This window comes from Bradyrhizobium sp. AUGA SZCCT0177 (assembly GCF_018130125.1).
GTDB lineage: Bacteria > Pseudomonadota > Alphaproteobacteria > Rhizobiales > Xanthobacteraceae > Bradyrhizobium.
Genome location: NZ_JAFCMA010000042.1, coordinates 1 through 54,985, shown reverse-complemented (window position 1 = coordinate 54,985; position 54,985 = coordinate 1). Strand labels below are relative to the sequence as shown.

Annotated in this window: 55 protein-coding genes and 2 pseudogenes; 32 read left to right on the top strand and 25 right to left on the bottom strand. The window is 62.0% G+C overall.

All coding sequences use genetic code 11. The features are described 5' to 3' along the window. Positions 1-509 precede the first annotated feature (509 nt). Together JQ597_RS33395 and JQ597_RS33390 are read left to right on the top strand one after the other, a co-directional pair. Positions 510-2,396, top strand: a complete 1,887-nt coding sequence (locus JQ597_RS33395) for an adenylate/guanylate cyclase domain-containing protein (protein WP_212269667.1) — start codon at positions 510-512, stop codon at positions 2,394-2,396. A gap of 165 nt (positions 2,397-2,561) precedes the next feature. After that, the gene (locus JQ597_RS33390) at positions 2,562-2,744 is read left to right on the top strand and encodes a hypothetical protein (RefSeq protein WP_212269666.1); all 183 of its coding nucleotides are present in this window, start codon (positions 2,562-2,564) and stop codon (positions 2,742-2,744) included. Between the two features lie 15 nt (positions 2,745-2,759). Here JQ597_RS33390 and JQ597_RS33385 read toward each other — a convergent pair whose 3' ends face one another. Together JQ597_RS33385 and JQ597_RS33380 are read right to left on the bottom strand one after the other, a co-directional pair. Continuing rightward, a complete protein-coding gene (locus JQ597_RS33385) occupies positions 2,760-2,963 on the bottom strand; it encodes a cold-shock protein (protein WP_212269665.1) in 204 nt (67 codons plus the stop codon). A 209-nt stretch (positions 2,964-3,172) separates the two neighbouring features. Continuing rightward, a complete protein-coding gene (locus JQ597_RS33380; RefSeq protein WP_212269664.1) occupies positions 3,173-3,331 on the bottom strand; it encodes a hypothetical protein in 159 nt (52 codons plus the stop codon). 116 nt (positions 3,332-3,447) lie between these two features. Here JQ597_RS33380 and JQ597_RS33375 point away from each other — a divergent pair, with 116 nt between their 5' ends. From JQ597_RS33375 to JQ597_RS33360, 4 genes and pseudogenes are all read left to right on the top strand, one after another. Then, a complete protein-coding gene (locus JQ597_RS33375) occupies positions 3,448-3,690 on the top strand; it encodes a hypothetical protein (protein ID WP_212269663.1) in 243 nt (80 codons plus the stop codon). Positions 3,691-5,362: 1,672 nt separating this feature from the next. Further along, a pseudogene (locus JQ597_RS37895) lies at positions 5,363-5,584 on the top strand (CoA-transferase); the annotation flags it as partial. A 27-nt stretch (positions 5,585-5,611) separates the two neighbouring features. Then, positions 5,612-5,902 (top strand): hypothetical protein, encoded by a 291-nt coding sequence (locus JQ597_RS33365; RefSeq protein WP_212269670.1) that lies wholly within the window; start codon positions 5,612-5,614, stop codon positions 5,900-5,902. Positions 5,903-6,148: 246 nt separating this feature from the next. Then, complete coding sequence (locus tag JQ597_RS33360; protein WP_212269662.1) at positions 6,149-6,907, top strand: outer membrane protein; 759 nt, start codon at positions 6,149-6,151, stop codon at positions 6,905-6,907. A gap of 914 nt (positions 6,908-7,821) precedes the next feature. Here the strand turns inward: JQ597_RS33360 and JQ597_RS38560 are convergent. The 5 genes and pseudogenes from JQ597_RS38560 to JQ597_RS33340 all read right to left on the bottom strand — a co-directional run. Further along, a pseudogene (locus JQ597_RS38560) lies at positions 7,822-8,007 on the bottom strand (hypothetical protein); the annotation flags it as partial. Between the two features lie 154 nt (positions 8,008-8,161). Then, entirely contained in the window at positions 8,162-8,866 is a 705-nt protein-coding gene (locus JQ597_RS33355) for a potassium channel family protein (RefSeq protein WP_249148413.1), read from the bottom strand. Between the two features lie 801 nt (positions 8,867-9,667). Then, positions 9,668-9,901: a LapA family protein gene (locus tag JQ597_RS33350; protein WP_212269661.1), complete on the bottom strand. Its 234-nt coding sequence runs from the start codon at positions 9,899-9,901 to the stop codon at positions 9,668-9,670. 67 nt (positions 9,902-9,968) lie between these two features. Beyond that, positions 9,969-10,418, bottom strand: a complete 450-nt coding sequence (locus JQ597_RS33345; RefSeq protein ID WP_212269660.1) for a hypothetical protein — start codon at positions 10,416-10,418, stop codon at positions 9,969-9,971. A gap of 135 nt (positions 10,419-10,553) precedes the next feature. Beyond that, the gene (locus tag JQ597_RS33340; protein WP_212269659.1) at positions 10,554-10,793 is read right to left on the bottom strand and encodes a hypothetical protein; all 240 of its coding nucleotides are present in this window, start codon (positions 10,791-10,793) and stop codon (positions 10,554-10,556) included. 890 nt (positions 10,794-11,683) lie between these two features. Between JQ597_RS33340 and JQ597_RS37890 the strand changes: the two genes are divergently transcribed. The 3 genes from JQ597_RS37890 to JQ597_RS33325 all read left to right on the top strand — a co-directional run bounded on the left by JQ597_RS37890 (position 11,684) and on the right by JQ597_RS33325 (position 15,283). Beyond that, positions 11,684-12,199: a hypothetical protein gene (locus JQ597_RS37890; protein WP_249148412.1), complete on the top strand. Its 516-nt coding sequence runs from the start codon at positions 11,684-11,686 to the stop codon at positions 12,197-12,199. A gap of 479 nt (positions 12,200-12,678) precedes the next feature. Next, positions 12,679-12,969 (top strand): DUF1330 domain-containing protein, encoded by a 291-nt coding sequence (locus tag JQ597_RS33330; protein ID WP_212269658.1) that lies wholly within the window; start codon positions 12,679-12,681, stop codon positions 12,967-12,969. 973 nt (positions 12,970-13,942) lie between these two features. After that, positions 13,943-15,283, top strand: coding sequence for a S41 family peptidase (locus JQ597_RS33325; RefSeq protein WP_212269657.1), 1,341 nt, complete (start codon positions 13,943-13,945; stop codon positions 15,281-15,283). A gap of 24 nt (positions 15,284-15,307) precedes the next feature. On the opposite strand, the gene JQ597_RS33320 is transcribed toward JQ597_RS33325, so the two are convergent. Both JQ597_RS33320 and JQ597_RS33315 read right to left on the bottom strand, forming a co-directional pair. Beyond that, a complete protein-coding gene (locus JQ597_RS33320) occupies positions 15,308-18,031 on the bottom strand; it encodes a bifunctional diguanylate cyclase/phosphodiesterase (RefSeq protein ID WP_212269656.1) in 2,724 nt (907 codons plus the stop codon). A 158-nt stretch (positions 18,032-18,189) separates the two neighbouring features. Continuing rightward, on the bottom strand, positions 18,190-19,434 hold the full coding sequence (locus JQ597_RS33315; RefSeq protein ID WP_212269655.1) for an MFS transporter: 1,245 nt from the start codon (positions 19,432-19,434) through the stop codon (positions 18,190-18,192). A gap of 98 nt (positions 19,435-19,532) precedes the next feature. Between JQ597_RS33315 and JQ597_RS33310 the strand changes: the two genes are divergently transcribed. Further along, positions 19,533-20,123 carry a CGNR zinc finger domain-containing protein gene (locus JQ597_RS33310; RefSeq protein WP_212269654.1) on the top strand — a complete coding sequence of 197 codons (591 nt, stop codon included), beginning with the start codon at positions 19,533-19,535 and terminating at the stop codon, positions 20,121-20,123. A 57-nt stretch (positions 20,124-20,180) separates the two neighbouring features. Here the strand turns inward: JQ597_RS33310 and moaC are convergent, their stop codons facing one another. The 4 genes from moaC to JQ597_RS33290 form a co-directional block, all read right to left on the bottom strand. Further along, complete coding sequence (moaC, locus tag JQ597_RS33305; protein WP_212269653.1) at positions 20,181-20,681, bottom strand: cyclic pyranopterin monophosphate synthase MoaC; 501 nt, start codon at positions 20,679-20,681, stop codon at positions 20,181-20,183. A gap of 3 nt (positions 20,682-20,684) precedes the next feature. Continuing rightward, complete coding sequence (trpC, locus tag JQ597_RS33300; RefSeq protein WP_212269652.1) at positions 20,685-21,506, bottom strand: indole-3-glycerol phosphate synthase TrpC; 822 nt, start codon at positions 21,504-21,506, stop codon at positions 20,685-20,687. A gap of 17 nt (positions 21,507-21,523) precedes the next feature. Beyond that, positions 21,524-22,537: an anthranilate phosphoribosyltransferase gene (trpD, locus tag JQ597_RS33295; protein WP_212269651.1), complete on the bottom strand. Its 1,014-nt coding sequence runs from the start codon at positions 22,535-22,537 to the stop codon at positions 21,524-21,526. Between the two features lie 105 nt (positions 22,538-22,642). After that, positions 22,643-24,541 (bottom strand): peptidylprolyl isomerase, encoded by a 1,899-nt coding sequence (locus JQ597_RS33290; protein WP_212269650.1) that lies wholly within the window; start codon positions 24,539-24,541, stop codon positions 22,643-22,645. A 276-nt stretch (positions 24,542-24,817) separates the two neighbouring features. Between JQ597_RS33290 and tpiA the strand changes: the two genes are divergently transcribed. Continuing rightward, positions 24,818-25,570 (top strand): triose-phosphate isomerase, encoded by a 753-nt coding sequence (gene tpiA / locus JQ597_RS33285; protein WP_212269649.1) that lies wholly within the window; start codon positions 24,818-24,820, stop codon positions 25,568-25,570. 2 nt (positions 25,571-25,572) lie between these two features. Here tpiA and JQ597_RS33280 read toward each other — a convergent pair whose 3' ends face one another. The 3 genes from JQ597_RS33280 to JQ597_RS33270 are packed head-to-tail and all read right to left on the bottom strand — an operon-like array spanning position 25,573 to position 27,028. Further along, complete coding sequence (locus JQ597_RS33280; protein WP_212269648.1) at positions 25,573-26,106, bottom strand: GNAT family N-acetyltransferase; 534 nt, start codon at positions 26,104-26,106, stop codon at positions 25,573-25,575. A 5-nt stretch (positions 26,107-26,111) separates the two neighbouring features. After that, the gene (locus JQ597_RS33275) at positions 26,112-26,456 is read right to left on the bottom strand and encodes a hypothetical protein (RefSeq protein WP_249148408.1); all 345 of its coding nucleotides are present in this window, start codon (positions 26,454-26,456) and stop codon (positions 26,112-26,114) included. Between the two features lie 5 nt (positions 26,457-26,461). After that, the gene (locus tag JQ597_RS33270; protein WP_212269647.1) at positions 26,462-27,028 is read right to left on the bottom strand and encodes a helix-turn-helix domain-containing protein; all 567 of its coding nucleotides are present in this window, start codon (positions 27,026-27,028) and stop codon (positions 26,462-26,464) included. Between the two features lie 225 nt (positions 27,029-27,253). On the opposite strand from JQ597_RS33270, the gene secG reads away from it, so the two are divergent. The 5 genes from secG (at position 27,254) to JQ597_RS33245 (ending at position 32,022) form a co-directional block, all read left to right on the top strand. Then, entirely contained in the window at positions 27,254-27,637 is a 384-nt protein-coding gene (secG, locus tag JQ597_RS33265) for a preprotein translocase subunit SecG (RefSeq protein ID WP_212038300.1), read from the top strand. A gap of 166 nt (positions 27,638-27,803) precedes the next feature. Next, the gene (pyrG, locus tag JQ597_RS33260) at positions 27,804-29,435 is read left to right on the top strand and encodes a CTP synthase (protein WP_212269646.1); all 1,632 of its coding nucleotides are present in this window, start codon (positions 27,804-27,806) and stop codon (positions 29,433-29,435) included. Positions 29,436-29,522: 87 nt separating this feature from the next. After that, positions 29,523-29,849 (top strand): NIPSNAP family protein, encoded by a 327-nt coding sequence (locus JQ597_RS33255; protein ID WP_212269645.1) that lies wholly within the window; start codon positions 29,523-29,525, stop codon positions 29,847-29,849. A 120-nt stretch (positions 29,850-29,969) separates the two neighbouring features. Beyond that, on the top strand, positions 29,970-30,809 hold the full coding sequence (kdsA, locus tag JQ597_RS33250) for a 3-deoxy-8-phosphooctulonate synthase (protein ID WP_502754766.1): 840 nt from the start codon (positions 29,970-29,972) through the stop codon (positions 30,807-30,809). A 16-nt stretch (positions 30,810-30,825) separates the two neighbouring features. Further along, positions 30,826-32,022, top strand: coding sequence for an MFS transporter (locus JQ597_RS33245; RefSeq protein ID WP_212392242.1), 1,197 nt, complete (start codon positions 30,826-30,828; stop codon positions 32,020-32,022). A gap of 13 nt (positions 32,023-32,035) precedes the next feature. On the opposite strand, the gene JQ597_RS33240 is transcribed toward JQ597_RS33245, so the two are convergent. The 5 genes from JQ597_RS33240 to JQ597_RS33220 form a co-directional block, all read right to left on the bottom strand. Next, entirely contained in the window at positions 32,036-33,004 is a 969-nt protein-coding gene (locus JQ597_RS33240; protein WP_212269642.1) for a tripartite tricarboxylate transporter substrate binding protein, read from the bottom strand. 219 nt (positions 33,005-33,223) lie between these two features. Beyond that, a complete protein-coding gene (locus JQ597_RS33235) occupies positions 33,224-34,192 on the bottom strand; it encodes a hypothetical protein (protein ID WP_212269641.1) in 969 nt (322 codons plus the stop codon). 31 nt (positions 34,193-34,223) lie between these two features. Beyond that, positions 34,224-34,676 carry a preQ(1) synthase gene (gene queF, locus JQ597_RS33230; protein WP_212269640.1) on the bottom strand — a complete coding sequence of 151 codons (453 nt, stop codon included), beginning with the start codon at positions 34,674-34,676 and terminating at the stop codon, positions 34,224-34,226. Between the two features lie 56 nt (positions 34,677-34,732). Then, on the bottom strand, positions 34,733-35,107 hold the full coding sequence (locus JQ597_RS33225) for a c-type cytochrome (RefSeq protein WP_212269639.1): 375 nt from the start codon (positions 35,105-35,107) through the stop codon (positions 34,733-34,735). After that, entirely contained in the window at positions 35,104-36,096 is a 993-nt protein-coding gene (locus JQ597_RS33220) for a Vgb family protein (protein ID WP_212269638.1), read from the bottom strand. The genes JQ597_RS33225 and JQ597_RS33220 overlap by 4 nt, the downstream gene beginning before the upstream one ends. 177 nt (positions 36,097-36,273) lie before the next feature. Here JQ597_RS33220 and eno point away from each other — a divergent pair, with 177 nt between their 5' ends. Next, positions 36,274-37,557 carry a phosphopyruvate hydratase gene (gene eno, locus JQ597_RS33215; protein WP_212269637.1) on the top strand — a complete coding sequence of 428 codons (1,284 nt, stop codon included), beginning with the start codon at positions 36,274-36,276 and terminating at the stop codon, positions 37,555-37,557. A gap of 150 nt (positions 37,558-37,707) precedes the next feature. Here the strand turns inward: eno and JQ597_RS33210 are convergent, their stop codons facing one another. Further along, positions 37,708-38,688: a hypothetical protein gene (locus tag JQ597_RS33210; RefSeq protein WP_409363354.1), complete on the bottom strand. Its 981-nt coding sequence runs from the start codon at positions 38,686-38,688 to the stop codon at positions 37,708-37,710. A gap of 750 nt (positions 38,689-39,438) precedes the next feature. On the opposite strand from JQ597_RS33210, the gene JQ597_RS33205 reads away from it, so the two are divergent. The 10 genes from JQ597_RS33205 to JQ597_RS33160 all read left to right on the top strand — a co-directional run bounded on the left by JQ597_RS33205 (position 39,439) and on the right by JQ597_RS33160 (position 50,061). Then, the gene (locus JQ597_RS33205; RefSeq protein ID WP_212269636.1) at positions 39,439-40,575 is read left to right on the top strand and encodes a zinc-binding dehydrogenase; all 1,137 of its coding nucleotides are present in this window, start codon (positions 39,439-39,441) and stop codon (positions 40,573-40,575) included. Between the two features lie 189 nt (positions 40,576-40,764). Beyond that, positions 40,765-41,316 (top strand): NADPH-dependent FMN reductase, encoded by a 552-nt coding sequence (locus JQ597_RS33200; RefSeq protein ID WP_212269635.1) that lies wholly within the window; start codon positions 40,765-40,767, stop codon positions 41,314-41,316. A gap of 192 nt (positions 41,317-41,508) precedes the next feature. After that, complete coding sequence (locus JQ597_RS33195) at positions 41,509-41,826, top strand: FtsB family cell division protein (RefSeq protein ID WP_192739542.1); 318 nt, start codon at positions 41,509-41,511, stop codon at positions 41,824-41,826. A 207-nt stretch (positions 41,827-42,033) separates the two neighbouring features. Then, positions 42,034-43,080, top strand: coding sequence for a pyruvate dehydrogenase (acetyl-transferring) E1 component subunit alpha (gene pdhA, locus JQ597_RS33190; RefSeq protein ID WP_212269634.1), 1,047 nt, complete (start codon positions 42,034-42,036; stop codon positions 43,078-43,080). Positions 43,081-43,136: 56 nt separating this feature from the next. Next, positions 43,137-44,540 carry a pyruvate dehydrogenase complex E1 component subunit beta gene (locus JQ597_RS33185; protein WP_212269633.1) on the top strand — a complete coding sequence of 468 codons (1,404 nt, stop codon included), beginning with the start codon at positions 43,137-43,139 and terminating at the stop codon, positions 44,538-44,540. Positions 44,541-44,546: 6 nt separating this feature from the next. Beyond that, positions 44,547-44,852, top strand: coding sequence for a DUF5076 domain-containing protein (locus JQ597_RS33180; RefSeq protein WP_212269632.1), 306 nt, complete (start codon positions 44,547-44,549; stop codon positions 44,850-44,852). A gap of 2 nt (positions 44,853-44,854) precedes the next feature. Further along, positions 44,855-46,225, top strand: coding sequence for a pyruvate dehydrogenase complex dihydrolipoamide acetyltransferase (locus tag JQ597_RS33175; protein ID WP_212269631.1), 1,371 nt, complete (start codon positions 44,855-44,857; stop codon positions 46,223-46,225). Positions 46,226-46,347: 122 nt separating this feature from the next. Then, positions 46,348-47,769, top strand: a complete 1,422-nt coding sequence (gene lpdA / locus JQ597_RS33170) for a dihydrolipoyl dehydrogenase (RefSeq protein ID WP_212269630.1) — start codon at positions 46,348-46,350, stop codon at positions 47,767-47,769. Between the two features lie 47 nt (positions 47,770-47,816). Beyond that, on the top strand, positions 47,817-49,058 hold the full coding sequence (locus JQ597_RS33165) for a threonine synthase (protein WP_212269629.1): 1,242 nt from the start codon (positions 47,817-47,819) through the stop codon (positions 49,056-49,058). 34 nt (positions 49,059-49,092) lie between these two features. Next, a complete protein-coding gene (locus tag JQ597_RS33160; protein WP_212269628.1) occupies positions 49,093-50,061 on the top strand; it encodes a tripartite tricarboxylate transporter substrate binding protein BugD in 969 nt (322 codons plus the stop codon). A 137-nt stretch (positions 50,062-50,198) separates the two neighbouring features. Here the strand turns inward: JQ597_RS33160 and JQ597_RS33155 are convergent, their stop codons facing one another. Both JQ597_RS33155 and JQ597_RS33150 read right to left on the bottom strand, forming a co-directional pair. Continuing rightward, positions 50,199-52,472: a lytic transglycosylase domain-containing protein gene (locus JQ597_RS33155; RefSeq protein WP_212269627.1), complete on the bottom strand. Its 2,274-nt coding sequence runs from the start codon at positions 52,470-52,472 to the stop codon at positions 50,199-50,201. A 176-nt stretch (positions 52,473-52,648) separates the two neighbouring features. After that, positions 52,649-52,813: a hypothetical protein gene (locus JQ597_RS33150; RefSeq protein WP_212269626.1), complete on the bottom strand. Its 165-nt coding sequence runs from the start codon at positions 52,811-52,813 to the stop codon at positions 52,649-52,651. A gap of 295 nt (positions 52,814-53,108) precedes the next feature. Here JQ597_RS33150 and JQ597_RS33145 point away from each other — a divergent pair, with 295 nt between their 5' ends. The 3 genes from JQ597_RS33145 to JQ597_RS33135 all read left to right on the top strand — a co-directional run bounded on the left by JQ597_RS33145 (position 53,109) and on the right by JQ597_RS33135 (position 53,987). After that, a complete protein-coding gene (locus tag JQ597_RS33145) occupies positions 53,109-53,297 on the top strand; it encodes a hypothetical protein (protein ID WP_212269625.1) in 189 nt (62 codons plus the stop codon). A gap of 62 nt (positions 53,298-53,359) precedes the next feature. Next, on the top strand, positions 53,360-53,554 hold the full coding sequence (locus JQ597_RS33140; RefSeq protein ID WP_212269624.1) for a hypothetical protein: 195 nt from the start codon (positions 53,360-53,362) through the stop codon (positions 53,552-53,554). 88 nt (positions 53,555-53,642) lie between these two features. Next, positions 53,643-53,987, top strand: a complete 345-nt coding sequence (locus JQ597_RS33135; protein ID WP_212269623.1) for a response regulator — start codon at positions 53,643-53,645, stop codon at positions 53,985-53,987. Here JQ597_RS33135 and JQ597_RS33130 read toward each other — a convergent pair. After that, positions 53,984-54,175 (bottom strand): hypothetical protein, encoded by a 192-nt coding sequence (locus tag JQ597_RS33130; RefSeq protein ID WP_212269622.1) that lies wholly within the window; start codon positions 54,173-54,175, stop codon positions 53,984-53,986. The two genes, JQ597_RS33135 and JQ597_RS33130, sit on opposite strands and share 4 nt — an antisense overlap. A gap of 127 nt (positions 54,176-54,302) precedes the next feature. On the opposite strand from JQ597_RS33130, the gene JQ597_RS33125 reads away from it, so the two are divergent. Together JQ597_RS33125 and JQ597_RS33120 are read left to right on the top strand one after the other, a co-directional pair. Further along, a complete protein-coding gene (locus tag JQ597_RS33125; RefSeq protein WP_212269621.1) occupies positions 54,303-54,467 on the top strand; it encodes a hypothetical protein in 165 nt (54 codons plus the stop codon). Positions 54,468-54,586: 119 nt separating this feature from the next. Then, positions 54,587-54,904, top strand: a complete 318-nt coding sequence (locus tag JQ597_RS33120) for a hypothetical protein (protein WP_212269620.1) — start codon at positions 54,587-54,589, stop codon at positions 54,902-54,904. Positions 54,905-54,985: the final 81 nt, after the last annotated feature.

The window sequence follows — 54,985 nt, the reverse complement described above, 5'->3', positions numbered from 1 at the left end:
CAGCGATCCATCCGTCCGGCATCTTGGCTGTCAGCGCCAGCCTGCCTGCGTTCCATCCGTCGGGACGGGATTTGGCAGAACCGTACCGGAGCTCTCTTCGACCGATGGGAGATGAATTCGATCTTGGCGCCGCCTCATGAAAGACGATGCTCTGTTGTTGGTTTGACACAGAATTCGTGGCGAGCTTGTGCTGTTCACGCGAGAAAAAATGACAGTGATGCTGTCCTGCTGAGTAGTGACGCCTTTCATACTGTTCCAGCATTATTGATGCGCATATACATATAGACGCGGTTGGAAGGCAGCCCCGGTGCAGGGTTTTCCGATGTGTGATCTCCTTGCGACGGCAAGCTGAGGAATGTTTATTTTGTATGCCCATTTCAGCGCACGGCGTGGTGATATCCGCTGTGCATTTACAAAAGCGGTCAGGCTAACTGCTCTGCGAAGGTAGCTTTCGAATAACGGACTGGCTCTACCCGAGAGGCTTTTGCCGATCGAAGGAGACCGCACCGATGGGAATCGATCTGGTTGCGGCGCGGCAGAAGCGGCGATTGATGGCTGTGATGCTGGCCGATGTCGTCAGCTATAGCCGCATGATGAGCCGCAGTGAGGATGAAACGCATGCGCGTTTTTCCACTTATGTTAGCGAACTGATCGCTCCAACAGTCAAGAAGCACGGGGGCCGTCTCGTGCGCAGCATGGGCGACGGATTATTGGTCGAGTTTTGGAGCGCGGTCGACGCGGTACGTTGCGCCCTCGATATCCAGCGCGGACTTGCCGAGCGCCAGTCTGGCGATGCGGAGAAAATGCAGCTGCGGATCGGAATCAACACGGGCGACGTTCTCGTCGATCATCGCGACATCTATGGAAACAGCGTCAATATCGCGGCACGGCTGGAGGCCCTGGCTTTGCCTGGGACAGTATGCGTTAGCCAGAGCATCTATGACCAGACACGCGCTCAGCCCGAGTTCTTTTTCGCGTACCGCGGGGCCCGCAACGTGAAGAACATTCCGTATCCAATTCACGCTTACCAGGTCGCGTACGAACGGATTCATGAGACGTTTGCTACGTTGCTTGTTGCGAACTGGGTTAAGTTGATTGCGACCATCAGCATCGTGGCTTTGGCCGTCGCTTCCGTCGCCTCGTTTCTGGTGTTTCGGGAGCAAAATCAGGCGGCGGGCCGTACCAATACGATCGTTGTATTACCGTTCAAGAACGTCGACGGAAACACGGCCGATGAGTATTTGGCCGACGCGATCACTGACGACCTGACGACCGAGCTTTCGCGGTTGCGGCGTGCCTGGGTGATCGCCTCCGGTACCGCGTTCGCATACAAGGGCAAGTCAACGGACCCCCGCCAGATAGGTCGGGAGCTCAAGGTTCGCTACGCGCTTGAAGGTAGTGTCCGGCGCGCGGGGCCGATGGTCCAAGTGAATGCGCAACTGATCGACACCAGAAGCGGCACCAATCTTTGGGCCAATCGCTTCGAGCGCGAAACCGGTAGCCTGCTTGATCTGCAGGACAGCATGTTGTTGCGAATTGCCGCCTCGCTGAATGACGAGATGGTGCAACAGGGCGTTCGACACGAGGTCGGCACACTTGCAGCGGACGGCAACCCTCTGGATGAAAGGATGAAGGCAATGGCTGCAAATACCGGTTATCCAACACCGCAAAAATCGCTCGAAACGCGACAGCATGCGGAGGCAGGCCTCAAGGCTGACCCGGACAACGCGCGACTCTGGGGTCTGCTTGCCAACGTTTTGTCTTCGGACGTGCTCAATTCCTGGAATGGTGCGGGCAAGCCTGAGGTCGATCGTGCAGAGGATGCCGCCAACAGGGCGATAAAGCTTGATCCGAATACCACGCTCGCGCATTACGCGCTCGGGTTCGTCAATCGGTTGCGCGGCAATCACAGGGCGTCGCTGGACTCGTTCAACGAGGCGATCAGGCTCAACCCAAATCTCGCCAAAGCCTATGCCCAAGCCGCCAATGAGATGGTCTTCGTCGGAAAGCCTGCTGAAGCCATTCCGCTTTCCGAACAAGCCGCTCAGCTCAGCCCGAAGGATCCTTCATTCGGGGTTTTCCGTTGGGTCAAGGGGCGCGCCTATTTTGTCGTTGGTGACTATGCCAGGGCGATCGAGGTGCTCGAAGAATCGGTGAACGTGCGGCCGAACCTTTGGTTCAGCCAAGCGTGGTTGATCGCGGCCTACGCTCTGACAAACAGAGATGCAGACGCCAAAAAGGCGCTCGAGACATTCAGGAAGACGTCGTTCAGCAAGCAGAAATACGACCTTAACAAGATCACTGAATACTATAAGGACGACCAATATCAAACCGAGACCCTGCTCAAAGCCACGGCGGCGTTGCTGGAAGGGCTGCGGAAGGCTGGCTTGAAGTAGCATTCCATGCGCCGTATTGGCGGAGGCCGCCTGCCGCCGCTGGGTTGGCTGAGCGACGGCCTTAACCGTGACCACCAGAAGGTCACGAGGATCGTGATGGATCTTGGTTAACAAAACAGCAAGGCTGCTGTCCTAAGATGTAACTACTCGCTTATGGGGGCCGGAATGACCGAATACGTCATCACGGAAGTTGGCCATCATCAATGGCTCGTGTTTGCGGATAGGCAGAGCATTGCTTTTTGCGCCGACGAAAACGAGGCGGTGAAAGCAATGACCGAACATAGCGAACGCAGCCGTCAATCACGTGGGTCTGCGCAAAATTCGCCAGAACAAAGCCCGCCGTTGTGAACCAGCGGGCTTGATTCACCCGACTCTTAGATTTTCCGCGGACGTTTTGCCCCGGTTGCTCATTTCTTCATAGCTCACCTTGGCACCCTCATTGAGGCTGCTCAGGCCGGCTTTCTCAACAGCTGAAATGTGGACGAAAACATCCTTGCCGCCGTCGTCGGGTTGGATAAACCCGTACCCTTTGGTTGCATTGAACCACTTCACTGTCCCTATCGCCACTTCAGTATCTCCCGCTAATGAAAACGTGGGATTCAAACACGCGCGATTCGTTGGCCAAGCTGGTGGCACGTTGGTGGCAAAAAGCGGGCGCTGTGACGATTTTGCGACGGCCTTGCCCTAGGCGTTACGAAATCATTACCGTCTGAGCCTTCGCGCGTGCGAGGCCAGCCGCCGCCGGTTGCGCTTCTTGATCGATCGGCGCCGGCGCTTCATGACGGCTGCCTCTCGTCGTGCCAGCGCTTGTAGTAGAGGACCTTGAAGTCCCGCAGCATCTTGGCCTGCGGCGTGACGGCAAAGGTGGAGAGTTCCAGCGCGAAAGCCAGCCCGAGCTTACAGGCGTGCTCAAACATCTGGCCGATCACGTCCATTGTGATGCCATACAAATGGGCAGCTTGAGATTAACCAACGCTAATCTACCCTGGAAATTGGAGCACCCGGTGGCGCGTGTGCTGGCTTACGGCCAGCCTAAGGGTAGGCATGGAAAATGGCCTTAGACCCGGAAGAGCTTGTTGCCCTGGCCAATCACGGCATCATGAAACTTCGTTCCGCAGTGGCGCGAGGGATGATGTTGCCCCCCGAAGAGCGCGATGCGGCGGCGATAATCGTCCGAAAAGGCGCCCTGGCAAAGTCGACCCTCGATTTCGAGCAGATCAAGCAGCTTGCGGCGCGGTGGAAGCAGGAGGAGCAGCCCGCACCTTCCAGCCAGACCACCCCGTGCCATCGATGAAGAAGGATTATGTCCGAAAGCTTTTGGCCGTCTTGCTGATCAGCGGATTGGGCCAGTCATAGTCGGTGTCGCGGGTCGTGGAGATAAACGGGCCACTTTAGAGCGTGCCATGGAGCGTTACCTCCTAAGAAGGGGCGTTTTAGCCGGGACTTGGATGGTGTGGGACCGGCTGAAGCGCGGTCCCGCGACTAGGGATGATCGTGAGCTCATTCGGCTGTCGCGAGAAGAAGCTGATGCTGAGTTTGCGAGATTGATTGGGCGGGGTGACCGCGATGCCCCCGAGCCATCGGCTACACGTAAGCCATCGGCTAAGTGGCTAATAAGGTATGGCGGGCTGACGATTGAATGCCGTGACGAGCACGATGCTAAGAAGGTGGCGGGCGATCTCTACAGGAAGGGGCATCGCGTCTCTGCCAGGAGATGCAAACCCGAGCGGTCTATCGAGCCAAATCAAATGCGCGGTTGGCTCTCGGAAAAGCTCCCGACAAAGGTTAAGCATAAGCACCACTAGCCTAACCCCTGGACATTTTCCAAAATCCGCCGAAAATTGGGGCCCGGGGCACGGCACATGTGTCGCAGATTAGATGCCACCCACTCCGCTATTTGACATGGGTCAAGATCAATCTGAGAGTGATCATCGTCAGGCTCGACTTCGCCTAAGGTGTTGCGAGGTCCGGTATGGGTCATTCGCGTCGTTTGACCGGACCACGGCGACTTCCGGTCTACCCCGGTGAACGGACATTCTCAGGATAGGCGGGCACGTCTCAAAGGTGCCACGAACGGACTCATGCGCCGCAGTAATGCCCGTTTCTCGACTAGCTCCAAAGGGATCAGCCGCAGACTCGCACCCAGCGATCCATCCGTCCGGCATCTTGGCTGTCAGCGCCAGCCTGCCTGCGTTCCATCCGTCGGGACGGGATTTGGCAGAACCGTACCGAAGCTCTCTTCGACGAATAGCGGATGAGTTCGACATTGGTCCGCGCGTTCAGCAGTATGCGGGAACGGCGCGCTGATTTCGCGGAGCCCTAGATCAACGTCGCTGCGCCGACCATTGGCTCATCCGGGCAGCTTGATATATCCCGTCGCCATGTCTTCTAATCCCACCCAACTCAGCAAATTCCTGAGCTTCGTTCTCCGCCACAAGCCTGACTCGGTAGGACTGGTGCTGGATCAACTGGGCGACGCGCGCCGATGGGCGAGAAGCAAACCTCAAACTGCGAATGCTCGATGCCCGCTTCAATCCGGTGTTGGGTTCACTTTACCAGCTAAACAATGACCCCGTGATAGGTGCCGCCAAACGCTCGGAGGCGTACTTGCTCGTAGCGAGTTTGGCAGCAACTCGGAAGATGATCAGCGTTCGTAACGGATTGCGATGCATCTTGTTCGGGCAGTCCCGGCCTCGACTGACGCTCGAAACGGTATCCCGGGCGCTGTCACACCTTCCGCCGTCCAGAGCCGCCACGAGCAGGTGCACAAGCTGTGGGACGATATGCTGTCGTCGATCGGCGTAGAACGCCGCAACGACCAATAAGCGACGATGCCTGCAATGGCGTCGAATCCCAACGCGGAAGCCTTGATACAGATCAAAGCCTCATGCCGGCTCCGCTCTACCCTCGGTCACGCGCCTGCACTGAGGATACCTAACGGCGCGACCGCCATGGTCAGTGGGTTCATGGGGGTGAGGACGCCGAAACGCCTGCCGGACGAACTGGTCAGGCAAAGAAAGTCAGAGCTCTCCATCATCGGCAATGAAAACTGTTCGCCTTCGTGGAACGCATTCGGGCTGACGGCTGTGGCCTGGGAGGCGCTCTAACGCCGACGGGCGTCGGCCATTGTCGAGGAGGGCAAACGAAAGATCGAGGTCGACGGCAAAAGCGCTGTCCTCGAGAAGGCTTGGTGGCAGATTCGTCGGAATCACCAGATGAAGAAGCATGCTTGGTATGTGACGTTCGAAATCCCATGGAAAGGTACAGCGGTCCGAAACCGGCGGTCTCGGTCGACGGAGACATTCGAGACCGAAATGGAAGCTAAGAGCTTCGCACGTGCCAAGTTCGACGAGGGTTTGGTCGTGACTGCCGGAACGATCATTCCCCATTTGCCGAGACGCGCTATCGCGTCGGGAAACATTCCGTCCTGGCTTGACGAAGGACGGGAGCAAGGCAGCGGCGACGCGTCGCAAACCCCTGACACGCAGTCAGGGAAGATCGAATGACCGCAAGCTCCAGCAGAACTCTCATGTCGTTTGCCGTATGCACGATGATCAACACACGACATGAATTGCGACGAAATCCAGTCGAAAATCTGTCAGGTGCCGCGCGCCAATTGCCCTTGAGTGTTGCCATTTTGGCACGGCAACTTAGGCCCAACGTACTAGGATTCACGTGCATGTTGGAATCAATGCAGCAAACCACCGTTGGCGGGGACAAATTAGAAGCCGACGGAAATGGAGAGAGAAAAAATGAAGAATTTTCTGTTGGCTTCCGTTGGTCTCGTAGCATTACTCGGCGTGGCCGCCCCCGCATCCGCTGCGGATATGGCAGTCAAGGCACGGCCACCCGCGCCGGTCATCGTTCCGATTTACGACTGGACCGGCTTTTACATCGGCGCCAATGGCGGCTGGGGCCAGAGCCGCAATTGTTGGGATTTCGTTGATGTCGCTGGCGTCGTCTTCGCCGACGGCTGCCGCGAGCGCTCCGGGGGCCTGATCGGCGGCCAGATCGGTTATCGCTGGCAAGCCAATCAGTGGGTGTTTGGCCTGGAAGCTCAGGGCGATTGGGCGGATCTCAGCAACCAGCGCGTGAGCGTCCTCAATCCTCTGTTCTCCACTCGTACCTCGACCGATGGTATTGGCCTCTTTACCGGCCAGATCGGCTACGCTTGGAACGCAGCACTGCTGTACGTAAAGGGCGGCGCGGCAGTGACGAGCAACCGCTTTAGCATCCTCAGTACCCTTACCGGCGCTGAACTGGCCTCAGCTAGCGCGACCCGCTGGGGCGGCACCATCGGTGTTGGACTGGAGTACGGCTTCACACCAAACTGGTCGTTCGGTGTCGAGTACAACCATCTGTTCATGGGCGACGCGAACAATTCGTTCTCGGTCGCCAATCCGATTGTTGCCGGTGCACTCAACCGGATCAGTCAGGACGTGGACATGGTCACCCTGCGCATCAACTACCGCTTCGGCGGCTACGGGGCGCCGGTCGCGGCCCGCTACTGATCAGGGGCTTGTCTTCAGCAAGCCTTGGCCCCGGCACCGTGCCGGGGCTTTTTTTTTTGAGTGCGAATGGGTGCTGCTGCTGCCTGGCGAGGTCCACAAAAGGCCGTTAACGGCGCTTGACCCAGATCAACGCGCCGGACGCATCAACGATGCGTCCTACCCGGATAACCCATCTGCTGTCGGTCGTCGGCAGCCCATTGTCCCGGTGAGGAGGATATTATGCCCCAGGTTCTAATCATCGTTAGTTGGCTTGGCGTTGCGAACGGCGCCGTTGTTGCGACACAGGAATTTAACAGCGCAGAACGGTGCGACGCGGCGCGGCAGGCCTTAATAGAGTACGCGAAGGCCCGAAGCTCTGACGAGACGCTTAGGACGGTCTGCCTCCCCAAGTGAAAAAGCGGGAGGTTGCCGCCGTACAACTGGTTGGCGGCTCATCATGCCTGGTAACAACCACCCCGACACAGTTGATCAGTGCTGCTTACCAATTGATTTGTATCACCGCACCCTGGATCGGCGTGGGATTGGTTGACGGCAAGACTCCAAAGCGGAATGCTCGCGGGAGGACATCGTCATGCCTATGTGTCGGTCGCCTCGGACTCCTGATGCACTGCTTCAAGCGGGCAGGCCTCCCGCCAACGACAACCACCCGCCGGCAAGAATTGGTATCGGATCTTCTCGCAAGACAAATCGAACCGTCAAGGCCGGCTGGCAGGCAATTCTGATCCTCTGCGTCGCCACACTACTGCTACTTTGAACGATTGATTTGCCATGTTTGTAGCGTCCGCACCTCGTGCATTTGGCCCGAAACTGACGAAATGACCAACGAGGCTACCGACTTTCCTCATTGTTTGCTATGCGGCTGCCTGGCCAAGACGGACGGTCTGTTGAGGATTAATACAACGCCGAGCAGTCTAAATTTCTGCCTCAGTCGCGCCCCTGCTGCGAGCCCACGCCTCGGCAGCAGGCACGCTGTACTTTGCGACATAGTACCTGATGAGCGCGCAGGAAGAGCGGCGGATCGGCTCATCTGCTTGACGAGCAGCGGCAGTGGGTATCGAGATCGTAACGCCTTCATTCCTTTCTTTCATAGCGACCTCCATGGCTTTAACTAGCCATGCCCACCAAACCTCCTGCCGTTGACATAGATCAATAGACGCAAATCACCTGGCTCGGCGAACCTCTCCAAACGCTATCCCATCATCCAAAACCGCAGCTTGTAGCCGGCCAAGGCGTGGTCGGCCTCTGTGGCTCTGCTTATTGGCCGGGATCGCTCATCTCGAGAGTAACAAGCCTTGCCAAGAGTGTTGCCGGATAAAGTTGACCAACGACGCTCTCGATGTTGCATAGACTACGCGCCAACGGATGCACTGGAATGATGTCGCCGTAACCTGTCGAGGTCAGCGTAACAAAGCTCATATAGAAGACCGCGCTCGCGAGTGATTGATCGTCGTCAAATGTTATTCCCTTGATCGCCCCCGGATCCGACAGGCCGACGAAAGCAAAGAGCGTTGCAAAGGCTACTGCGATCAGCAGGTACAGAAGGATCGCTCCGATAATTCTGTGATATGTTACACGGCCACGCCTGAATACGGCCTGAGTGACCACGATCCCTAGAGTGCAGGCGATGATCAACCATGCGCCAGCCAGTATGTGAAGGTGGAAGGGAACGGGGTAATAGAGCCGCAGGAAAAATACGGCGATATTGGCGACAAGCGCAACCGACATCAGAACGAGCGCTGTGGGACTGTTGGAAATGATCACCATGCTTCCGATGATCGCGAGTGACAGGCCGACAGCAAATAGATGAAAGGTGGTAATACCAACTGCCTGCAGTGGCGCGAAGACGAATATCAGCAGTATGAGCACTCCAGTCAGCACCGTCAGCAGCCAGTCACTCCGTTCGTTGCGCAACTGGCGCAAGTCGCCGACAGGATCCAGAATCATCCTTCGCTGCCCCATCGCGCGGCTCCGATCTCGCCAGTGCCCATTGCGCATGCAATCCCTGTTCGCCTTATTGATCTAGATCAACGAGCGAAAGCAGCCGTTGCTCCACCGAGCCGGTGGGCATACCGTACGCGTGAATTCTCCGTGGGGCTTAGAATGCATGTGATCGTTTGGGCAACCTTGACAATTGTCGTGTCCTCCACGTCCTCAATAGCCCAACCGGTCTTCTTGGCAGGGCGTTACGTGCTGCCGATCACCCAGCACGATTTGTCCGTATTCGCTCCAGGGCCTCTAGGAACAACTGTAGCCGTCAATTTCCGATTCAAGCCAATCGAAAGCTGTACCGATACGCTGGACAGCGTCCTGGAGTACCAGCTGCCACCAGGGTACAACGATACGCCAATCAACGAGGTAAAGGCGACTTGCAACAAAACGATTCAGTGCAGCGGAATCGAGTTCAAGTGCGTTGGCGCCGCGCGGCCATACCCAATGTCATTTCGACACGTGCCGTTGCGGGAAATCAAAGCGAGTGGCGGATCGTTTTCCGGAACGTATCGGTACGTTTCATCGTCGATCGCGCGTCCACGTGCGGCACGTCTAAGGCGCGCGTCAGTAGGGAATTTTGAGATTGTCGAAGAATCTGCGGACAAGAAGAGCAAGACGGTCCGATTTCGGATCGAAAAGTAACCTGCTTCCAGTATGTACCCACTCACGACGAGCAAGAAGCCCGCCGCTCCGCAGCAAGGGAACGGTTGCGACCGGCCCCGAGCGTGTCGCACCCGACCAGGGATGGTCGGTAGTGAACCGACAGCGTCGTTATCGCGCGCCCACCACCCTGCGTCTTGAACCTTGGTAGGATCGGCGCAGCAGCGCGAAGAGGCTGCCGCCCGTCGCTGCGCCCAGAAGGTAGACGACAGCGACCAAAACCGCGAGCGGTACGCGAGCATCGAAGCCAAACACCGACATTGTGATGATCTCGAAATTCTGCAGCGCGAAAATGATCGTCGCCGCGGCGAACAGAATAATGATGCCGAGGTAGATCCAGCGCATGAGCACCTCCTTCGTCGAGAAACCGCTCTGGATAAGGTACGAGCCCACGACAAGATTGCGGCTGCCGTCACCAGATGGTGGTGTTGCCAAACCAACCGAATTGCGGCTGCCGCGCGACGAGGAGCGAGCGGGGCGGCGCGTGCCGCTTCACGATTTTGCGTGGCCGTTGCTGCCTCAGTTCTCGCTTTCCCGGGTCGGACGGTTGTATCCGCTTCGCGTCGGATGGCTGCATCAACGCAAATGCCTCGCGTTCCCGCTCCTTTAAAGAAACGTCGGTGACCGGCGCAGGACTGGCGATGCCGTGTTCCGCTATCGCAGCCTGTGCGGGAACGATCGTCGGAAGGCTGGTGTCGAAGACGATGCGCTCCGGCCATTTTCGGTCGGAATGAATGCGGATAACGGGCGCGTCGATGTGTGAACTCTGCATGACCGGCAGTCTGGTCAGGCATGCGTCCAGAATGAACACCAGAGTGAGCAATACTCCGCCGACATAAAGGAAATATCGCGCCAGGGGCATAAGCTACTCCGCCACGGCGCCGCGCCCGGCTCGAGGCCGATTCGGGTGCGGTCGTGTGCTGGCAAGAGCCGCCTTCACCTCGGCGTCGAGCAATCCGCGACGTAACGAGGTGCTGTTGCGGCAGGAAAGGTCCGATCAGCGCCGGCCAACGCGATCCACCGGGCCGCCGCGGTTGGTGGGTGTCCCGACACGGCCGACGCCAGGCGTCGCCGCCGCACGCGCGACCGGCCGCGGGCGCAGCACGACGCCGGCCCTTACGGTGCAGCCTGCTGGATAGTCGACGTATTGGCAGTATATGACGGCGCTGGCCGGTTTTGTCGTTGCAGCCATGAGGCCGGCAATCAGCAATGCCGACAAGGTGATCGAGAGTTTCATGGTGTTCTCCCTGAGTCTGACGCACCAGCTTCGATGCAGCCCTCTCAAGGCGCAGCCAGTGCCGCTGCAAGACTGACCACGGTCCATTCGGCCGGCTTGATATAGATCAAGTGTGCGAATGTTGTGTGTGGCGGCTACTTGGGGCCATCCTCGCTTCTCGCGCGCTCCCGCATCGCCGCTCGCCAGCAAGCTCATGCGCAATACCTCAAAGATCACCGCCGTTGCCGTTGCCAGTTCATCCGCGCGGCGCGCCACCCTTATGACAGCCAACATCACCAAGGCAGGGATGGTCAGATATCCGCGAGCAACGAGCCCGGATGGGGTGCGGTGTTCTGGATCAAGATTTCCCCGCCTTGCTTCAGTTCGGTAGCGATCGGACTGCGGTGCGCGAGGATCGTACAACTGGCGTGCGATATCGCCGGGAACGTCGGGATCTCCGATTGCACGATTCAACTACGCCGGGAATCAAGAAGTCGGGTCCGACTTCTCCCGCCAACTCGCCGTGATGCGGGGATCGGTTGTTCTTCGGCAGCGCCGCGGCTTCTCTGTTTCGACAGCCGGGACCAGTTCTCGGCCTCGGCCATCCAAAGAATTCGATGTTCCGGTTCTCGCTCGGCGAGCCGCCTGCATAGCGTAGCGCGCAGGTCAAACTCCAACTGATCAGTCATTGGTCCCCTGCCTGAGGGAGAAATCATTGTCACATGTTTACGACAAACGCGCCGCCCGGACTATTGTCCCAATGGTCAATGTCCCCACGGGCAATTGACGCTGATTGACGGAAAATCCGAAGTCATTGCCGTTCCAATACCTTTGATCTGAATCAAGATCGGGCGCTCCGAAACGCAACGATATGCATTTGCTATCGTGTTCCATGCACAATGGAGAAGACCATGAAACGGATCGCGAAAAACATTGCTGTTAGTGCTCCCGCATTTGCGTTTGCGGCGCTGTTTTCGCTCGGCTGGTCAGCGCAGAGCGGCATCGCGCTATCAATCGAGAGCGCTGAAGCACGCGTCGGTCGCCCGCTAACTCCCGTTAGCGTTGCCGGCGTTGCACGACGGCAGTACAGGCGCGCTGCAATCGGCACTGCTGCAGCTGTCGGCACCGCAGCAGCTGTCGGCACCGCAGCAGCTGTCGGTACCGCAGCAGCGGTCGGCGCCGGATACTACGCGGGCCGTCCATATTACAATGAGACGGTTCGGGGAGCCCGCGCAGCCTACGTGGGCGGCTACGCCGCGAGCGGCCCAATAAGCCCCCGACCTCACTATGCAGTGGGCGCCTATTACGCGGGTGGCCCCTGGTATGGCTACAGCGGATGGTCTGACTACGCAGCCCGCAACGCGATCAGCTGCACGCCCGGTACCATGGTCAAGCTCGATGACGGCCTCATGCACGTCTGCCAATGAATTTCCGGAACGCAGGGGCGGCCCAAAGCCGCCTCGGTATATTCATGGACCTAAGGGAGAACAACAATGTTCAGATTGATCGCTATGGCCGGCTTCGCCTTGTTCGTTGCAACATCTGTACAAGCCATGACACCTGCGCCGCCTCCCCAGGTAGACGATATGGTAACGCGAGTTGCCGTCGGCTGCGGGCCAGGTAGAACGAGAGTCGGCGGCGTATGCGTGGCACGGACGACCGTCCGCCAGACCCGCCGGGCTGTCCGCAGGTGTGTGCGGTGGCAGGGCAGCACTTGCGCATCATACCAGTGAACATACCAGGCGTGTGCTCGATCTAACGCTTGTCGGCCCCGTCAAACGCTCGAATGTCGCAGCAAGCGAGTAGCCGGCATGAGCTTAGCGATATGCGGGAGCCGTGAAAAACAAAACCCGGATGTTGGCTTGCTCATCCGGGCCGGGTTGCTGATGTTGGTGTGAGGTCGGAAATGAAAGCCTATTTGGTACTCGATTTCTCGGTGAACGACTTCGGTGGTTTCAGAAAGTACATAGCGGAAATCCCTGCGTTTATCGCGAGGCATTCCGGAAAGTACCTCGTTCAAGGGGTTCAACCGACGACCGTCGAAGGGGATTGGAAGCCCGAACGCATGGTCATCCTCGAATTTCCGGAACGCGCAAAGGCGGAAGCCTTTCTGGGCGACCCCGACATTCGGGGCCTGTTCGAGGTGCGCCACGCTACGACCACGAGCAAACTGGTGCTTGTCGATGGCTGCACCTAGGTGCGCGCATTCGCCGTGATCGGGTAGCCCGCATGAGCGAAGCGATATGCGGGATCCGTGCGAGGCGGACCCGGATATCGCTCCGCTCATCCGGGCTACGGGCCCACTACATCTAGCCCGTCGGGCAAATCACTTCTGGTTTGCGGAAATCGTGTCAAGTCCAAAAGTTCCGAAAATCAAAAATATTTCACTTCCCTTCCACCCCAAATCACCTGCACATCAATAGCCATCCCGTCCCACTCAGAGGGGCGTCGGCCGTCGTCATGACGAGGGGCGGGGATGCGGTGGACGTTGACGTTGCGATTGACGGTCGCGGCTGATGCGTACGGTGAAGGCGTGTGGTCCTGGCGCCCGTAACGGCGTCAAGCTCTGAGGAAGCTAACGCTTCCGAGGGGTGACGGTGGCAATAGAGGCCGTCTCACCGGGGAGAGCACGCTATAAGCCGTAAAGCCACTGCGCAGGGAATGTCGGATGTTCTCCGCTGCCCTGTATGCTCATGTGCAGCATTCTTATGCACAATCGCACATGAGACCGCGGGTGCAGCGCGCATCCGGCATTCCCTGCGCCCTCTGAATTGAGAGGGCGAGAAGATTTCCTGCAAACCTCGGGCGCAATTCGCCGCGAGAATGCGAAACTATATCTGCGTCGTCCCGGCCTTGCGCCGGGACCCATAACCCCAGGGAGTAGTTTTGCGGAAGGTCTCTACTACCGAGTTTCATAGAGAGATCACGCGGTATGGGTCCCCCGATGCGCAATTGCGCATCTGCGTTCGCCGGGACGACGATTCACAGGGTGCCATATGCCCCCCCAAAAACAGGCCAATTCCCGCCAAAACCCCCATACTTAACAAACCCGTAATGGCCCGGGCCCAAACCGCCTTGATCCGACCAAAAAGCCGTTGTTGGTTGACCGCGCCGGAGCCCGGGACGCCGATTCACCTGAATTTGGCTGATGATAGCGAGAAGGATCGCAAATGCGCAGGAATCTCACCTTTCTCCTCGGCACGGTCACCGGCGCCTGTTTGACCTTTCTGGTCGCCGGACCGCAGGGGACGCATCTGGTTGCGGCCGCCAAGGCTGCGGCCCGCACCGACGGCACCTATTCGCAGCTCAATCTGTTCGGGGACGTGTTCGAGCGCATTCGCGCCAGCTATGTCGAGAAGCCCGACGATTCCAAGCTGATGGAGGGCGCCATCAACGGCATGATCTCCTCGCTCGATCCGCATTCGCGCTACATGAATGCGAAGGGCTGGAACGACATGCAGGAGACCACGCATGGCGAATTTGGCGGGCTCGGCATCGAGGTCACGATGGATGACGGCCTCGTCAAGGTGGTGGCGCCGATCGACGACACGCCCGCCGCCAAGGCCGGCATCATGTCGGGCGACCTGATCACGCAGATCGACGATGATTCCATTCAGGGCATGACGCTCGACCAGGCCGTCAGCAAGATGAAGGGGCCGGCCAACAGCAAGATCCGCCTGAAGATCGTTCGCAAGGGCGCGGACACGCCGGTCGAGGTCGCGATCGTCCGCGAAATCATCCGGGTGCGGCCGGTGCGCTTCCGCACCGAGGGCGGCGATATCGGCTATGTCAGGATTACCAGCTTCAACGAGCAGACCACCGACGGCCTGCGCAAGGCGATCGCGGATATCTCAAAGACGATCCCGTCCGACAAGCTCGTCGGCTACGTCATCGACCTGCGCAACAATCCGGGCGGCTTGCTCGATCAGGCGGTGTCGGTGTCGAGCGCCTTCATGGGGCGGGGCGAGGTGGTTTCGACCCGTGGCCGGACGCCGGAGGAAACCCAGCGTTTCGTCGCGCGCGGCGGCGATCTGACCAAAGGCAAGCCGCTCGTCGTGCTGATCAACGGCGGATCGGCATCGGCGTCCGAGATCGTGGCCGGCGCCTTGCGCGACCACAAGCGCGCCACCATCATCGGCACGCGTTCGTTCGGCAAGGGCTCGGTGCAGACGATTATTCCGCTCGGCAAGTCCAACGGCGCGCTGGCATTGACGACCGCGCGCTATTTCACGCCGTCCGGAAAATCGATCCAGGCCCAGGGCGTCACGCCTGACATCGAGGTGCTGCAGGACGTGCCGGACGAGTTGAAGAGCCGTGCCGAGCTGAAGGGCGAAGCGTCGATGCGCGGGCACCTGGCGGCCGACGGCGCCGAGCAGACCGGTTCGCAATCCTACGTGCCGCCGTCCGAAAAGGACGACAAGGCGCTTGGTGCCGCCTTCAATCTGCTGCGCGGCGTCACCGTCAACGCCAATGCGCCGGCGGTTGCGGCGAAGCGGTCGGTGCCGAACTAGAGCGTTCTCAACGAGAAGACCCGTCTAGGCGGCGGGCTTGCGCCTGCGGGAACGCACCGGGCTCGCGGCGGCAGGCATCGGCCGGTGCGCGAGCAGCAGGGGCTTGATGTCGGCGCCCGGTCGTGGCGGGCTGAACAGATAGCCCTGCATCTCCGAACAGCCGAGCGCGCGCAGCAATTCGCGCTGCTGCTCGGTCTCGACGCCTTCCGCGGTCGTCGTCATGTGGCGCGCGGCGGCGATGTTCACCACCGCCTCGACGATGCTGGCCGACCCTTCCGGCTCGCCGATATCGGTGACGAAGCAGCGGTCGATCTTGATCTTGTCGAACGGGAAGCGCTTCAGATAGCTCAGCGAGGAATAGCCGGTCCCGAAATCGTCGAGCGCTATCCTGACCCCGATGGCGCGAAGCTGGTGCAGGATGGCAAGCGCCGCATCGTCGTCGCGGATCAGCACCGCTTCGGTGATCTCGAGTTCCAGCCGGCCCGCGGCCAGGCCCGACGCCCCAAGCGCTGCCATCACCTTCAGCGCCAGCGTGCCGCTCTTGAACTGTACCGGCGAAACGTTGACCGCAAGACGGACATCGTCGGGCCAGGTCGCTGCCTCGGCGCACGCCGTGGTCAGCACCCACTCGCCGAGCTGATTGATCAGGCCGGTCTCTTCGGCGATCGGCACGAAGTCGGCCGGCGAGATGATGCCGCGCTCCGGATGGCGCCAGCGCACCAGCGCTTCGCAGCCGGTGATCCTGCCGTCCCGCAGGTCCAGACACGGCTGGTAATAAACCTCGAAGCCGCCATCGACGATGGCCTGTCGCAGGTCCATTTCCAGCACGCGGCGGGCGCGCACCTGGGCGTCCATTGCCGGCTGGAAGAAACGATGGGTGCGGCGGCCGGCGGCCTTGGCGGCGTACATCGCCAGATCCGCGTTCTTCAGGATCTGGTCGAGGTCGGAACCGTCCTGCGGCGCCAGCGCGATGCCGATCGAGGCGTCGGTGGTCACCTGATGGCCGAGGCATTCGTAAGGAGCGCGGATCGCATCATAGATGCGGCGGGTGAGTTCGGTGACATCGTCGGCGCCCGTCACCCCGGTCTGAACGATCGCGAATTCGTCGCCGCCGAGCCTTGCCACGAAATCGGTCTCGCGCACGCAAGCACGCAGGCTGACCGCGACGGATTTGAGCAACTCGTCGCCGATCATGTGTCCGAGCGAGTCGTTGATGCTCTTGAACTCGTCGATGTCGATATAGAGCACGGCAAGCTGCCGGTCGGCTGCGACGTGAGGCAGTTCCTGCTTGAGTTGTTCGTGGAACAGGGTGCGGTTCGGCAGGTCGGTCAGCGCGTCGTAATGGGCGAGGTGGGTGATGCGTTCCTCGGCTTGGCGCTGTTCAGTAACGTCTTCATGGGTGGCCACCCATCCGCCGTCCGCCAGCGGTTCGTTGACGACCTGGACCGAACGTCCGTCGGGCGTCGTGATGATCATCGCGTTGCGTTGCCCGACGTCGCGCAGAACCCGCACGACGTACCGGTCGACGTCGCCGGTGAACGATCCGGTCTGTTTTCGATGCGCGATCACGTCGCGGAAACTGCAGCCCGGCTTCACGATCTCGGTCGACAGGCCGTACATGTCGAGATAGCGCTGGTTGCAGATCACGAGGCGCTGCGAGGAATCGAACAGCAACAGGCCTTGCGTCATGTTGTTGACGGCGGTGTCGAGCCGCTGTTTTTCCAGCGTCAGCCGCTGCCGCGACGCGCGGTGCTGCTGCGAGAGCTTGCGCACCACCAGGAACAACAGCACGGCAATCGCCAGCACGGACAATCCGGCCACCGCGATCAGGATGGAGATTTGCGCGCGCCAGTCGGCCAGCGCCGCCGCGGTGGTCGTCGCTGCGACGATCACGATCGGAAATTTGCTCAGCGCGCGCGAGGAGATCACCCGGTGCTCGCCGTCGAGCGGGCTGGTCAGACGGGAGGTGGTATTGGCGCGCTCGAACACAAGCCGCTGGCTGGCCGGGCCGGACTTGAAGTTCTTGCCGATCATCTCGGCGACATGCGGATAACGGGCGAGCAGCGTGCCGTCGCGGTGGTGCATGGCGATCGCGGCATCCGATCCGAGCGCCACCGAAGCGAAGAATTTCTCGAAATTGGCGGGTTCGATGCCGCGGCCGATGGCGCCGAGGAATTCGCCGTTCGGCCCCGTGACCTTGCGCGCGATCACTGTGGTCCAGACGCCGGTGACACGGCTGTAGACCGGCTCGATCACCACGGTCGGCGATTCCGGCCCGGACTTGAAGGTCTTGAAATAGGCCCGGTCCGCGACGTTGACGGGCGGGGCGGGCCAGGCCACCGACGAATTGATCAGTCTGCCCTCGACGTCGAAGACGTTGACGCCGCCGACATAGGACACCGCCTCGATCTTGGACTTCAGCATCAGATGGATTTCTTCGCTCGACATCCGGCGCCGGAAATGTTCCGTCGTCGTGATCAAGCTGGATCGGATGAAGCTGATCAGGTCCTTCTGGACCACCTCCAAATCCTCGAGTTGCTGGTCGAAATGGCGGGCCAGCAGCAGCACGGTGTTTTCCAGCTCGCGTTCGCTGTTGCGCAGCGCGCGTTCGCGGAAATTGCCGGCCATGATGGTCGCGCCGATCGCGATCGTGGCGATCAGCAGCACGCCGCCCAGGATCAGCCATCGGATCGGACCGCCGCGAAAGATGGGCTTGATCTTGAATGAGGCGGTGTTGATTGAACCCATTGAACGAGATCGCTGCCAGGAAATAATCCCGGAAGCAGCATTGCGTGCTTCCGGCCCGTTACTTTGCTACCGCGCCGAGATGGAATTGACGTTAGCAAGTCTGGTTAACGGAACGTTAGCCAGGTAGCGAATGCTGCCCATGACAACCTCGGCAGGACCTAGTTCCGAAGGGGTCCGTGGGTCGGGCGGAACATGATTGCGACGATGGCGGCGGCGATGATGTTGGCGGCGACGCCGGCCAGGATCGGCAGCGTATAATCGCCCGTGACATCGAATGCGTAGCCGGCGGTGCTGGGACCGATCAGGGTGCCGAACGCGACGCTGGTGTAGAGGATGCCGATGATGCCGCTGACATGGCGCCCGCCGAAATGATCCATCACAACGGCCGGAAGCACCGCAACCCACGCGCCGTAGATCATGCCGTAGATGAAGGCGAATCCGGCAAGCTGCCAGAAACTCGTCGAGATCAACCAGATTGCGAGAGCGAGCGCCATGCCGATGAACAGCAGCAGCAGGGCGGTTTGGCGGCCGATCCGGTCGGCGAGCCCGCCGAGGAAGAAGCGGCCGGCGGTAGAACCGATGCCGATGACACCGAGCAGCAGCACCGCGGAGGAGGCCGCAACGCCGTGATCCCCGGCATAGGGAACGAGGTGCACGAACGGCACGAACAGGCCGAACGAGCAGATCAGGCAGGCGGCATAAAGCGCAACGAAGTGTGGTGAGCGGATCGCCTCGCTGACCGTGGCGCCCTGCGCCTGCGCCGGGATGGCGCCCGGCAGGACCGCATCGCCGTCGGGGTTGAGACCGCGCGCGCGCGGATCGTTCTCCAGCAGCAGCGCCATCCCGCCGCCAACGATAGCGGCGATGGCGCCGAGCGCCAGGTAAGCGCCGCGCCACCCCAGCGTCTCGATCAGGAGCGTCGCCAGCGGCGGCATCACCAGTGTGCCAACGCCGATGCCGCTCACGGCAAGACCGGAGGCAAAGCCGCGCCGTCGCACGAACCACCGCTGCACCGCGCCGACCGCGGGCACATAGGCGCAGCCGATGCCAAGTCCGACACCGAGGCCGTAAGCGGCATAGACCTCGAGCAAATTGCGTGCAGCACCCGCCGCGGCGAGCCCGAGGCCGATCAGCAGCATGCCTGCCAGCGCGAGGCGGCGGGAGCCGTAGCGGTCGGCGAGGGGGCCACTGACGATGCCCAAGGCAAAATAGAGAAAGCCCGCGAGCGAAAACACCAGCGAGACCGAGCCGCGCGAGGCGCCGAAATCGCGCTGCAGCGGTTCCAGGAACGCGCTGAACGTATAGGCGCAGCCGAAGCCGACAAAGGTCACCGCGAATGCGGCGGCCACGACGAACCAGCCGTAGAAAATCCCCGTACGGGGCCAGGTTGCGTCTTGGCTCATGGCGGGTTCCTCTCGAAACGGTTGCGGGTAGAACACCGGTATATTGATTATACCGGTGTCTCTTGCTGTCAACCGGTAAATATGCTTTACTGGTGTCGATGTCGCGGGAATCAAAAAAGTTCGGCGTTCCGGACGAGCTGGCCAATCTCTATGATTTCGCCAATACGCTCGACGTCAGGCACTTCACGCATCACGGCGTGCCGCATCCGCAAGGCGATGAACTGATCAGCGCGCGGGAGCTCGCGAGGTGGATGTCGCAGCGCGGGCTGGCGCCGACCAGCGCGAAGATCACGCCGGCGATGTTTGCAACCGCGATCGAACTGCGGACGTTGGTGCGCGACTATCTGCAGTGCGATCCGCTGGAGCGGCGCGGAAACAAGGATGCAGTTCGCGCGCTGAGCAAAGCGCTGAAATATTTTCCGCTGGTCGTGACCGCAGGGGATGACGGCATGGTGCTGCGGGCGGCGCGCGAAGATGCGCTCGCAGGACTGTCGCCGATTGTCGCAGAACTCTATGACGGCTCGAGAAATGGAACGCTTGATCGGCTGAAAATGTGCGCGTCTGACGAATGCCGCCGGGTGTTTTTCGACCGCTCGAAACCATCGACGCGGCGCTGGTGCATGTCGTCGCTGTGCGGGAACCGGATGAAAACACGCAGCTATCGCGAGCGGCAACGCAACGCCGGATAAATCATTGTGACTCGGTCACGACCGGCGGACTGAACGGTGTTTTCTCGCCGATTGCGATCAGTCCCCGGCGCGGTAATGTCCGGACTTGCCGCCCTTTTTCTCGACCAGATGAATGCCTTCGATCCGCACACCGCGCTCGACTGCCTTGATCATGTCGTAGATCGTCAGGCACGCAACCGACACCGCCGTCAGCGCTTCCATCTCGACGCCGGTCGGCCCGGTGACCTTCACGGTGGCGCGGACGACGCAGCCGGGCAATTTCCTGTCGGGCGTGATGTCGAGCGTGACCTTCGATAGCGCCAGCGGATGGCACAGCGGGATCAAATCCGAGGTGCGCTTGGCCGCCATGATGCCGGCAATACGGGCGGTGCCGAGCACGTCGCCCTTTTTGGCGTTACCGGAGACGATCAGTTCGAGCGTCGCCTTGCTCATGACCACGCGGCCTTCGGCAACGGCGATGCGTTCGGTGGCGGGTTTGGCCGACACGTCGACCATCCGCGCTTCGCCCGATGTATCGATGTGGGTGAGGGCGCCGCCTTTGGAAGCCTTCCGCGCCATCGCCTAGCGCGTCCCGGTGGCGCGGGGCACGTCGGTACGGGCCAGCAACGCCCGCGTTGCCGCAGTGACGTCGGCCTGGCGCATCAGGCTTTCGCCGACCAGGAAGGTCGCCATGCCGACGCGCGCGAGGCGCGCAAGGTCTGCCGGCGTAAAGATGCCGCTTTCACCGACCATCAGGCGATCCCCAGGGATCAGCGGCGCGAGCGCCTCGCTGGTCACCAGCGTGGTCTCGAAGGTGCGCAAATTGCGGTTATTGACGCCGATCATCGGCGAGCGAAGCTTCAGTGCGCGATCGAGCTCGGCGCGGTCGTGGATCTCGATCAGCACGTCCATGCCATGCGCGATGGCGGCATCTTCCAGATCCCTGGCCGTGACGTCATCGAGTGCGGCCATGATGATCAGGATGCAGTCAGCGCCATGGGCGCGGGCCTCGACCACCTGATAGGTGTCGAACAGGAAATCCTTGCGCAGCACCGGCAAATTGGTCGCCGCACGCGCCGCAACCATGAAATCGAGGTGGCCCTGGAACGAGGGCGTATCGGTCAGGATCGACAGACACGCCGCCCCGCCGGCTTGATAGGCTTGTGCCAATGCCGGCGGATCGAAATCGGCTCGGATCAGCCCTTTGGAGGGCGAAGCCTTCTTCACCTCCGCGATCAGCGCATAGTCACCGCGATCAAGCTTTTCACGGATCGCGTGCAAAAAGCCGCGCGGCGGCGGCGCGGTTTTGGCCAGTGCTTCAAGGCTTGCCAGCGGATGCGTCCGCTTGGCGGCGGCGATCTCCTCGCGCTTGTAAGTCTCGATCTTGCTCAGGATGTCGGACATGTCAGGCGCTCCCGCGGTCAGCCGTTGGACACCGCGATCAAATGCTTGAGTTTTGCAGCGGCAGCACCGCCGTCGAGCGATTTGGTGCCCAGCGCGACGCCTTCCTTCAAATCCCCGGCGCGGCCGGCGACGATCAGCGCCGCCGCGGCGTTCAGGAGAGCGACGTCGCGATACGCGCCCGGCTTGCCGTTGAGCACGCTTTGCAGCGCCACCGCGTTGGCGTCGGCATCGCCGCCCTTCAACGCTTCGCCGCCGACGCGGGCGAGGCCGGCCTCTTCCGGCGTCACCTCGAAGGTGCGGACATTGCCGTTTTCGAGGCTCGCGACAAAACTCGGGCCGGTGAGGGTGATTTCGTCGAGCCCGTCGGAGCCGTGCACCACCCAGACCGACTCGGAGCCGAGGTTCTTCAGCACCTGCGCCAGCGGCAGCACCCAGTGCCTCGAGAACACGCCGACCATTTGCCGCTTGACGCCGGCCGGGTTGGACAGCGGTCCGAGCAGGTTGAAGATCGTGCGCGTGGCGAGTTCGACCCGGGTCGGGCCGACGTTCTTCATGGCGGGATGGTGCGCGGGCGCGAACATGAATCCGATGCCGGCTTCCTGTACGCAACGGGCGACCTGGTCGGGCGAAAGATCGATCCTGACACCGAGCGAGGCCAATACGTCGGCCGCCCCCGAGCGCGAAGACAGCGCGCGGTTGCCGTGTTTGGCGACGGGCACGCCGGCGCCCGCGACAATGAAGGAGGCACAGGTGGACACGTTCACCGACCCGGACCCGTCGCCGCCGGTGCCGACCACGTCGACGGCCTCCGCCGGCGCCTTGACCCGCAGCATCTTGCCGCGCATCGCGGACACCGCGCCGGTGATTTCGTCGACCGTCTCGCCGCGTACCCGCAGCGCCATCAATAGTCCGCCCATCTGCGAGGGCGTCGCCTCGCCGGACATCATGCTGTCGAAGGCGGAGGCGGCCTCCTCACGCGACAGCGTCGCACCGGTGGCGACTTTTCCGATGATAGATTTGAGGTCGTCCATCGCGTTGCTTTCAGGATTGGGACGTCTTTATCTCTTGAGCATGACCTTCGAGCAAACGCTACGCGTTTGTCGAGGGAAAACCGGTGCCCACGTCCCGGATCATGCTCAGTTGCTGTTCGCGCCCGTCACCTGTGCGAAGGCCGCCTGGTTGATTGTCGTGCCGATCTCTGACTCGATCTTCGTGACGTACTGCGCGACCTGTTCGTCGGTGAGGCCCCGCAGCAATGTCTCCTTCAGTTTCTTGACCTCGTCGGCAGCGACGTTGACCGAGGGCATGCTGACATCGGTGACGCGGTACACGATCCACTCGCTGCCCCCGGCGCCGGCGGTTTGTCCGACGCCATCCTTGGCGGTGCGAAACGCCGCGGTGATGAGGCTCGATGGCACGCCGGATGGAGCGGCGTCGCGCCGGAAACCGGTTGCGGTTTCGACCTTCGAGCCGATCGACGCGGCTTCTTCGGCCAAGGTGCCGCCACGCTCGAGCTTGCCGACCATCTCGGTCGCCTTCTCGCGCAGCTTGCTCGAGATCTGGTCTTCGCGCCACTTGGTTTCGACCTGGGCGCGGACCTCGTCGAGATTGCGTTCACGCGACGGCGTAACGCCGATAACGTCGTACCAGACATAGCCGCCGGCAAACTGGATCGGATCGTTGTCGACGCCGACATTGCTTGCGAAGGCTTGCGAGACCACTTCGAGACCGCGCGGAATATTGCCGACCGGCCGGCCGTCAGGGCCGCGGCCCGAGCGGTCGACGGCCTCGATGGTGACTGCGGTCAGTCCGAGCTTCTGGGCGGCTTCGACCACGCTGGCGCCGCCGCCACGCTCGTCTTCCATCTTGTTGTGGAGTTCGGCGACCTTGCCGCGCGCCCGCTCGGTCCCGATTTCCTTTTTTATCTGCGCCGCGACGCTTTCATAGGAAGGCGTCGTAGCCGGTTCGATCTTGCCGACCTTGACCAGCGCCACGACGAACTGGCCTTTGATCGGCTGGCTTACCTCGCCGGAGGGCAGCGCGAACGCCGCGTCGGCGATGGCCGGATCGATGATGGCGGATTTTGCCGTCATGCCGAGGTCAACAAGATTGGCGTTGTGTTCCTTGGCGACGTCGTCGAATGACATTCCGGATGTGATGCGGCTGCGCGCGGTGAGCGCTTCCTCGGCGTTTTGAAACACCATCTGCTGCACTTCGCGCTTCTCGGGCGTACCGATCCGGTTACGGCTCTGCTCGAATACCTTCTTCGCATCCTCGTCGGAGACCTCGGACCATTTGCCCAGTTCCTCGGGGCTGACCACGATGAACGACAGTTTGCGAAATTCGGGTGCGCGGAACTGGGTCTTGTGGTCTTCGAAATAGGCGGCGAGCGTCTCGGGCGAGGGCGTGTCGATGGTGCCGGCCTGCGCGGCGTCGAGTTTGATGTAATCGACCGAGCGCTGCTCGTTCTGGTACCGGGTCAAGGCATCGATCATGAGCTTCGGCGGCTCGAGCCCGGCCGTGACGGTGTCCGCGATCTGGCGCCGCAAGCCCAGGCGCCGCCGCTCGGCGAGGTAGCGCTGCTCGGTGTAACCGGCCTGGCGGATCGCGGCCTGGAAGCGCGCCGGATCGAAATTGCCGCCCAATCCCTTGAACGCGGGGTCGCTGTAGATGACCCGCATGGCCTCGGCATCCGACTGTGCAAGGCCCATGCGCCGCGCCTCCTCGTCGAGAGCGGCTTCCGCGATGGTCTGCTGCAGCACCTGACGATCAAGCCCAAACAAGCGGGCCTGCTCCTGGGTCAGCGGACGGCCGAACTGACGGCCCAATTGCTGGAGCTTGTCGGTGTAGATCTGGCGGAATTGCTCGGTCGAAATCTCGGTCTTGCCGATCTTGGCCAGCGTCGACTGCCCAAAGCCCTTGAAGATGTCGGCGATGCCCCAGACAGCAAAGCTGAGAATCAGCACGCCCATCACGACGCTCATGATGGCCTTGCCGAGCCAGTTTGATGAGGCTTTGCGTATTCCTCGAAGCATGGGTCCAACTTGTTTTGTAGGAGGGGAACCGGGTCATACCCAAGGCGGTTTCCGATTGGAATACCGCAACAGGGCGTCTACCCGAGTTGATATCGCATCATAAAGTGGCAGTCGCCCCCCCGCAACCTCGGTTCGGGCCCTCGCAATCTCGGTTGCGTGCCCGTAACCTCGCCATTTGAAGCGGATAACCGCTCAGAGATCACTTGAGCCGGTATCTGGAACTGGTGGCGCGCCTCTGCTAGCGGATGGGGACCCCATATTCGAGAGAAAATCGACATGCCCGACGCCATTCGGCCCCTGATCGCCGGCAACTGGAAAATGAACGGCCTCAAGTCCTCGCTGGCCGAATTTGAAGCGATGCGCGAAGGTGCCGCAGCGGTGGCCGCCAAGGCCGACCTGCTGGTCTGCCCGCCGGCCTCCCTGATCGCCACGTTTGCCGACAAGGCGAAGGGCTCAAAACTCGCCGTCGGCGCCCAGGATTGCCACCCGAAGGCCTCGGGCGCCCATACCGGCGATCTTTCGGCTGAAATGCTGGCCGATGCCGGCGCCAGCGCCATCATTGTCGGCCATTCCGAGCGCCGCGCCGACCATGGCGAAACCGACGCCCTAGTCCGGCAGAAGGCGGAAGCCGCCTGGCGGGCGGGGCTGACGGCCATCGTTTGTATCGGCGAAACCCAGGGCCAGCGCGACGCCGGGCAGACGCTGGACGTCTGCGGTGGCCAGCTCAAAGGCTCGCTGCCGGACGGATCGACGTCAGCCAATCTGGTGGTGGCCTATGAGCCGGTCTGGGCGATCGGCACCGGGCTGACCCCGACGGCAGAAGATGTCGAGCAAGTTCATGCGTTTATCCGGGGTGTTCTCACTGACCGATTTAAGGCCGAGGGCGGCAAGATCCGGATTCTCTATGGCGGTTCGGTCAAGCCATCCAATGCGGCCGAGCTGATGGCGGTCGCCAACGTCAACGGCGCACTGGTCGGCGGCGCCAGTTTGAAGGCGGCGGATTTTTTGGCGATCGCCGCGGGGTGCTGAGCTCAGGTGGGCGCGGCGTCCTGTAGGCGCTTCCAGTAGAACATCGTGCCCGTCATGCCGCCGAGGGGCTTGTACGCGTAGTCCGGAATGATCCCGGCCAACTTGAAGCCGACGCGCTCGTATAATCCGGACGCGCCTTCGTCGTCGGCGGTGTCGAGCACCAGCAGCCAGCGCCCGTGCTCGACGGCAGCGCGCTCGGCCGCGTATAGCAGCGCCTTCGCCACGCCGCGGCCGCGATAGCTGACCCGCGTCATCATCTTGACGATTTCCGCCCGGTGCGGCTGGTTGAGTGCAAGGTCCAGCACCAGCGTTACCGTTCCGACCAGTTGATCGCCGTCGAAGGCGCCGAGAATGATCCGTTCTCCGCGCGCCGCCGCGGCCAGCGACTTCTCCCAGAAGGCATTTGCGATCTCCTGCGGCAGCGGATGCATGAAGCTGACCGAACCGCCATGGGCCACCGCCTCGATCAGCATCTGGCTGAGGCTCGCGCGGATATCGGGCGACGGGCTCAAGGGTTTGATTTCGATATCAGGCATGTCGTTCAGCCTCGCTTCCTGGCCGCACGGGCCTGCTTGATCTCTGCGATCCGCTCGACATCCTCGATCTGGAGATGTCGGCCGCGTTCGAGAATTTCCAACGTGTACTCTTCATAGGTGAGCCCGAGCCGTTCGGCCTTTTGAATGCGAAAGGCGACGATGCCGGGTGAGGGATTGTGCCACGCCCTGCGGTGCGCGGCCTTCCAGTAGAAGTAATTTCCGATTCCTCCATCACCCCATTCCGGCCGGTGCGCTTCGTCGAGCGGCGGGCCGCCATTGTGGCCGGCCGCAACAGTGTTGTCGGGGCTTGCCTGTTCGATCGCGGAGCTTTTGAGGGCGACCTCCGGCATCGTTGCTAGCTCCGGGCCAGCGCCACGACATAGGTGCAGGGTGCGGCGCTCTCGTTGGCGAAGGTCGTCTCCGCAGGCGGACCGAATCCGAGGCAATCGCCGGTGCCGAGGAGAAACCGCTCGCCGGCCTCGATGATCACGAGTGCGCCCGCTTGTACCCAGACCACCTGACGGATATGGGCGTAGGATGAGGCCGGCAGCGTCACGCGCTGTCGTGCCGGTAATTCGACCATGATGACTTCGAGCGGATGATCGGGGCGATTGAATACCTGTGTGCGCAGGTAGCCGGTTTCGGGATCGCGCCAGACCGGCTGTTCGCCGGCACGCGAAAGGCGCTCGCCCTGGCCCTCGGCGCGCAGCATCAGGCCAGCAAGCGTGAGGTCGAAAGCGCTTGCGAGCCGGACCAGCACCACCGCGGTCGGGCTGACCTCGGCGCGTTCGATCTTGCTGATGGTCGCCTTCGAGACCCCCGAGCGTTCGGCGAGATCGGCCAGCGACCAGCCGCGGCTGTCGCGCTCAAGACGCAGGCGCTGCGCCAGCCGGTTGCTCAAATCGTCTACAATAGTATCCATATGTCCATTATAAGAGAATTCGACCGCCGTTCGCAAGCACGAAATGTCGCGACTTCGTGCTGCTTCGCAGCTTGTTGGAAAGCCTGCGGCAATTATCTCCGGAGCAGCTGTTGGGGGTGACAATGCCCCGTCCGATCGTGTAACACCGCGCAACTTCAGGAAAACCCGCAAGCTCAATAGTGCAGCCGAAGCCCGGCGCTCATCGCTTGTGACGGAAGGTTAGAAATGCAGGCCGTCGTTATTGTCGTTCACCTCATGATCGTCGCCGTGCTGATCGGCGCGGTATTGCTGCAGAAATCCGAAGGCGGCGGCCTTGGCATGGGCGGCGGCGCCGGCTTCATGTCGAGCCGCGGAACCTCCAATCTGTTGACGCGGATGACCGCGATTTTGGCGGCAGGCTTCTTTGTCACCAGCCTGTATTTGGCCTGGTCCGCGGGCCTCGATCGCAAGCCAAGCTCGATTCTCACGGGCCCCGCGACGCCGTCCCAGCCCGGAGGGGCGCCGATCGCGCCGCCGACCAGCGGCGGCGTTCTGGATACGCTGAAGAAGGTCGATGAACAGCAGAGCCCGCCGGCGCCATCGGGCCCGCAAGCTCCGCGTTCGCAATAAAGCAGGGTGGCTATGCAGGACGGCGACTACCGTCCTGCATCAGAACTTCCCATCAATGCTCTGATATCGCTTTAAATTTCACGTCACCCACAGCCCGGAAAAATGTTCGCTCTGGCGAGCGATTCGTTTTGGCGAATCGGAGCAGTGGCCTTAAAGGTTGAGTCCCATGGCGCGGTACATATTCATCACCGGCGGCGTGGTTTCTTCGCTCGGCAAAGGTCTGGCTTCAGCGGCACTCGGTGCGCTGTTGCAGGCTCGCGGGTACAAGGTCCGTCTCCGCAAACTCGACCCCTATCTCAACCTCGATCCCGGAACGATGTCGCCGTATCAGCACGGCGAAGTGTTCGTGACCGACGACGGCGCCGAGACCGATCTCGATCTCGGCCATTACGAGCGCTTCACGGGGCGTCCGGCCACCAAGGCCGACAACATCACCACCGGGCGCATCTATCAGGACATCATCACCAAGGAACGCCGCGGCGATTATCTCGGTGCGACCATCCAGGTGGTGCCGCACGTCACCAACGCGATCAAGGAATTCGTCCTCTCCGGCAATGACGAATATGATTTCGTGCTGGTGGAGATCGGCGGCACCGTCGGTGACATCGAGGGCCTGCCGTTCTTTGAAGCCATCCGTCAGCTCAAGAACGAATTGCCGCGCGAGCACGCGGTTTACATTCATCTGACGCTGCTGCCGTTCATCCCGAGCGCCGGCGAGTTGAAGACCAAGCCGACCCAGCATTCGGTGAAGGAGCTGCGTTCGATCGGCATCCAGCCGGACATCCTGCTGTGCCGCACCGACCGCGAGATTCCGAAGGAAGAGCGGCGCAAGCTCGGCCTGTTCTGCAACGTGCGCGAAAGCGCTGTTATCGAGGCGAGGGACGTCGACAACATCTACGCGGTGCCGCAAGCCTACCACGAGGCCGGCCTCGATGACGAAGTGCTGGCCGCGTTCGGCATCGCGCCGAAGATCCCGCCCGCGATGCAAAGCTGGAACGACATCAACGAGCGGGTGCGCAACCCCGAAGGCGCGGTCACCATCGCCATCGTCGGCAAATACACCGGCATGAAGGATGCGTATAAATCGCTGATCGAGGCGCTGTCGCATGGCGGCATCGCCAACAAGGTGAAGGTCAATCTCGACTGGATCGAGAGCGAGGTGTTCGAGCACGAGGATCCGGCGCCGTTCCTCGAACACGTCAACGGCATCCTGGTGCCCGGCGGCTTCGGCCAGCGCGGCGCCGAAGGCAAGATCCGCGCGGCGCAGTTCGCGCGTGTCCGCCGCGTGCCGTATTTCGGCATCTGCTTCGGCATGCAGATGGCCGTCATCGAAGCCGCGCGCAATCTCGTCGGCATCAAGGACGCCAATTCCACCGAGTTCGGTCCGACCAGGGAGCCGCTGGTCGGCCTGATGACGGAATGGCTGCGCGGCAACGAGCTCGAGAAGCGCACGAAGTCCGGCGATCTCGGCGGCACCATGCGGCTGGGCGCCTATCCGGCGGCGCTGAATCGCGGCAGCCGGGTGTCGGCGGTCTATGGCGGCGCCACCGAGATTTCGGAACGCCACCGTCATCGCTACGAGGTCAACACCGCCTACAAGGACCGTCTCGAACAGCACGGCCTGCGCTTCTCGGGCCTGTCGCCCGACGGCGTGCTGCCGGAGATCGTCGAATATGAGGACCATCCCTGGTTCATCGGCGTGCAATTCCACCCCGAACTGAAATCGCGCCCGTTCGAGCCGCATCCCTTGTTCGCATCGTTCATTCAGGCGGCGGTGGTGCAGTCGCGGCTGGTGTAGTGGCGGGCGCCCTTTGACGAACGCGCCAATTGTTGCGACAAACCGCTTCCGTTACCTGCAAGAACAACAATCAGGGGAGTGAAGCTGATGATTATGGAAATGCGTGTCTATCGCTGTCTGCCGGGCCGTCTGCCGGCGCTGATGAAGCGCTTCGATACGCTGACGCTGAAATTGTGGGACAAGCACGGCATCAAGCAGGCCGGGTTCTTCACCACGCTGATCGGGACCTCGAACCAGGAACTGACCTATTTCGTCGCGTGGGACTCGCTCGCGGACCGCGAAAAGAAATGGACGGCATTTCAGTCCGATCCCGATTGGATCGCCGGCCGCGCCAAAAGCGAAGAAGACGGCCAGATCATCGACAACATCGTCAGCCAGTTGCTGGTGCCGACGGCATTCTCTTCGGTGAAGTAACCGGGCGTGCAACCCTGATATTCCGGGGTTAAACAGGATTGATCCTGATGGCGCGGACCGGCATGGTCCACGTCAGGCAAGAAGGAAATGCCCTTGAACGCGAACATTTCTGCTGCGCCCATGGTGACGGTAGGCCCGGTCAAATTCGGCAATGCTTTGCCGATTTCGATCATCGCCGGCCCATGCCAGCTCGAAAGCCGCAGCCATGCCCTTGAAGTGGCGAGCGCGCTGAAGGAGATCGCAGGGCGCCTCGGAATCGGGCTCGTCTACAAGACCTCGTTCGACAAGGCCAACCGCACCAGCGTTTCGGCGGCACGCGGCATCGGGCTTGCGCAGGCGCTGCCGATCTTCGCCGAGATACGTTCCTCGCTCGGACTGTCCGTGTTGACAGACGTCCACGAGGCCTCGCAATGCGCGGAGGTGGCGCAGGCGGTGGACGTGCTGCAGATCCCGGCCTTCCTGTGCCGGCAGACCGATCTTCTGACGGCGGCGGCGGCGACCGGCAAAATCGTCAACGTCAAGAAGGGGCAGTTTCTGGCCCCGTGGGACATGGCCAACGTCGTGAGCAAGATCACATCAAGCGGCAATCCGAACGTGCTGGTCACCGAACGCGGCGCATCCTTTGGCTACAACACCCTGGTGTCTGATATGCGCGCGCTGCCGATCATGGCGCGCACCACGGGCGCGCCCGTGATTTTCGACGCCACCCATTCGGTGCAGCAGCCGGGCGGGAAGGGCACTTCATCGGGCGGCGAGCGCGAATTCGTGCCCGTGCTCGCCCGGGCGGCGGTCGCGGTCGGGGTTGCCGGCGTGTTCATCGAGACCCATCCCGACCCTGACAACGCCCCGTCGGATGGACCCAACATGGTGCCGCTGCGCGAGTTCGAAGCGCTGGTGAAGACCCTGATGGGGTTCGATGCGCTCGCCAAAAACCTCACTGCCAACAGCACGGCGCGCTGATGGCGCGGGCCGAGCCGTGACCGCAGCAACCAACCGCCTGCCGCCGGCCCTCAACATCATCGCACTCGCGACCTTTGCGGCCAGCCTGTCGGCCCGCGCGCTCGATCCTGTCTTGCCGCACGTCGCCGAGGATTTCAGCGTCAGCATCGCGGCCGCCGCCGGCTTTGCCGCGGTGTTCGCGTTCACCTTCGCAATCATCCAGCCCGTGCTCGGCGCCACTGCCGACATGTTCGGCAAGGCAAGGCTGATGATTGTCTGCCTGGTGCTGCTCGGCGTTGCCAACATCCTGGGCGCGATGGCGACGTCGTTCCCGGAATTGTTTGCAACGCGCATTCTCGCCGGCATCGGCTCGGGCGGGGTGTTTCCGATCGCGCTCGGCCTGACCAGCGATCTCGTCGGGCCCGAGAAGCGGCAGCTCGCGATCGGCCGCACGCTGATGGGCTCGATGTCCGGAAACCTGCTCGGGGCCTCGTTCTCCGGATTGATCGGCGATTTCATGGGCTGGCGCGGCGTGCTGGCGATCCTCGGCGCGCTGGTCGTGCTGGCGGCGATTGCGGTGGCCGCCGGATTTCGCGGCGCCGATCTGAAGCATCCGCCGCGGACAAGCCTCTCGGCACTCGCACATGGCTACCGCACCATCTTCACCAACCCGAACGCGCGCATCTGCTATTCGGCGGTGTTCATCGAGGGCTGCTGCGTGCTCGGCCTGTTTCCCTTCATCGCCGCTTTCCTGTTCGAACTCGGCGAGACCTCGCTCTCGATCGCCGGCATCGTGATCGCCGGCTTTGCGGTCGGCGGCCTGTTTTACACCATGACGATTTCGCGTTTCCTGCCCCGGATCGGCGTCAAGGGCATGATGCTCGCCGGTGCGACGCTGGTCGCGGTGCAACTCGTTGCGGTCGCGATGGGACCACAATGGAAGCTCCAGGCCTTGAGCTTGCTGTTCATGGGCTGGGGCTTTTACATGATCCACGGCTGCCTGCAGGTATTTGCCAGCGAGCTGTCGGTGGAAGCGCGAGCGACCGCGCTGTCGCTGCATTCGTTCTTCTTTTTCATGGGCCAGACGCTCGGCCCCATCGCCTACGGCTTCGGCATCCAGCACGCTGGCAAGGTTCCGACCTTGCTCACCGCCGCGGCCATCATGGTCGCGCTTGGAATTGTCTGCGCGCGATTGCTGAAGCAGACCCGGCCGGCGGACGCGCGGCCGGGCTAGCTTCGAGCCCTCGCTATTCCATCTTGATTCCCGCATCGGTGATCACCTTGCGCCAGCGCGCGATCTCTTCAGTGACGAAGCCACGGAATTCCTCCGGGCTGCTGCCCATCGGCACGATGCCCTGTTCGACCAGTTTTGCCTGCAATGCGGGGTCGGCGAGCGCCTTCTTGGCCTCGGCGGAGACGCGGTCGACGATCTCCTTCGGCGTGCCCGCCGGTGCGATGATTCCGGCCCAGGTGCCGGACACGAAATCCGGCACGCCCTGTTCCGCCATCGTCGGCACGTCGGGTGCTGCCGGAATGCGCTCTTTCGCGGTGACGACGATCGCCTTGGCGTTGCCGGAGCGCACCTGCGGCATCAGCGGACCAACGATGTCGAACATCACGTTGATTTGCCCGCCGACGGTATCCTGCAATGCGCCGGCCGTGCCCTTGTAGGGAATGTGCTGCATTTTGATGCCGGTGCGGCTCATGAACATCTCCATGGTGAGATGTGCCGCAGCGCCGATGCCGCTCGACGCAAAATTGAGCTCGCCCGGCTTGGCCTTCGCGAGCGCGATCAGCTCCTTCAAATTGTTCGCCGGCACCGAGGGATGCGCAATCATGATCAGCGGTGCGACGCTCATCAGCGAGACGTAGCTGAAGTCCTTCAGCGTGTCGTAGGGCAGCTTTGGATTGAGCGTGGCGTTTGCCGCATGCGCCGCGATCACGGTGCCGAACGTGTAGCCGTCGGGCGCGGCCTTGGCGACGACGTCGGTGCCGATGATGGCGTTGGCGCCTGGCTTGTTCTCGAAGACGATGGGCTGGCCGAGCGCCTCGGAGATCTTTTGCCCGACGAGGCGGGCCATCAGATCGGTGTAGCCGCCCGGCGTGTAGGGAACGACCATGCGGATCGACCGGTTCGGCCAGCCTTGTGCCCAGGCGCCGCCTGCGCAGCTCAGCAGAAGCGCGAACGCTGCAAGAGCGCGGAATAGATATTTCATGATGTAGTTTCCTCAACAGCGCCAGCGTCTGAGATGCGCGGCGCTTCCTGCGGGCAGGCTACATCATATGGACGTGAGTGAGATAGGTACCGAGGCAACGTCTCTTGTTGCACAAGGTGCATGGCTTGCGGTCTGACTTGTGGTTGTGCAATGCACGCCGGAGTGCACGTGCGACGGCTCAGGATCAATTGGTTCACGCCCTGGCTGTGACGCCTCGCGTTATTTTCCCATCGCCTCCGCCAGCAAGGCCTGCGCCTGCCTGGTCGCTTCGGCAAATGACGGCTGCTGCGGCGCGCGCTCGGTAAAGCATTTCTTGTAGGCGTCTTCGCCCTTTTGCCTGAGATCGCCGAACTTGTCGTAGGCCTTCCTGTCGATCCGCTTGGACTGCAGATCGTCGGCGGCCTTGTCGGCCTTCTTGTCGTAATCCGCCTTGATCGCAAGGCAGGCCGGGACCTCCACCTTGGGCTTGATCGATCCATAGGCGACGTAGACCTTGCCGTTGGCCAGCGCTGAAACGAATATTTCGCCTGCGGCCTCGGGGACGGCGTCCTGGGTTCGCCCGCCCAGCATCGCAAAGGCTGACGTGGCGGAGGCGGGTTTGGCGATCGGCAATTCGTTGAAGTTCACGACCGCCGCATCCGTCGAGATCGCCTGGGTGTAGAAGCTTTCGTCCTTGAGCGCGGCGCCGATCTGTTGCGGCACGTTCTTGAGTTTCTTGCCCCACCAATCCTTGTGCGCGCGCAGCCAGCGCTCGAACATCGATTGCGTCGTCACGATGATATGGGATTTCGGCTCGACATATTTGCCGTCGCGGCCATTCTGGCCGGCCTTCTCGCCGTTGTCGCCCAACTCGGCGTCGAAGCGCACGCCGTCGAGCAGGCCAAAGCCCATGTCGCCTTTGGACAAGGCATCGAGATTAAGCTTGGCCGTTCCAAATCCCTTGCGACCGGGTTCGGCGACAATCGGCGCGAGCTTCGCCAGCAGATCAGCGCGCAGCGATTCCGCAGCCTTGAAGGCCTCGTCGTCCTTCTTGTCCGCGTACAGTTTCGTGATTTTCGCGATCGCGGCGTCGCGGGCCGCGATGTAGCGGTCCTCGGGCGAGGGCTGTGCCGCTGAGGCATTCGAAAGCATCAGAAGGACGCACGGCGCGGCGGCAAGTCGGATGAAGGCGGCGAGGGGCTTTTGCATGTGCGGTGGTCGGGATTACCCGCCGTTCGGTTCAACCCCGGCCGCGATAGGGCGCGACGCCCTGGTCGGGGACCCATACGCCCTTGGGCAGCTTGCCGGTCTGCCAGAACACGTCGATCGGGATGCCGCCGCGCGGATACCAATATCCGCCGATGCGCAACCATTTCGGCTTGATCTCGGCTGCGATGCGTTTGCCGATCGAGACCGTGCAATCCTCATGGAACGCGCCGTGATTGCGAAAACTCGCGACATAGAGTTTTAGCGATTTGGATTCCAGCAGCCATTGGCCCGGCACGTAATCGATCATCAGATGGGCGAAATCCGGCTGTCCCGTCACCGGGCAGAGCGAGGTGAATTCGGGCGCCGTGAACCGCACCAGATAGTTGGCGTCCTTTTGCGGATTGGGCACCCGGTCCAGCGTCGCCTTTTCGGGACTGTCCGGCCATTCCACGGCGCGGCCGAGCTGCAGTGATTTTTTGGCCATCATGATCGTCCTGTTGCGACCGCTGACATGGACGCATCAGGCGTGGCCGTCAACCGTCAGCGCGAGGCGGGATCTGAGAGAAAGCGCACCAGCGCCTTTCGCTCGGCGGTATCCTCGATCCCGCGCATCGACATCCACAGCCCCGGAAACATCTCGGCGGGATCGGCCAGGAAGCTTTCCAGACGCGGCATGTCCCAGCGCAAGCCATCATCGCGCGCCTTGCGCAGCACCGGCGAGTAGTCGAACGCTGGATCGCCGGCGACCACACGTCCGGCCACGCCGGCAAGATTGGGGCCGGGCAGGCCGCGCTCGGTGGGATCAAGGCTGTGGCAGGCCCGGCATGGCGCAAACAGCCGCGCGCCGTTTTCGTCCGCCGAGGCGGGGGCAGCAGCAAGCATCGGCAGCAGCAACAGGGACGCGAACCATTTCACGCAGGCGCGACCGTCTGGATCACGACCAGGCGGTTGGTGCCGGACTCGCCGCCCCAGGTCTCGCCGGGCTTGCCGTCGAGCTGCCGCACATTCGCGCCGGCCTTGTCGCTCGGGAACGCGTTGAACTTCTCTGTCACGGGATCGAAGCGCACGATCGCGTTGGCGCCGAAATCGGTGAGCCAGACCTTGTCCTTGTCGTCGACATAGACCGCATAGGTGCGCGGATTGTCGCCGGGCAGCTTCCAGGCCTTCCAGGAGCCATCAGAAGGATCGTGCATCGACACGTTGCCGCTGTTCCATTCGCTGACCCAGATCCGGCCCTTCGAATCCGACCACACCCGGCGCGCGCCCTGATTGGGCGTCGGCGGGTCCACCACGGTGGCATTGCCGGTCGCCGGATCGATCTTCGCGATGTGATTGCCGGCGAGCGAGGCGTACCAGATGTCGCCCTTCGGTGTGATGGTCATGCCGTAAGTGCCGCGGCCGCGCGGCGACTTGAAGACCGTCATGTCGCCCGATTTCGGGTCGAGCCGGCCATAGATGCCGGACTGGCCGGTGAACCAGTAGATGCCCTTCTTGTCGAACACGGCGGTGTTGAGGTTGGCATAGGCTTCGTTCTCGGGCAGGCGAAACAGCGTCACCTTGTGATCGCTAGGATCGACGCGGGCGATCGCGTTCTGCCCGCCTTCGGTGACCCAGGGCGCGCCATCGGGGCCGATGATGACGCCATGGGGAGCGGCGCCCTTGCCGAGGTCGACCAGCTTGTACGACCCGTCGCGCGGATCGAGCCGCCCCAGCGTGCCGTTGCGCTGGCCGCAGAACCACATCGTGCCATCGGGCGCCGGCGTGACGTCGCGCGAGCCCATGCCGGCGGCGACCGGATAATATTTGACCCGGAACGGGCTCTCCTGGGCATCCGCAAAGCGCGCAAGCGCAGGCGTGGCTAAAATTCCGGCAGCGGAAGTCTTGAGAAACTGGCGGCGATTCATTGCGTTACCCCGGTTCTTGAACGAGAAGGTTTGGACGCGAAGATCAACCTCGAAACAGCATAGTCTTACCACATTGCCCCGTCAGGCGAACACGCAGACTAAGCGTTCACATTTGCTTGCGCGCCGTGTAAGACGCGCCCAAATCCAGCCCCGGAACCATCCAGGAAAGTGCAAGACATGACCGCCATCATCGACATCATCGGCCGCGAAATCCTCGATAGCCGTGGCAATCCCACCGTTGAGGTCGATGTGGTGCTGGAAGACGGCTCGATCGGCCGTGCCGCGGTGCCCTCAGGCGCCTCCACCGGCGCTCATGAGGCGGTGGAACTGCGGGACGGCGACAAGAAGCGCTATCTCGGCAAGGGTGTGCAGAAGGCGGTCGAGGCCATCAACGGCGAAATCTTCGAGGCGCTCGCCGACCGTCCGGTCGAGGAACAGGTCCAGATCGACCAGATCATGATCGATCTCGATGGTACGCCCAACAAGAGCCGGCTGGGTGCCAACGCCATCCTCGGCGTTTCCCTGGCCTGCGCCAAGGCGGCCGCGGAATCCTTCGACATGCCGCTCTATCGCTATGTCGGCGGCACCTCGGCGCGCACTCTGCCGGTGCCGATGATGAACATCATCAATGGCGGCGTGCACGCCGACAACCCGATCGACTTCCAGGAATTCATGATCCTGCCGGTGGGTGCGGCAACCTTCGCCGAGGCGCTGCGCTGCGGCGCTGAAATCTTCCACACGCTGAAGGGCGAACTGAAGAAGGCCGGCCACAACACCAATGTCGGTGACGAGGGCGGTTTCGCGCCCAACCTGCCGTCGGCGGATGCCGCGCTCGAATTCGTCGTCAGCGCGATCGGCAAGGCCGGCTACAGCGCGGGCAGTGACGTCATGCTCGGCCTCGATTGCGCCGCGACCGAGTTCTTCAAGGACGGCAATTACGTCTATGGCGGCGAGAACAAGACCCGTTCGCGCTCCGAGCAGGCGAAATACCTCGCCGATCTCGTCGCGCGCTATCCGATCGTCACGATCGAGGACGGCATGTCGGAAGACGACATGGACGGCTGGAAGGAATTGACCGACCTCGTCGGCAAGAAGTGCCAGCTGGTCGGCGACGATCTGTTCGTCACCAACGTCACAAGGCTCGCCGACGGCATCAAGAACGGCCGCGCCAATTCGATCCTGATCAAGGTCAACCAGATCGGCACGCTGACCGAGACGCTTTCCGCCGTCGAACTGGCTCACAAATACGGCTACACCTCTGTCATGTCGCACCGTTCCGGCGAGACCGAGGATTCCACCATCGCCGACCTCGCGGTCGCCACCAATTGCGGCCAGATCAAAACCGGATCCTTGGCGCGCTCCGACCGCACCGCCAAGTACAACCAGTTGCTGCGCATCGAGCAGCAGTTGGGCGCACAGGCGAAATACGCAGGGCGGGCGGCGCTGAAGGCGCTGGCGTAAGGGTAGGGCAAACTATCTCCGTCATCCTGAGGTGCGCGCTCTTGCGCGCCTCGAAGGATGAATACGGCCCGTGGCCCATCCTTCGAGGCTTGCTGCGCTCGCACCTCAGGATGACGACGGCTACGCTGATTTAGCCAAAACCATCACGCGCTAGCGTGCTGCAGCAAGCCGGCTGGCCGGCTTGCTGCTCGGCGGTTTCGCGGCGACCTGGCGCTTCGCTGTGCCGGACTTGGCTTGAACGATTTTCTGCCGCTTCTTCACATTGGCGGCCGCTACCTTCGTTCCGCCGCGGCGGGACGCATATTCCGGGCCGTCGATCGGGCCGACATGCGGTGGGTCGAAGGCGAGATACGGTCGGCCGATCCCGAACTGTTTGCCGTTCGCATCGACCCATTTCCACAGCGTTTCGGTTGACGCCCATCGCTGCGCGCGATTGACGCCATTGACGCTTACGATATCGGCGGCAAGCCCGCGGCCATAGCCGCCGCGGAGACTGCCGCCGTGAAACGACCGGTTGGCTGCCGCCTTCAGGCCGCTTGCGATCGATTGACGGTAGTCGTCGCGGAAGGCGCTGGTGATACCGGGTTTCAGTCCGGCGGCCTCGGCGGCGTAAAGCGTATGAAACAGCTTCGTCTTGAAGCTGCGATCCATGCCGCCGATCACGTAGTCCATCATCGGCATGCCGACTCGTTCCGCCGCCTTGGGATCCTTCCAGGTGAAATCGTTGTCGACGAGCTTGGTAAAGCTTCTGGTGACAGTCACCAGTTTGCCCTTCCTCTTGATCGTCACTTTCCTGAGCTCACGCTCCTTGGTGGTGTCCTCCTTGGGCGTCCGCTGGTAAAGCGCCCACAGAAATTGGTCGATGCAGGCCTCTGCCACCTGGCATTCGCCGACAAGCTCGACGCGGCCGGGCGTTGTTGCGGCGGCGGCCGTGCCTGCGGTTGGCGCCGGGATGGTCGGGATTTCCAGCGACAGAATTTCCGCCGGATCGCTCAGCGCGGCCACGACGATGGTTTGCTGCTTGTCCGGGGCGGCTGTGGCTGCGACGGCCACTTCCGGGTTGGCCGTGCTTGCGGTTGGCCCCTGGACGGTCGGGACTACCGGCGGCAGAATTTCCGCCGGATCGCTCAGCGCGGCTACGACGATGGTTTGCTGCTTGTCCGGGGCGGCTGTGGCGGCGACGGCCACTTCCGGATTAGCTGTGCTTGCGGTTGACCCCTGGACGGTTGGGGCTATCGGCGACAGAATTTCCGCGGGATCGCCCAGCGCCGCTACGACGATGGTTTGCTTCTTCTCCGGGGCAACTGGGGCGTCGATCGCCACCTCCGCCAGAAGTTCGGCGGCCTTTGCCACGTCAGCACTCTTGATGATCGGATTGCCTGTCGTAACGGCTGGATGGCCCATCGCGGATGCCCGCGGTGCGGCCACCAGGGCGGCGTTGGCGGCAAGAGATGGCGCGAGGCGGTCCACAACGCGCACCGCGTTGACCTTCTCGGTGCCGGTCAAACCGACGACGGCAAACCACACCACAAGTCCGCCCGTGAAAACGAGCGTGGGCCACATTTCGGTGGCAAGCCGACGCGGGTTCATGATTCCAGCCTCCAAGGCTCGAGTCAGTTCACAGCTAAGCACGCGACACCGCTAATGTTTCGGCTCACAATGTGGGCGTGCAAGGGCGGAAACGGCTGTTGAAGCACGGTTTCCGGGAACTGTTGCCGGAGTGCAACGCGCCGGCCGACCCTGGTTCGGGTCTACCTTCGCCGCGCAATTTGATTGAAATTGCTGATACCGGTGGACATCACCGCTGGCCGCGACCATATCGCTGACACAAAGCGCGGATCGGCAACAGGTTGCTGAACCGCCGGCAGGGAGGAAGTAAGCATGAGTGACGGCAAGACCGGGCTGCAACTGCGTTCGCTATTGAAGAAGAGCGGCGAACTCGAGCTATCGCTGGCCAGCGTCCCGACTCCAGAACCGGCCGACGATGAAGTCGTGGTTCGCGTCGAGGCCTCGCCGATCAATCCGTCCGACCTCGGGCTTCTGATCGGCCCCGCCGACATGTCGACGGCCAAGGTCTCGGGCACCAAGGACCAGCCCGTCGTCACGGCGAAGATGCCGGAAGCGGTGATGCGGATGATGGGCGCGCGGCTCGATCAGTCGCTGCCAGTCGGCAATGAGGGCGCCGGCACCGTGATCCGGGGCGGATCATCCGATGCCGCCAAGGCGCTGATGGGCAAGACGGTCTCGATCATCGGCGGCGCGATGTATTCGCAATTCCGCACCATGAAGGTGAGGGACGTGATGGAGCTGCCCGCCGGCACCACCGCTGCCGACGGCGCGTCCTGGTTCGTCAATCCGCTGACCGCGCTCGGCATGACCGAGACCATGCGGCGCGAAAATCACAAGGCACTGGTGCATACGGCAGCCGCGTCGAATCTCGGCCAGATGCTCAACAAGATCTGCATCAAGGACGGCATCGGCCTCGTCAACATCGTGCGCAGCAAGGAGCAGGCCGATATCCTGCACAAGATCGGCGCCAAATATGTCGTCGATTCCACCGCCGACGGCTTCATGGACGATCTCACCAACGCGTTGGTGGAAACCGGCGCCACGATCGCGTTCGATGCCATCGGCGGCGGCAAGCTTGCGGGCCAGATCCTCACTTGCATGGAGGCGGCGGCCAACAAGACCGCCAAGGAATACAGCCGCTACGGCTCGAATGTGTTTAAGCAGGTCTATATCTACGGCAGCCTCAACACCGCTCCGACTGAGTTGAGCCGCGCGTTCGGCTTGACCTGGGCGGTCGGCGGCTGGCTGCTCACGCCGTTCCTGCAAAAGATCGGCCCGGCCGACATCGGCAAATTGCGCCAGCGCGTAGCCTCCGAACTCAAGACCACGTTTGCGAGCCACTACACCAAGGTGGTGTCGTTGCAGGAGACGCTCGATCTTGCCAACATCGACGTCTACAACAAGCGCGCCACCGGCGAGAAATTCCTGATCAATCCGAGCAAGGGCTGATCCGAACAAGGGCTGATAAGGCTCCCGCCAGCAAAGAGACAAACAGGCCGTCCGTATGGGCGGCCTGTTTTACTTAGCCTCAATTACGCGAACGATGCGTTTCCGAAATTGCGCATTTCATGCACTTGCATCCTTGTGTCGATGTGGCGTAAGTGAGCGCCGGCGCTTCAGCTTCAAAAGGGAATTCCAATGGCTCACAGCATCGTCACCATCGTCGGCTCGCTCCGCAAGGAGAGCTTTTCTCTCAAGATCGCCAATGCCCTGGCCAAGCTCGCGCCGGCTTCGCTGAAGCTCGACGTCACGACGCTGGAGGGGATTTCCTTCTTCAACCAGGATCTGGAAGCCGCCCCGCCGGCCGATTGGCTCGCGTTCCGCGAAAAACTGCAGAAGTCGAACGGCGTGCTGTTCGTGACGCCGGAATATAACCGTTCTATCCCCGGCGTCCTGAAGAACGCCATCGACGTCGGCTCGCGCCCCTATGGCAAGAGCTCGTTCATCGGCAAGCCCGTCGGCATTGTCAGCAACTCCCCGGGAGCGCTCGGCGGCGTCAGCGCGGCCAAGCATCTGCAGAACATCCTGCCGGGCATCACCGGTCCGATTCTGGGCCAGCCCGAGATCTACCTGAATGGCGTCGGCGACGCCTTCGACGACAAGGGCGCCCTCACCAAGGAAACGCTGCAGAAGACGCTGCAGCAGTATATCGATGCATTCGCGGCCTTTATCGAAAAGCAGAACCGCTAAGCGGTACCCTCAGCGTCATTGCGAGCGAAGCGAAGCAATCCATATCCCCAAAAAGGAAGAATGGATTGCTTCGTCGCTGTCGCTCCCTTGCGCAAACGCTGCGCGTTTGTCGCAGGCAATGACGGGGGCATGATTTGTGCCCCGTGTTCGCCATCTTAGGATTCCATTAACCTGACCGTCGCATCTTGCGTCATGGTCTCCCGCACCCGACTGAAATCGATACTGACCGGGCTCGCCCTCTACACAATGGCGGCGCTGATGGTCGGCTATTTCGGCGTCAACGCCTATACCGGCAAATACGGGCTGAACGCGCGGCAAGAGCTCGATCAGGAGATCATCGCGCTGACGTCCGAACTGGCGCGGCTGAAGCGGGAACGGGCCCAGGGCGAGCAGCGCGTTTCGCTGCTCCGCTCAGACCGGGTCGACCCCGACATGCTGGACGAGCGCGCACGCTTCCAGCTCGACTACGCCAACCCTCGCGACCTGATCAAGGTCCTCAAGCCGAACTAGCTTTCAGCCGCTCGCGCGTCCCGACTGTTACACCGGGATGACGGCCGTCCGGATTCCGCAAATTTCAAAATCTCGCGATATCGATTACAAAAATGTCGCGCCGCGTTGCACTGCGGCATAGCAATATTTTCTCCAGCGCACGCAATCCTTTCACGGCGGTTTGAGTTGGGTTAGAGAGGCTGATCTTCTCTCTCATCCGGAATTGCCATGGCCGTACCCAAAAAAACCGTCACCAAGGAAGCAGGGCAGGAAAATGGGAAAGAGAAGGGTCAACAGAAGGGCTTCGGCGCCCCGCCGGAATTCACCAAGGCACAGGAACTGGCAGCCCTGCGGGACATGCTGCTGATCCGCCGTTTCGAGGAAAAGGCCGGCCAGCTCTACGGCATGGGCGCGATCGGCGGCTTCTGCCATCTCTATATCGGCCAGGAAGCCATCGTGGTCGGCATGCAGATGGCCCTGAAAAAGGGCGATCAGGTCATAACCGGATACCGCGACCACGGGCATATGCTGGCCTGCGGGATGGAAGCCAAGGGCGTGATGGCCGAACTGACCGGACGCCAGGGCGGCTATTCCAAGGGCAAGGGCGGCTCCATGCACATGTTCAGCAAGGAGCAGAATTTCTACGGCGGCCACGGCATCGTCGGCGCCCAGGTTTCGCTCGGAACGGGTTTGGCCTTCGCCAACCGCTACCGCGGCAATGATTTCGTCAGCCTCGCTTATTTCGGCGACGGCGCCTCCAACCAGGGGCAGGTCTATGAGAGCTTCAACATGGCGGAGCTGTGGAAGCTGCCGGTGATCTACATCATCGAGAACAACCGCTACGCCATGGGCACGTCGGTGACGCGCTCGTCCGCCCAGACCGATTTCTCCAAGCGCGGCATTTCCTTCAACATCCCCGGCGAACAGGTCGATGGCATGGACGTGCGTGCGGTGAAGGCCGCCGGCGACAAGGCGGTGGCCCATTGCCGCGCCGGCAAGGGGCCGTTCATCCTGGAAATGCAGACCTATCGCTACCGCGGCCATTCGATGTCGGATCCGGCGAAGTACCGGACCCGCGAGGAGGTCGAAAAGGTCCGCCACGACCAGGATCCGATCGAGCAGGTGCGCAATCGCTTGCTGGCGGCCAAGGTCACCGAGCAGGAATTGAAGGCCATCGACGCCGAAGTGCGCGAGATCGTCAATGAGTCGGCGGATTTCGCCCAGCACGATCCCGAGCCCGATGCGTCCGAGCTCTGGACCGACGTCTATCGTTGATACGCGTCCGCCAAAGTAGCGCAGAACAAAACTAAAGAGTGATCCCGGGAGCTGATATGCCCATTCAAGTATTGATGCCTGCGCTTTCGCCAACCATGGAGAAGGGCAACCTTGCCAAATGGCTGAAGAAGGAAGGCGAGACGATCAAGTCGGGCGATGTCATCGCCGAGATCGAAACCGACAAGGCGACAATGGAAGTCGAGGCGACCGATGAGGGTACGCTCGGCAGGATATTGATCCCGGAAGGCACCAACGACGTCGCGGTCAACACGCCGATCGCGACCATTTTGGCTGACGGCGAAAGCGCCGCCGATCTCGGCAAGGCCGCAGCACCAGCTCCCGCGCTCAATGTCGCCAAGGAAGTCGAGGAGTCCCGTTCGCCGGTCGGCGAAGGCAAGCCGATGATCTCGGCGCCGAAGGCGACCGCTGCACCCGCTGCCGTGGCCGAGCCCGATCCGGAAGTGCCTGAGGGCACCGAGATGATCTCCCAGACCATCCGCGAAGCGCTGCGCGACGCCATGGCCGAAGAGATGCGGCGCGACCCCGACGTGTTCATCATGGGCGAAGAGGTCGCCGAATATCAGGGCGCCTACAAGGTGACGCAGGGCCTGCTGCAGGAATTCGGCGCCAAGCGCGTGATCGATACGCCGATCACCGAGCATGGTTTTGCCGGCGTCGGCGTCGGCGCCGCGATGTCCGGCCTGAAGCCGATCGTCGAGTTCATGACGTTCAATTTCGCGATGCAGGCGATCGACCAGATCATCAACTCGGCGGCCAAGACGCTGTACATGTCCGGCGGCCAGATGGGCTGCTCGATCGTGTTCCGCGGCCCCAACGGCGCCGCGTCCCGCGTCGCCGCCCAGCACAGCCAGGATTACTCGGCCTGGTACTCGCAGATCCCGGGATTGAAAGTGGTCGCGCCGTTCTCGGCCGCTGACTACAAGGGCTTGCTGAAAGCCGCGATCCGCGATCCCAACCCGGTGATCTTCCTCGAAAACGAGATGCTGTACGGCCACACCGGCGAAGTCCCGAAACTTGACGACTACGTGATCCCGATCGGCAAGGCGCGCATCGTCCGCTCCGGCGGCCACGTCACGCTGATCTCCTGGTCGAACGGCATGAGCTACGCGCTCAAGGCCGCCGACGAGTTGGCAAAAGAAGGCATCGAGGCCGAGGTGATCGACCTGCGCACACTGCGCCCGATGGACACCGACACGATCATCGCCTCGGTCAAGAAGACCGGCCGCGCGGTCACGGTGGAGGAGGGTTGGCAGCAGAGCGGTGTCGGCGCCGAGATCGCCGCCCGCATCATGGAGCACGCCTTCGACTATCTGGATGCGCCGGTGGCGCGGGTGTCGGGCAAGGACGTGCCGATGCCCTATGCGGCGAATTTGGAAAAGCTCGCATTGCCCAATGTCGCCGAGGTGGTCGCCGCCGCCAAAGCCGTTTCATACCGGTAGACTCCGATGGCCGGTCCCAAGGAGCAACCCTTACCGCCAGACGTCATCGGTCGCGACGACGCGATCGAAGTGCTGCGCGCCTTCGTGGTCGATGGCGGGCTCTCGATCGCGTTCCAGCGGGCGTTCGAGGAGCCGGACATGTGGGGCCTGCTGCTGGTCGACATCGCGCGCCATGCGGCGAGGGCCTATTCGCGCGAAAGCGGCCACACCGAGGACGAGGCGCTGGCGCGTATCGTCGAAATGTTCGAAGCCGAGATAAATCGGCCGACTGACGTGGGTAACACCACGCTGCGGTCGCAACAGGGTCACTGACAATGCCGATCAACATTTTGATGCCCGCGCTGTCGCCGACGATGGAAAAGGGCAACCTTGCCAAGTGGCTCAAGAAAGAGGGCGACAAGGTCAAGTCCGGCGACGTGATCGCTGAGATCGAGACCGACAAGGCGACGATGGAAGTCGAAGCCGTCGATGAGGGCACGATCGCCAAAATCCTGGTGCCTGAAGGCACGCAGGACGTTCCGGTCAACGATGTCATCGCGGTCCTGGCCGGCGATGGCGAGGACGTGAAGGCGGCCGGAGCTGCGCCTGCGCCGGCTGCAAAAGCTGCACCTGCACCCGCTGCTGCACCTGCCGCAGCCGCACCGGCGCCTGCCGCCGCGCCCGCGGCAAAGCCCGCAGCAACCGGGCCGACGCAGGCTGCCGCGCCGCAGGCGGCGGCTTCCGCCCCGCAAGCCGCAACTCCTCAAGCCAATGGCCACGCCCGCGTGTTTTCGTCACCGCTTGCCCGGCGCCTCGCCAAGGAAGCCGGCATCGAACTCGGACGCATCAACGGCTCAGGCCCGCATGGCCGCATCGTGGCGCGCGACGTCGCGGACGCCAAATCCGGCAAGGGCCTCAAGGCGCCGGCCGCGGCTCCCACCGCCGGACCCTCGGTCGCGCCGTCGATGTCGGACAAGCAGATCCTCGCGCTGTTCGAGGAGGGCTCCTACGAAGTCGTGCCGCATGACGGCATGCGCCGCACCATCGCGCAGCGCCTGACGGCGTCGGTGCAGACCGTGCCGCATTTCTACCTGACGATGGACTGCGACATCGGCAAGCTTCTCGCCGCGCGCGAGGAGATCAATGCCGCCGCGCCGAAGGACAAGGAGAAGAAGCCGCTCTACAAGCTCTCGGTCAACGACTTCGTCATCAAGGCGATGGCGATCGCGCTGCAGCGGATTCCGAATTGCAACGTCAGCTGGACCGAAAGCGGCATGCTCAAGCACAAACATTCCGACATCGGCGTTGCCGTGGCGATGCCGGGCGGCCTGATCACGCCGATCATCCGCAAGGCCGAAACCAAATCGCTCTCGACCATCTCGGCCGAGATGAAGGATTTCGCCGCGCGCGCCCGCTCGCGCAAGCTGAAGCCCGACGAATACCAGGGCGGCACCACGGCCGTCTCCAACCTCGGCATGTTCGGCATCAAGGATTTCACCGCCGTGATCAACCCGCCGCACGCGACCATCCTAGCGGTCGGCACCAGCGAGGAGCGCGCGGTGGTGCGGGCCGGCAAGATCGAAGCCGCCCACATCATGAGCGTGACGCTGTCCTGCGATCACCGCGCCGTCGACGGCGCGCTCGGCGCCGAACTGATCGGCGCCTTCAAGATGCTGATCGAAAACCCCGTCATGATGATGGTGTGAACCCGTCATTGCGAGCGCAGCAAAGCAATCCATTTCACCACCGGAAACATGGATTGCTTCGTCGCAAGTGCTCCTCGCAATGACGGAAGCCAATAGTCCGGTTGAATGATGAGAATGAGCGCATGGCCGACACTTCCTTCGACGTCATCATCATCGGCTCCGGCCCCGGCGGTTACGTCACGGCGATCCGCGCGGCGCAGCTCGGCTTCAAGACCGCGATCGTGGAGAAATCCTATCTCGGCGGCATCTGCCTGAACTGGGGCTGCATCCCGACCAAGGCGCTCCTACGCTCGGCGGAAATCTACCACTACATGCAGCACGCCAAGGATTACGGGCTGTCGGCGGAGAAAGTCTCCTACGACCCGAAGGCCGTGGTGCAGCGCTCGCGCGGCGTCTCGAAGCGCCTCAATGACGGCGTCGGCTTCCTGATGAAGAAGAACAAGGTGCAGATCATCTGGGGCGAAGCCTCGATCGATGCGCCGGGCAAGGTCACGGTGAAGAAATCCGCGGTCGAGGCGCCGAAGGGTACCTTGGGTGAGGGCGCTTATCAGGCCAAGCACATCATCCTTGCGACCGGCGCGCGGCCGCGCGTGCTGCCGGGGCTGGAGCCCGACAAGAAACTGGTGTGGACCTATTTCGAGGCGATGGTGCCGGACAAGATGCCGAAGTCGCTTCTTGTCGTCGGCTCCGGCGCGATCGGAATGGAATTCGCTTCGTTCTTCCGCACCATGGGTTCCGAAGTAACGGTTGTCGAAGTGCTGCCGCAGATCCTGCCGGTGGAAGACGCCGAAATATCGAAGTTCGCCCACAAGGCGTTCGAGAAGCAGGGCATCAAGCTCCTCACCAATACCAAAGTCACAAAACTCGAGAAGAAGAGCGACAGCGTCATCGCCACCATCGACGACGGCAAGGGCAAGACGCAGACGGTCGAGGTCGACCGGGTGATCTCAGCCGTCGGCGTCGTCGGCAATATCGAAAACCTCGGTCTGGAAAAACTCGGCGTCAAAACCGATCGCGGCTGCATGGTGATCGACGGCTATGGCAAGACCAACGTGCCCGGCATCTACGCCATCGGCGATGTCGCAGGCCCCCCGATGCTGGCGCACAAGGCCGAGCATGAGGGCGTGGTCTGCATCGAGGCGATCAAGGGCTTGCATCCGCACGCGATGGACAAGAACCTCATTCCCGGCTGCACCTATTGCCACCCGCAGGTCGCCTCCGTCGGCCTCACCGAAGCGAAGGCGAAAGAGAGCGGCCGCGAGATCCGCGTCGGGCGTTTTCCGTTCGTCGGCAACGGCAAGGCGATCGCGCTCGGCGAGGACCAGGGCCTGGTCAAGGTGATCTTCGACAAGAAGAGCGGACAATTGCTCGGCGCCCACATGATCGGCGCCGAGGTCACCGAACTGATCCAGGGCTACGTCGTGGCGATGAACCTGGAGACGACGGAAGAAGAGCTGATGCACACGATCTTCCCGCATCCGACGCTGTCTGAAATGATGAAGGAAGCGGTGCTGGACGCCTATGGCCGCGTGCTGAACATGTAAGGCACGATCTTTCCGGTCGCGTCCAACAACAAACGAGAGATCAATCCGTGAAAGATAACGACAACCTGACCATCGAACGTCCGACGTTCGTGACCCATCTCGAATGTGCGATGGAAGGCGATCATTATCCCGCCGACCAGATCCACAATCTCTCGAAAGCCAACAAGCCGCTGCTGGTGCGCTACGACCTCGCCGGCGTGAAGAAAGCGCTGACCAAGGACGCGCTGGCGCAGCGGCCGGCGGACATGTGGCGCTACCGCGAGATGCTGCCGGTGCGCAAGGTCAGCGATATCGTCAGCCTCGGCGAGGTCACGACGCCGCTGATCCGGCTGCCGAAGCTCGGCAAAAAGCTCGGCGGCGGCGAGATCATCGTCAAGGACGAGGGCCGTCTTCCCACTGGTTCGTTCAAGGCCCGTGGCCTTGTGATGGCGGTGTCGATGGGCAAGGCGCTCGGCATCAAGCACATGGCGATGCCGACCAACGGCAATGCGGGTGCTGCGCTCGCCGCCTACGCCACCTCCTGCGGCATCAAGACCACGATCTTCTGCCCGGCCGATACGCCGGAGGTGAATGTCAGCGAGATCGAGCTGCAGGGCGCCACGGTCTATCGGGTGAACGGCCTGATTGACGACTGCGGCAAGATCGTCGGCGAAGGCAAGACAAAGGCGGGCTGGTTCGACACTTCGACCCTGAAGGAGCCGTACCGGATCGAAGGCAAGAAGACGATGGGGCTGGAGCTCGCCGAACAGCTCGGCTGGGAAGTGCCCGACGTGATCTTCTATCCGACCGGCGGCGGCACCGGCCTGATCGGGATGTGGAAGGCGTTTGCCGAACTCGAGGCCATCGGCTTCATCGGCTCAAAACGTCCGCGGATGGTGGCGGTGCAGGCGTCGGGCTGCGCGCCGATGGTCCGCGCCTTCGAGAACGGCACCGAGCACGCGCCGCGCTGGGAGGACGCCCACACGATTGCATCGGGTATTCGCGTGCCGCAGGCGGTCGGAGATTTTCTGATCCTGCGCGCGGTCCGCGAGAGCAAGGGTTTCGCCATTGCGGTCGATGACGAGAAGATTTCTGCTGCGCTGGGCGAAGTCGCGCGCGAGGAAGGCTTTTTGTTGTGTCCGGAGGGCGCTGCGACCTATGCTGCGTACAAGCAAAGCCTTGCCGATGGCCGCGTCACGAAAAATGATCGTGTGATGCTGTTCAATTGCGCGACAGGGCTTAAGTATCCGTTGCCGCCGGTCACGCGCACGCTCGATCGTCATCAGCCGATCGACTACGCGCAATTCTGATTGTCGCGCGGCGCCATTTTGATGGAGCCTTGTCATGCGAAGATTATTTCTGGCGGCGCTTGCGGTGTTGGCGTTCGGCGGCACCGCGGTCGCGCAAAATTTCCCCTCGCGTCCCATCACCATCATCGTGCCGTTCTCCGCCGGCGGCCCGTCGGACGTGATGGCGAGAATCCTGGCCGAGCGCATGAAGGCGACGCTGGGCGAGGTCGTCCAGATCGAGAACGTCACCGGCGCCGGCGGCTCGATCGGCGTCGGCCGCGCGGTACGGTCAGCCCCTGACGGCTACACCATCAGCTTCGGCCATCTCGGCACCCACGTGGCCAACGGCGCAATCTACAAGCTAGGCTACGACCTCGTCACCGATCTTGAACCGGTCGTGCTGCTGCCGAGCAACACCATGATCGTCGTCAGCAAGAATGCGGTGCCCGCGAAATCGCTGAGCGAATTGCTGGCGTGGCTCAAGGTGAGGCCTGAGCCGGCGGCGACCGGCACCGCCGGCGCCGGATCGGGCAGTCACATCGCCGGGCTCTATTTCGAGAACGTCACCGGCATCAAGCTGCAATATGTGCCGTATCGCGGCACCGGGCCTGCCATGAACGATCTCGTCGCCGGTCAGATCGATATGATCGTCGATCAGCTCTCCAATTCGATCAACCAGGTGCGCGCCGGAAACATTCGCGGCTACGCCGTCACCGATACCAAGCGCTCGGAATCCGCCTCCGACATCCCGACCGCCGAAGAGGCGGGCCTGGGCGGATTTCACATGACGCTGTGGTCGGGCTTGTGGGTACCGAAGGGTACGCCGAAGGAAATCGTCACCAGGCTGAATGCCGCCGCCGTCGAGGCATTGAACGATCCGGCGGTGCGCAAGCAGCTCGAAAACCTCGGCCTGCAAATGACGCCGAAGGACAAGCTGACGCCCGAAGCGCTCGGCGCCTGGCAGCAGGCGGAAATCGAAAAATGGTGGCCGATGATCAAGGCCGCGAATGTGAAGGTGGATTGAACACCGTCGTCGTCCCGGCGAACGCCGGGACCCATAGCCACCGGCTGCAATTGTTGTGCGCGCTGGCCGTTAACTTTCTTTTCCAACAACACCAGCCGCGGCGTATGGGTCCCGGCGTTCGCCGGGACGACGGAAGCTCATTGCGCCGGTGTCGCCGCCACTGCTGACGGTGCCGCATTGGTCTCCTGCGTCACGACGCGCTCGCCGGTCTTCGCCGCCATCGCCGTGCCGCTGTCGAAGCGGACGCGGTAGACCGCCAGATTCTCGATCACGCGCTGGACATAGTTTCGCGTCTCGGAGAACGGAATGCGCTCGACCCAGTCGACCGGATCGACCTTGGGGTCGCGCGGATCGCCATACGCCTTGAGCCAGTCCCGCACCCGGCCGCGGCCGGCGTTGTAGCCGGCGAAGGTCATGATGTGGGAACCCTTGTACTCGCTGAGCAGCGCGCTGAGTTCGCCGGCGCCCATTTGCGTGTTGTAGACGGGATCGGAAACCATCCGGTCCCAATCATACTTGACGCCAAAGCGCTTGGCGGTATCGCGTCCGGCCTCCGGGGTGATCTGCATCAACCCGACCGCATTGGCGTGAGACTTGTCGCGCTGGTCGAACGCGCTCTCGGTGCGCGCCACCGAATAGATCATGCTGTGCTCGATCTCGGGCGCGATCTGCTTGTGCGGCGGAATTCCGATGGTCGGGAACGCGTAATGGTCGAGCGCCAGCCCGCGGCCGAGCGAGGGTTTTCCGATCTGCAGCATCGCGCGGGCATCGTTGCGGCGGCCGGTGAGTTCGCCGAGCGCTTCGAGCAGGGTGACGTCGGAGCTCTGTTCGCCGAGATCGGTAACGAAATAGAGCACGACGTCGCGCTCGCCGATTTCGTACAGCATGTCGGCGGCGCGAACGCGTTCGTCGATGCTCGAAGCGTCGGCCGCCGCGAGAGCTGGTGAGGGCGGGCGCAATTCGATCTTGTCGCGGCCAAGTTTTGCGTGCGCGAGCTGGCCGTAATAGGCCGTCGGGTAGCGCGCGGCTGCTTCATAGCTTGCGCGCATCATGTCGTTGTTGCCAAGGGTTTCGGCGGCGCGCCCGCGCCAGTAATTCGCCCGCGACAGCACGGTGGGATTGGCCTGGCCCTCGTCGATGCGGGCGAAATGCTCGCGCGCGCTGATGGGTTCATCGAGATAGCGCAGGGCGATCCAGCCGCACATGAAGTGGTAATCGGACCGGTAGTACTCGTTGGCAGGCGCGGCCGCGGGCTGGATGACCTGGTAGGCGGTCAGGAATTTGCCTTCGTCGAGCAGCTTGCGGGCGAGCGAACGCCGCTCGCGCCACCATTGATCGGTGTCCTGCAGCGCCATCGTCTCGGGCCGCGCCGCCAGCATCAGGCGGGCCGCGTCATCAATGCGCTTCTCGGCGAGCATCCACTGGATCCGGCACAGCGTGTAGCCAAGATCGGCGCGCGCCTCGGCCGGGACGTCGTCGAGCGCATCCTTGGCCTTGTTCGATTTGCCCCTGACCGCGCCACAGGCCTTTACGATCGCCAGGTCGTCGTCGCCAAGGAGTTTTGCGGCGCGCTTCGCGCCTGCGAGATCCTTGGCGCCGATGCGTTTGTTCATGCGCGCGCGGTGGTCGTCGCGGGTGAGGAGGTCGCCGAACAGCTCCAGCACGTCGGGTTCGACGCGTTCCGACAATTCGTCCGATCGCCACGCGTCGCGCGCCAGCCGGCCCGCGCCGTCGCGATCGCCTTCACTGAGCTTGACGCGCGCGAGCGCCAGTTTGCCCCTGGCGCTGATAGGCGCCTCTCCGGTGAAGCCGCGCAGCTTGGCCCCATCGGCGCGCTCCTGCCACAGCCGCGCTTCCGCCCGCCGGCGCAGCTGCGCCGCGCTCGGCCATTCCGGATTGGCGGCGATGAAGGCGACATAGCGGCTGAAATTCGCCGTGGTCTCGGAGTGGCGCAGGATGAACCATTCGACGAGCTTTTGGGCGGCCGGATCGGCGATCCTGTTGCGCGTCGCGGTCGCCTCGTCGGTCTTCGCCTTGCGCGCGAGATTGATTGCCTCCTTCACCAGTGCAAGATCGCCGGTCAGCGCTGGAGCGGCCTCTTTGACAGTTTCCTTGGCAGTTTCCTTGGGAGCAGGGGCGTCCTTTACTCGCTTTGACTTCTTCTGCGCATCGGTATGTTTCGCGTTCTTCGCAAGTTTCGCGTGGCGGCGCTTTTCGACCGCGGCGTTGCGTTGCGAACCAGCATCCTTTTTCGCATCGAGCGTTTTCTTCGCATCGTGCGGCTTCTTCGCATCGTGCGTTTTCTTGGCGGGTTGCTGTTTGGGATTGGTCCGCGCCGTCGCCTCGGGTGCGAACAGCGCGAGCGCGGTTGCGGCGAGAAGACAGGACAGTGAACGCAAGCAACGGTTCATTCCATGGTGCTCCCCTGCGAGTCACAAACCAAGAAATCGCACGTCACGTGCGGCCCGAGCCGTCCGAGAGGTAGCATGAGATCGATTAATCAATTGTCGCATCGGCGCAACAGCGCGCGGGAAACCGCACGGTAAATGGAACCCGAAGGTCGATGGAATCCAGCAGGGCGGCTGACCTATTTGGGTGTCTGCAGTTCGTGCGAGCAGGCCCATTCGACCGCTTGGGACGGGGCCTTCAGGTCGACGGGCCGCTTCAAGGCCGCAAGCCGGAACAGGCCAACGACCACGATTGCCGCGAGGACAATGGCGGCGGCGGAGAGCGCCAGTAGCGAGGTCCACATGGCAGCATCAATCTTGCTGCCCCGCGAATCAACAGGAGGGGGACGGGCGGTGTTCCCAGAACCAAAACAAGCCGTCGTGATGTGGAACCAACATTTCCGATGCAACTTGATTCAATCCATCGGGCGATTACCGCTGATTTGCGTCCGATGCGGAATGACGGCCCCAGCCATTAGCCGCCTCCCACTGGGGCCGTTTCCTTGGGTACCGCTTTTCGCTCCCCCAAAAACAGAAGATGCGGCCGCCCCGGAACGAATGACACGTGTGTCGGTTACCGGACTCTCGGGGTAAGCTCAGATGAGCAAGCAAAGCGAAGATCTCAGAGAACAGGCCCGACGAGCAGGCCGCCTCGCGCTCACGATCAGCGACCTTGAGGCCTCCGTGAAACTGAAAGACTTGTCCAAACAGTACGACGCCGACGCCGAAAGGCTGGAGAAAATCGACAGCCCGGCGTCCGGCACGACGCGTGGTGACCTTCAAGAATGAGGGTATCTCCGGTTCAGGTTCGTCCCATGTACCCTTGGCGGTTTGGCGAATTCGACAATGTGATGGATGACGCGCTCAATATCGCGATGGACTATCTCATTCGCACCGACCAGGCCGTCGAATTCCGGGAGACGCAGACCGTGGCCGCAAACGCCATCGCGGACGCCTGGCGCGCAGGTGTACGCAGTCGCATGCGGCTTACCAACGTGGCGATAAGGGCGGTCGAACAAAACCGCGATACATCGGGAAACCCTTAAGCCAGCACCATCACGGCCGGTCGGGTGGCCAGCGAGGGCCGGTTGAACAATAACGGCTTTCCGGGATTGGATAATCCAAGAGGCCGCCATGATGAATTTTATTGCTCTTGTTGTGGAAGACGACCCGTTGCAGCGGGCGTTCTTGGCTGACCTGCTGAAAGAGCAAGGCCTCGAAGTGGTCGAGTGCGCGAGCGCGGAGGCTGCCGAACTCGTGCTGGTTGCGACCGGCACTGAACTGCGAGCCCTGGTAACGGACATAAATCTCGCGGGCGATATGTCCGGCGTCGAACTGGCGCAGTACGCCAAACGTAAGTTCCCTCTTTTGAACGTGGTGATGGTGTCCGGACGCGGCCCACCTTACATTCCGCAGGATACGCGCTTCCTGATGAAACCCTATCTGCCAGACGAGTTACTCGACGCCGTCCTGAACTAGATCCGTTCGCGTCGCCTTGAGGAACGGGCTCTCAGATATTTGAGGCCCTCAACGGCCAGCGTGCGTTCATCGAAGCGCTTGCTTTCGAAAAATCTGGCGACTTCGTCCCTGGCCTGCCGTTCCTGCTCCGAAGTGAGATTGACCATCATCCCGTAGGTCTTCATCACACGGTCAATCGCCGTTTGCATGGCACTCTCCTGACGCCCCTCAGAAGGGAACCTCCGATTGGAACGAAAGTTCCCCAGCGGAATTACCGGGTGCAACAGGAGTCAGAAGATGGATCGGGTGACGCGGTGTTTGCGCTGCGGAAAAAGAATGGTCCGCACCTCCGGCTTGAGCGGCAGGGCCGAACTGAAATGCGTGTTCTGCGATAAACTCGATCCGCTGAGGATGGAGGCGGCCAAATGGGCCGACGGCCCGCTCGCCACGGGAATTGCGGGCGATCGCCTTTCGGGCGAGACCGAGCTTCACAAATTGTGATCAGATGTCGCATGCCGGATGATCCGGCCTACGCTGAACATTGAAAGTTCATGACCACGCGCAGCGCACGGCACCTGTGCCGGTATATGAGCGCGTGACGTCGGAGAACTCGCACTCGAATGTCGCTCATCGCGCTGTGCCATATCGCTACGGCAGGTAAGGTGCGACAAATCAACCCGACGGGCAAATCAATTCTGAGTTTCAGAAATCGTGTCAAGAAGAAAATTTCTGTAAATCAAAATATTTCTGTTGTCGACCGGCCCAAATCAGTGCGCATCTATCGCCATCCCGTCCTACTCAGAAGGGCGTCGGCCGTCGTCACGGACGTTGGACGGGTTGCGGTGGACGCTGGTTTACGCCTCGACGACGGCGTGGATAAGCGTACGGCAAAACCGTGTGGTCCTGGCGCCCGTTGCTGGCGTCAAGCCGTCGGCTAAGCGTGAGCTGAACCGGCGGTGACGGAGTCAACCAAGAACTCGTCTCCGGGGAGAGCACGGCATAAGCCGTAAAGCCATTGC

Coding starts and splice junctions, on each gene's coding strand:
- JQ597_RS33395 (WP_212269667.1), top strand. CDS start 510: ATGGGAATCGATCTGGTTGCGGCGCGGCAGAAGCGGCGATTGATGGCT.
- JQ597_RS33390 (WP_212269666.1), top strand. CDS start 2,562: ATGACCGAATACGTCATCACGGAAGTTGGCCATCATCAATGGCTCGTG.
- JQ597_RS33380 (WP_212269664.1), bottom strand. CDS start 3,331: ATGGACGTGATCGGCCAGATGTTTGAGCACGCCTGTAAGCTCGGGCTG.
- JQ597_RS33375 (WP_212269663.1), top strand. CDS start 3,448: ATGGCCTTAGACCCGGAAGAGCTTGTTGCCCTGGCCAATCACGGCATC.
- JQ597_RS33365 (WP_212269670.1), top strand. CDS start 5,612: ATGAAGAAGCATGCTTGGTATGTGACGTTCGAAATCCCATGGAAAGGT.
- JQ597_RS33360 (WP_212269662.1), top strand. CDS start 6,149: ATGAAGAATTTTCTGTTGGCTTCCGTTGGTCTCGTAGCATTACTCGGC.
- JQ597_RS33355 (WP_249148413.1), bottom strand. CDS start 8,866: ATGGGGCAGCGAAGGATGATTCTGGATCCTGTCGGCGACTTGCGCCAG.
- JQ597_RS33350 (WP_212269661.1), bottom strand. CDS start 9,901: ATGCGCTGGATCTACCTCGGCATCATTATTCTGTTCGCCGCGGCGACG.
- JQ597_RS33345 (WP_212269660.1), bottom strand. CDS start 10,418: ATGCCCCTGGCGCGATATTTCCTTTATGTCGGCGGAGTATTGCTCACT.
- JQ597_RS33340 (WP_212269659.1), bottom strand. CDS start 10,793: ATGAAACTCTCGATCACCTTGTCGGCATTGCTGATTGCCGGCCTCATG.
- JQ597_RS37890 (WP_249148412.1), top strand. CDS start 11,684: ATGAAACGGATCGCGAAAAACATTGCTGTTAGTGCTCCCGCATTTGCG.
- JQ597_RS33330 (WP_212269658.1), top strand. CDS start 12,679: ATGAAAGCCTATTTGGTACTCGATTTCTCGGTGAACGACTTCGGTGGT.
- JQ597_RS33325 (WP_212269657.1), top strand. CDS start 13,943: ATGCGCAGGAATCTCACCTTTCTCCTCGGCACGGTCACCGGCGCCTGT.
- JQ597_RS33320 (WP_212269656.1), bottom strand. CDS start 18,031: ATGGGTTCAATCAACACCGCCTCATTCAAGATCAAGCCCATCTTTCGC.
- JQ597_RS33315 (WP_212269655.1), bottom strand. CDS start 19,434: ATGAGCCAAGACGCAACCTGGCCCCGTACGGGGATTTTCTACGGCTGG.
- JQ597_RS33310 (WP_212269654.1), top strand. CDS start 19,533: ATGTCGCGGGAATCAAAAAAGTTCGGCGTTCCGGACGAGCTGGCCAAT.
- moaC (WP_212269653.1), bottom strand. CDS start 20,681: ATGGCGCGGAAGGCTTCCAAAGGCGGCGCCCTCACCCACATCGATACA.
- trpC (WP_212269652.1), bottom strand. CDS start 21,506: ATGTCCGACATCCTGAGCAAGATCGAGACTTACAAGCGCGAGGAGATC.
- trpD (WP_212269651.1), bottom strand. CDS start 22,537: ATGGACGACCTCAAATCTATCATCGGAAAAGTCGCCACCGGTGCGACG.
- JQ597_RS33290 (WP_212269650.1), bottom strand. CDS start 24,541: ATGCTTCGAGGAATACGCAAAGCCTCATCAAACTGGCTCGGCAAGGCC.
- tpiA (WP_212269649.1), top strand. CDS start 24,818: ATGCCCGACGCCATTCGGCCCCTGATCGCCGGCAACTGGAAAATGAAC.
- JQ597_RS33280 (WP_212269648.1), bottom strand. CDS start 26,106: ATGCCTGATATCGAAATCAAACCCTTGAGCCCGTCGCCCGATATCCGC.
- JQ597_RS33275 (WP_249148408.1), bottom strand. CDS start 26,456: ATGCCGGAGGTCGCCCTCAAAAGCTCCGCGATCGAACAGGCAAGCCCC.
- JQ597_RS33270 (WP_212269647.1), bottom strand. CDS start 27,028: ATGGATACTATTGTAGACGATTTGAGCAACCGGCTGGCGCAGCGCCTG.
- secG (WP_212038300.1), top strand. CDS start 27,254: ATGCAGGCCGTCGTTATTGTCGTTCACCTCATGATCGTCGCCGTGCTG.
- pyrG (WP_212269646.1), top strand. CDS start 27,804: ATGGCGCGGTACATATTCATCACCGGCGGCGTGGTTTCTTCGCTCGGC.
- JQ597_RS33255 (WP_212269645.1), top strand. CDS start 29,523: ATGATTATGGAAATGCGTGTCTATCGCTGTCTGCCGGGCCGTCTGCCG.
- kdsA (WP_502754766.1), top strand. CDS start 29,970: ATGGTGACGGTAGGCCCGGTCAAATTCGGCAATGCTTTGCCGATTTCG.
- JQ597_RS33240 (WP_212269642.1), bottom strand. CDS start 33,004: ATGAAATATCTATTCCGCGCTCTTGCAGCGTTCGCGCTTCTGCTGAGC.
- JQ597_RS33235 (WP_212269641.1), bottom strand. CDS start 34,192: ATGCAAAAGCCCCTCGCCGCCTTCATCCGACTTGCCGCCGCGCCGTGC.
- queF (WP_212269640.1), bottom strand. CDS start 34,676: ATGGCCAAAAAATCACTGCAGCTCGGCCGCGCCGTGGAATGGCCGGAC.
- JQ597_RS33220 (WP_212269638.1), bottom strand. CDS start 36,096: ATGAATCGCCGCCAGTTTCTCAAGACTTCCGCTGCCGGAATTTTAGCC.
- eno (WP_212269637.1), top strand. CDS start 36,274: ATGACCGCCATCATCGACATCATCGGCCGCGAAATCCTCGATAGCCGT.
- JQ597_RS33205 (WP_212269636.1), top strand. CDS start 39,439: ATGAGTGACGGCAAGACCGGGCTGCAACTGCGTTCGCTATTGAAGAAG.
- JQ597_RS33200 (WP_212269635.1), top strand. CDS start 40,765: ATGGCTCACAGCATCGTCACCATCGTCGGCTCGCTCCGCAAGGAGAGC.
- JQ597_RS33195 (WP_192739542.1), top strand. CDS start 41,509: ATGGTCTCCCGCACCCGACTGAAATCGATACTGACCGGGCTCGCCCTC.
- pdhA (WP_212269634.1), top strand. CDS start 42,034: ATGGCCGTACCCAAAAAAACCGTCACCAAGGAAGCAGGGCAGGAAAAT.
- JQ597_RS33185 (WP_212269633.1), top strand. CDS start 43,137: ATGCCCATTCAAGTATTGATGCCTGCGCTTTCGCCAACCATGGAGAAG.
- JQ597_RS33180 (WP_212269632.1), top strand. CDS start 44,547: ATGGCCGGTCCCAAGGAGCAACCCTTACCGCCAGACGTCATCGGTCGC.
- JQ597_RS33175 (WP_212269631.1), top strand. CDS start 44,855: ATGCCGATCAACATTTTGATGCCCGCGCTGTCGCCGACGATGGAAAAG.
- lpdA (WP_212269630.1), top strand. CDS start 46,348: ATGGCCGACACTTCCTTCGACGTCATCATCATCGGCTCCGGCCCCGGC.
- JQ597_RS33160 (WP_212269628.1), top strand. CDS start 49,093: ATGCGAAGATTATTTCTGGCGGCGCTTGCGGTGTTGGCGTTCGGCGGC.
- JQ597_RS33155 (WP_212269627.1), bottom strand. CDS start 52,472: ATGAACCGTTGCTTGCGTTCACTGTCCTGTCTTCTCGCCGCAACCGCG.
- JQ597_RS33150 (WP_212269626.1), bottom strand. CDS start 52,813: ATGTGGACCTCGCTACTGGCGCTCTCCGCCGCCGCCATTGTCCTCGCG.
- JQ597_RS33145 (WP_212269625.1), top strand. CDS start 53,109: ATGAGCAAGCAAAGCGAAGATCTCAGAGAACAGGCCCGACGAGCAGGC.
- JQ597_RS33140 (WP_212269624.1), top strand. CDS start 53,360: ATGGATGACGCGCTCAATATCGCGATGGACTATCTCATTCGCACCGAC.
- JQ597_RS33135 (WP_212269623.1), top strand. CDS start 53,643: ATGATGAATTTTATTGCTCTTGTTGTGGAAGACGACCCGTTGCAGCGG.
- JQ597_RS33130 (WP_212269622.1), bottom strand. CDS start 54,175: ATGCAAACGGCGATTGACCGTGTGATGAAGACCTACGGGATGATGGTC.
- JQ597_RS33125 (WP_212269621.1), top strand. CDS start 54,303: ATGGTCCGCACCTCCGGCTTGAGCGGCAGGGCCGAACTGAAATGCGTG.
- JQ597_RS33120 (WP_212269620.1), top strand. CDS start 54,587: ATGTCGCTCATCGCGCTGTGCCATATCGCTACGGCAGGTAAGGTGCGA.